42 protein-coding genes and 1 tRNA gene are annotated in these 43,919 nt (G+C 52.2%); 15 read left to right on the top strand and 28 right to left on the bottom strand.

Annotated features, from left to right (window positions below; genetic code table 11):
• The 3 genes from KKF06_08285 to KKF06_08275 all read left to right on the top strand — a co-directional run.
• On the top strand, window positions 1-781 hold a 781-nt coding region (locus KKF06_08285), incomplete at its 5' end, for an aminotransferase class I/II-fold pyridoxal phosphate-dependent enzyme (GenBank protein MBU1617750.1).
• A gap of 2 nt (window positions 782-783) precedes the next feature.
• The gene (locus tag KKF06_08280; protein MBU1617749.1) at window positions 784-1,629 is read left to right on the top strand and encodes a 4-hydroxy-3-methylbut-2-enyl diphosphate reductase; all 846 of its coding nucleotides are present in this window, start codon (window positions 784-786) and stop codon (window positions 1,627-1,629) included.
• Window positions 1,630-1,654: 25 nt separating this feature from the next.
• Window positions 1,655-3,151, top strand: a complete 1,497-nt coding sequence (locus KKF06_08275) for a phosphodiester glycosidase family protein (GenBank protein ID MBU1617748.1) — start codon at window positions 1,655-1,657, stop codon at window positions 3,149-3,151.
• A 43-nt stretch (window positions 3,152-3,194) separates the two neighbouring features.
• On the opposite strand, the gene KKF06_08270 is transcribed toward KKF06_08275, so the two are convergent.
• The 10 genes from KKF06_08270 to gmk all read right to left on the bottom strand — a co-directional run bounded on the left by KKF06_08270 (window position 3,195) and on the right by gmk (window position 13,775).
• Entirely contained in the window at window positions 3,195-3,509 is a 315-nt protein-coding gene (locus KKF06_08270) for a thioredoxin family protein (GenBank protein MBU1617747.1), read from the bottom strand.
• 17 nt (window positions 3,510-3,526) lie between these two features.
• The gene (gene nrdD, locus KKF06_08265) at window positions 3,527-5,620 is read right to left on the bottom strand and encodes an anaerobic ribonucleoside-triphosphate reductase (GenBank protein MBU1617746.1); all 2,094 of its coding nucleotides are present in this window, start codon (window positions 5,618-5,620) and stop codon (window positions 3,527-3,529) included.
• The gene (gene nrdD, locus KKF06_08260; GenBank protein ID MBU1617745.1) at window positions 5,601-7,700 is read right to left on the bottom strand and encodes an anaerobic ribonucleoside-triphosphate reductase; all 2,100 of its coding nucleotides are present in this window, start codon (window positions 7,698-7,700) and stop codon (window positions 5,601-5,603) included. The genes nrdD (KKF06_08265) and nrdD (KKF06_08260) overlap by 20 nt, the downstream gene beginning before the upstream one ends.
• Complete coding sequence (gene nrdR / locus KKF06_08255; GenBank protein ID MBU1617744.1) at window positions 7,690-8,157, bottom strand: transcriptional regulator NrdR; 468 nt, start codon at window positions 8,155-8,157, stop codon at window positions 7,690-7,692. The genes nrdD (KKF06_08260) and nrdR overlap by 11 nt, the downstream gene beginning before the upstream one ends.
• A 63-nt stretch (window positions 8,158-8,220) precedes the next feature.
• Window positions 8,221-9,171, bottom strand: coding sequence for a methionyl-tRNA formyltransferase (fmt, locus tag KKF06_08250; GenBank protein MBU1617743.1), 951 nt, complete (start codon window positions 9,169-9,171; stop codon window positions 8,221-8,223).
• Entirely contained in the window at window positions 9,168-9,650 is a 483-nt protein-coding gene (gene def / locus KKF06_08245; GenBank protein MBU1617742.1) for a peptide deformylase, read from the bottom strand. The genes fmt and def overlap by 4 nt, the downstream gene beginning before the upstream one ends.
• A gap of 40 nt (window positions 9,651-9,690) precedes the next feature.
• Window positions 9,691-11,670 (bottom strand): primosomal protein N', encoded by a 1,980-nt coding sequence (priA, locus tag KKF06_08240; protein MBU1617741.1) that lies wholly within the window; start codon window positions 11,668-11,670, stop codon window positions 9,691-9,693.
• Complete coding sequence (gene coaBC / locus KKF06_08235) at window positions 11,670-12,830, bottom strand: bifunctional phosphopantothenoylcysteine decarboxylase/phosphopantothenate--cysteine ligase CoaBC (protein ID MBU1617740.1); 1,161 nt, start codon at window positions 12,828-12,830, stop codon at window positions 11,670-11,672. The genes priA and coaBC overlap by 1 nt, the downstream gene beginning before the upstream one ends.
• Before the next feature lie 16 nt (window positions 12,831-12,846).
• A complete protein-coding gene (gene rpoZ / locus KKF06_08230; GenBank protein MBU1617739.1) occupies window positions 12,847-13,167 on the bottom strand; it encodes a DNA-directed RNA polymerase subunit omega in 321 nt (106 codons plus the stop codon).
• On the bottom strand, window positions 13,164-13,775 hold the full coding sequence (gene gmk, locus KKF06_08225; protein MBU1617738.1) for a guanylate kinase: 612 nt from the start codon (window positions 13,773-13,775) through the stop codon (window positions 13,164-13,166). Before gmk ends, rpoZ begins: the two co-directional genes overlap by 4 nt.
• 108 nt (window positions 13,776-13,883) lie before the next feature.
• On the opposite strand from gmk, the gene KKF06_08220 reads away from it, so the two are divergent.
• The 7 genes from KKF06_08220 to KKF06_08190 all read left to right on the top strand — a co-directional run bounded on the left by KKF06_08220 (window position 13,884) and on the right by KKF06_08190 (window position 24,797).
• Window positions 13,884-14,981, top strand: coding sequence for a hypothetical protein (locus KKF06_08220; GenBank protein MBU1617737.1), 1,098 nt, complete (start codon window positions 13,884-13,886; stop codon window positions 14,979-14,981).
• Between the two features lie 24 nt (window positions 14,982-15,005).
• A complete protein-coding gene (locus KKF06_08215) occupies window positions 15,006-15,818 on the top strand; it encodes a hypothetical protein (protein MBU1617736.1) in 813 nt (270 codons plus the stop codon).
• A 90-nt stretch (window positions 15,819-15,908) separates the two neighbouring features.
• Window positions 15,909-20,819, top strand: coding sequence for a hypothetical protein (locus tag KKF06_08210; GenBank protein MBU1617735.1), 4,911 nt, complete (start codon window positions 15,909-15,911; stop codon window positions 20,817-20,819).
• Window positions 20,820-20,832: 13 nt separating this feature from the next.
• Complete coding sequence (locus tag KKF06_08205; protein ID MBU1617734.1) at window positions 20,833-22,518, top strand: BamA/TamA family outer membrane protein; 1,686 nt, start codon at window positions 20,833-20,835, stop codon at window positions 22,516-22,518.
• Between the two features lie 13 nt (window positions 22,519-22,531).
• On the top strand, window positions 22,532-23,164 hold the full coding sequence (gene rsmG / locus KKF06_08200) for a 16S rRNA (guanine(527)-N(7))-methyltransferase RsmG (protein ID MBU1617733.1): 633 nt from the start codon (window positions 22,532-22,534) through the stop codon (window positions 23,162-23,164).
• Between the two features lie 12 nt (window positions 23,165-23,176).
• Entirely contained in the window at window positions 23,177-23,944 is a 768-nt protein-coding gene (locus tag KKF06_08195) for an AAA family ATPase (protein ID MBU1617732.1), read from the top strand.
• Window positions 23,928-24,797 carry a ParB/RepB/Spo0J family partition protein gene (locus KKF06_08190; protein ID MBU1617731.1) on the top strand — a complete coding sequence of 290 codons (870 nt, stop codon included), beginning with the start codon at window positions 23,928-23,930 and terminating at the stop codon, window positions 24,795-24,797. The genes KKF06_08195 and KKF06_08190 overlap by 17 nt, the downstream gene beginning before the upstream one ends.
• Here the strand turns inward: KKF06_08190 and KKF06_08185 are convergent.
• Window positions 24,794-25,024 (bottom strand): hypothetical protein, encoded by a 231-nt coding sequence (locus KKF06_08185; GenBank protein ID MBU1617730.1) that lies wholly within the window; start codon window positions 25,022-25,024, stop codon window positions 24,794-24,796. The two genes, KKF06_08190 and KKF06_08185, sit on opposite strands and share 4 nt — an antisense overlap.
• Before the next feature lie 47 nt (window positions 25,025-25,071).
• On the opposite strand from KKF06_08185, the gene KKF06_08180 reads away from it, so the two are divergent.
• From KKF06_08180 to KKF06_08170, 3 genes are read left to right on the top strand one after another with little or no spacing between them, the layout of a single operon-like run.
• A complete protein-coding gene (locus tag KKF06_08180; GenBank protein MBU1617729.1) occupies window positions 25,072-26,421 on the top strand; it encodes a DUF1015 domain-containing protein in 1,350 nt (449 codons plus the stop codon).
• Window positions 26,405-27,124 (top strand): hypothetical protein, encoded by a 720-nt coding sequence (locus KKF06_08175; GenBank protein MBU1617728.1) that lies wholly within the window; start codon window positions 26,405-26,407, stop codon window positions 27,122-27,124. Before KKF06_08180 ends, KKF06_08175 begins: the two co-directional genes overlap by 17 nt.
• A 53-nt stretch (window positions 27,125-27,177) precedes the next feature.
• Window positions 27,178-28,974 (top strand): ATP-binding cassette domain-containing protein, encoded by a 1,797-nt coding sequence (locus tag KKF06_08170; protein MBU1617727.1) that lies wholly within the window; start codon window positions 27,178-27,180, stop codon window positions 28,972-28,974.
• 10 nt (window positions 28,975-28,984) lie between these two features.
• Here KKF06_08170 and KKF06_08165 read toward each other — a convergent pair.
• A tRNA-Gln gene (locus KKF06_08165) sits at window positions 28,985-29,056 on the bottom strand.
• Window positions 29,057-29,122: 66 nt separating this feature from the next.
• Here KKF06_08165 and KKF06_08160 point away from each other — a divergent pair.
• Window positions 29,123-31,537 (top strand): hypothetical protein, encoded by a 2,415-nt coding sequence (locus KKF06_08160; GenBank protein MBU1617726.1) that lies wholly within the window; start codon window positions 29,123-29,125, stop codon window positions 31,535-31,537.
• On the opposite strand, the gene KKF06_08155 is transcribed toward KKF06_08160, so the two are convergent.
• Genes KKF06_08155 through KKF06_08145 form a run of 3 tightly spaced genes read right to left on the bottom strand, consistent with a single transcriptional unit; the run spans window position 31,515 to window position 34,424 of the window.
• Window positions 31,515-32,327 carry a hypothetical protein gene (locus KKF06_08155; GenBank protein MBU1617725.1) on the bottom strand — a complete coding sequence of 271 codons (813 nt, stop codon included), beginning with the start codon at window positions 32,325-32,327 and terminating at the stop codon, window positions 31,515-31,517. The two genes, KKF06_08160 and KKF06_08155, sit on opposite strands and share 23 nt — an antisense overlap.
• Window positions 32,324-33,595 carry an acetate kinase gene (locus tag KKF06_08150; protein MBU1617724.1) on the bottom strand — a complete coding sequence of 424 codons (1,272 nt, stop codon included), beginning with the start codon at window positions 33,593-33,595 and terminating at the stop codon, window positions 32,324-32,326. The genes KKF06_08155 and KKF06_08150 overlap by 4 nt, the downstream gene beginning before the upstream one ends.
• Window positions 33,567-34,424: an FAD:protein FMN transferase gene (locus tag KKF06_08145; GenBank protein ID MBU1617723.1), complete on the bottom strand. Its 858-nt coding sequence runs from the start codon at window positions 34,422-34,424 to the stop codon at window positions 33,567-33,569. The genes KKF06_08150 and KKF06_08145 overlap by 29 nt, the downstream gene beginning before the upstream one ends.
• Before the next feature lie 51 nt (window positions 34,425-34,475).
• Here KKF06_08145 and KKF06_08140 point away from each other — a divergent pair, with 51 nt between their 5' ends.
• On the top strand, window positions 34,476-35,426 hold the full coding sequence (locus KKF06_08140) for an aspartate carbamoyltransferase catalytic subunit (protein MBU1617722.1): 951 nt from the start codon (window positions 34,476-34,478) through the stop codon (window positions 35,424-35,426).
• Here the strand turns inward: KKF06_08140 and KKF06_08135 are convergent.
• The 13 genes from KKF06_08135 to KKF06_08075 form a co-directional block, all read right to left on the bottom strand.
• Window positions 35,413-35,601 carry a 4Fe-4S binding protein gene (locus tag KKF06_08135; protein MBU1617721.1) on the bottom strand — a complete coding sequence of 63 codons (189 nt, stop codon included), beginning with the start codon at window positions 35,599-35,601 and terminating at the stop codon, window positions 35,413-35,415. The two genes, KKF06_08140 and KKF06_08135, sit on opposite strands and share 14 nt — an antisense overlap.
• A 1-nt stretch (window position 35,602) precedes the next feature.
• Entirely contained in the window at window positions 35,603-36,925 is a 1,323-nt protein-coding gene (locus KKF06_08130) for an MFS transporter (GenBank protein ID MBU1617720.1), read from the bottom strand.
• Between the two features lie 3 nt (window positions 36,926-36,928).
• Window positions 36,929-37,102 carry a ferredoxin gene (locus tag KKF06_08125; protein ID MBU1617719.1) on the bottom strand — a complete coding sequence of 58 codons (174 nt, stop codon included), beginning with the start codon at window positions 37,100-37,102 and terminating at the stop codon, window positions 36,929-36,931.
• A gap of 17 nt (window positions 37,103-37,119) precedes the next feature.
• On the bottom strand, window positions 37,120-37,356 hold the full coding sequence (locus KKF06_08120; GenBank protein ID MBU1617718.1) for a glutathione S-transferase N-terminal domain-containing protein: 237 nt from the start codon (window positions 37,354-37,356) through the stop codon (window positions 37,120-37,122).
• 11 nt (window positions 37,357-37,367) lie between these two features.
• On the bottom strand, window positions 37,368-37,562 hold the full coding sequence (locus tag KKF06_08115) for a DUF1858 domain-containing protein (protein ID MBU1617717.1): 195 nt from the start codon (window positions 37,560-37,562) through the stop codon (window positions 37,368-37,370).
• Window positions 37,563-37,580: 18 nt separating this feature from the next.
• Entirely contained in the window at window positions 37,581-38,042 is a 462-nt protein-coding gene (locus tag KKF06_08110) for a hydrogenase 3 maturation endopeptidase HyCI (protein MBU1617716.1), read from the bottom strand.
• On the bottom strand, window positions 38,036-38,635 hold the full coding sequence (locus tag KKF06_08105) for a 4Fe-4S binding protein (protein MBU1617715.1): 600 nt from the start codon (window positions 38,633-38,635) through the stop codon (window positions 38,036-38,038). Before KKF06_08105 ends, KKF06_08110 begins: the two co-directional genes overlap by 7 nt.
• Window positions 38,635-40,110, bottom strand: coding sequence for an NADH/ubiquinone/plastoquinone (complex I) (locus KKF06_08100; protein MBU1617714.1), 1,476 nt, complete (start codon window positions 40,108-40,110; stop codon window positions 38,635-38,637). The genes KKF06_08105 and KKF06_08100 overlap by 1 nt, the downstream gene beginning before the upstream one ends.
• The gene (locus KKF06_08095; GenBank protein ID MBU1617713.1) at window positions 40,107-40,370 is read right to left on the bottom strand and encodes an NADH-quinone oxidoreductase subunit K; all 264 of its coding nucleotides are present in this window, start codon (window positions 40,368-40,370) and stop codon (window positions 40,107-40,109) included. The genes KKF06_08100 and KKF06_08095 overlap by 4 nt, the downstream gene beginning before the upstream one ends.
• Entirely contained in the window at window positions 40,371-40,832 is a 462-nt protein-coding gene (locus KKF06_08090; GenBank protein ID MBU1617712.1) for a hypothetical protein, read from the bottom strand. It abuts the gene before it with no gap.
• Between the two features lie 10 nt (window positions 40,833-40,842).
• Window positions 40,843-42,597: a hypothetical protein gene (locus KKF06_08085; GenBank protein ID MBU1617711.1), complete on the bottom strand. Its 1,755-nt coding sequence runs from the start codon at window positions 42,595-42,597 to the stop codon at window positions 40,843-40,845.
• A gap of 4 nt (window positions 42,598-42,601) precedes the next feature.
• On the bottom strand, window positions 42,602-43,789 hold the full coding sequence (locus KKF06_08080) for a nickel-dependent hydrogenase large subunit (GenBank protein MBU1617710.1): 1,188 nt from the start codon (window positions 43,787-43,789) through the stop codon (window positions 42,602-42,604).
• Window positions 43,782-43,919: NADH-quinone oxidoreductase subunit C (locus tag KKF06_08075; GenBank protein ID MBU1617709.1), on the bottom strand; the 138-nt coding region annotated here is incomplete at its 5' end. The genes KKF06_08075 and KKF06_08080, both read right to left, overlap by 8 nt.

Here is a 43,919-nt window from a genome sequence, read left to right as displayed (position 1 = left end):
TAAAATCACGACCACCCTGGCCGGTGGCGAAACTTATGATCTCCCGCTAACCGCGCAAAACAATTTCTTGCCCGAACTGGACAATGTTCCGGCAACATTCCTGAAAAAAGCCAAAGTTCTATATATCAACTATCCCAATAATCCAACCGGCGCGGTAGCCGACCTGACCTTTTTTGCCAAAGCGGTCACTTTTGCCAAAGCCAACAACCTCCTGCTGGTTTCCGACCTGGCTTATTCGGAAATGGGCTACGGCGGTTATAAACCGCACAGCATCCTGGAAGTCCCGGGGGCCAAAGAGGTCGCCATAGAATTTCACTCTCTCTCCAAAACTTACAACATGACCGGTTGGCGAATCGGCATGGCGGTTGGCAACAGCGTCGCTGTCCAGGCACTAGCCACCATAAAATCAAATATCGACAGCGGCGCTTTTAAGGCGATCCAGTTTGCCGCGATTGAAGCGCTCTCGTCAGAGCAAAGCTGCGTGGCTAATAACAACGCGGTCTTTGAAGAGCGGGCCAACCTCCTGGTCAAAGGATTAAATTCCCTTGGCTGGAAGATGAACAACCTGAAAGCGACTTTTTATGCCTGGGTCCCGGTCCCCAAGGGAGAAACCTCAGCCTCGTTCACCGAAAAACTGCTCGATAAGTGCGCTATCTTGGTCGTGCCGGGGAGCGGCTATGGCCCTTCCGGCGAAGGGTATGTCAGATTGGCCATTACTTTACCCAAAGAGCGGATCAGCGAAGCGATCGACCGCCTGGCCAAAGCCCAGATCCGCTTTTAACTATGGAAGTCCTTGTCGCTAAACACGCCGGTTTCTGCGTCGGGGTGGAAAGAGCCTACAAGATCGCCCTGCAAGACACCGGAGAAAAACCGGTCTATATGCTGGGGAACCTGGTCCACAACAAGCAGGTTGTCGCGCGGCTCCAAAAGCAGGGGATAAAAAGCGTTCGCTCGCTGTCGGAGATCCCGCTAAATTCCGGCGGCACCCTTCTGATCTCCGCTCACGGCGTCCCTCCAGCAATTTACCAAGAAGCCAGGGAGAAAGGCCTGAAGATCGTCGACACCACTTGCCCCTGGGTCAAGAAGGCGCAAAAGATCGCCGCCGAGCTGGCCGACCGTGGTTGCCGGGTGGTAATCGTTGGCGACAAGGGGCACGCGGAAGTAAAAGGATTGCTTGGCTGGAGCGCCGGGCAGGGAACGGTGGTTGAATCCCCGGCTGATCTTGATAGGCTATCAGCCAAAGAAAGCTGCCTTGGAGTGATCGCCCAAACCACCCAGTCGGAAGAACGCTTTTTAAGTATCGCAAAGGCCTTGTCTGATAAATTTGGCAAGACCGAGGTCCACAACACCATCTGCGGAGCCACTTCACAGCGCCAGGGGGCCGCGATCGAGCTGGCCAAACAAGTCGATCTGATGCTGGTCATTGGCGACAAAATGAGCGCCAACACCAATCGGTTGACCGAGCTTTGCGCCAAGACCGGGACAAAAACTTATCAGATCGAAACCGCCGCTGAGCTCGATCCCTCCTGGCTGACCGGCAAAGAAAAGATCGGAGTAACCGCTGGGGCCTCGACCCCCGAATGGGTGACCGGCGAAGTTATTAGTCGGCTCCATAGTATTATGTTATAATACTATCCAGGTAATTTTCCAAGCAATGAAAAGAGTTGTTTCTTTAATAATTGCTTTCACCATTTGCGCCGCTTCCGCGGCGGTCCAAGCGGAGCGTTTGGAAAAAATCCGTCTTGGCTACTATCCCGAACGGATCAGGGCAGTTTTTGACTTCAACTCGATCTTCAGCTACTCGCCGGAAGAAAGCAAAGAAAAGATCACCCTCCACTTTCCCAACGCCGAGGCGAGCCGCGATATTCCCAGCTACGTCGAGGTCAACGACGTCATTGTCCGCTATTTTGAGGTGGAAAAAGAAGGGAGCGGCCTCAAGATCACCATCCCGCTGGGGGAACCGATCCCCTACAACATTTTCGCCCTGACCGAGCCGTATCGACTGGTCGTTGATTTTGACCGTGATTTCACCAATTTAACTTCCGGCGGAACCATCATCGACGGGGTTGAGGCTTTGACCGTTAACAAAGGGACCCAGAACGGCCGGGTCGTCGCCCAGGTTTTAAAGGTCGACCCGACCAAAGCTGACCTCGCTCCGGCCCTGGCCAAGAAACACAAGCCTAACACCCTTGGCTCTTTTGCCAATGTTCTTTCTCCCTGGGCGAATAAGGATGAAGACAAAGGGGATCAGCATTTTTTTCGGGCAACGGTCGGGGGAATTGCCGAAGAGCAGGGAGCGGTCGCGGCGATCAACGGGACCTATTTTGCTTATAACGGCAAGCCGCTCGGCACCCTGCTGATCGATAAAGAACTGGTCTCTACCCCGATCTACGACCGGACCGCCCTGATCCTGTCTGACGACGGCAAGGCGTTTGTCGATAATATCCAGATCGAATGCTACTTCAACTCCCCCGCCAATGAACGCTTCGATATTACCGGTGTCAACCAGGGGATCGGTAATAATTCGATCATCATGTATACCCCGGTCTGGGGAGAAAAGACCGGCACCAGCCGGGGGGGGGTTGAGTTGACCGTGGTCAATTCAAAGGTCGCCGGTATCGGCCTGGCGAATTCCTCGATCCCGCAAAACGGTTATGTTCTGTCGGTCACCGGAACGGTCAGCCAGTTCATTACCGATAAGTTCAAGATCGGCGACCCGGTCGACCTGCATATCAGGGTCATCCCTTACGCCAGCTCCCCTCACAGCATCCTCCACCTTGTTTCCGGGGGGCCACGGCTGGTCAAAGAGGGGCAGGTCTATGTTTCCAAGCACGAAGAAAATTTCCGGCCGGATATAGCCAAAAGCCGGGCGGCCCGCTCCGCGGTCGGCATTACCAAAGACAACAAGATCCTTCTGGTCACGGTTGACGGCCTCCCCCGCCAGAAAAAGAACCGGAACGAAAAGAGCAGTATCGGGATGACCCTTGAAGAGCTAGCGGAATTAATGATCAATCTTGGGGCGGTCGAAGCAATGAACCTGGATGGCGGCGGCTCCACCACCATGTGGATCGACGGTAAAGTTGTCAACCGGCCGGCCAACGGCTACCCATCACTGGTCAGCAATGCCCTGGTGATCCGGCCTAAGTTCTAACCTCGCGATTAACCGCGCAATTAATTGCGCGGTTAAATCGACCCTAGTTAATGTCAGTAGAACTAACCACGGTCTCGGTAATAAAATACTCTTTGAATTCTTCAGACAGCGGAACTTTGCCGTCCCAGCGGCGGACAACATCGGCCTGGCGCTCAATCACGGTCGAAGGGATCTTGGTCACGCTGTAGAACGCCCCTTCGGCCAACCCGTCAACCGTTTCCATGTCATAAAATGATAGTTTAGCGACCGAATCATCGATCTTCCAGCGGCCAAAAAACGTCTCGAACTTTTTCACCGTTGTCTTGCAAAACTCACAGCCCGGCTTGCCAAATACTTTTACTTCCATTTGTTTTTCCATTTCTTTTCTCCTTTATATTATAGATCGGCGGAACGGAACCTGTCCTTTAGCTCTCCCATTTTACCCTTGTTCCACCCGGGAACGCGGGAAAAATAACCGGTGATCCTGGTGATCCCCTCAATATTGGCCGAACTGCAATGGGGGCAGCGTTCAACCAGCCCCCGGGTCACCTTGCCGCAATCGTCGCAGGCGGTAAACTCCGGCGAGAAAGCGATCTGGGCGTTATCGGTGTTCTTAAAGGTCTTGATCACAAAATTTGCGATCGACCTGGCATCGGGGCTCGATTCGCCGAGCCAGATATGGGTCAGGGCGCCGGCATCGATCAACGGGTGGAACAACCCTTCCTGCTTGACCCTGTCGATCGGGCTCATTTTATGCGCCACATTAATATAAGTCGAATTGGTGTAATAGATCTCCGACCCTTCGTAATTCCCCTTGATCACGCTGGTCGCCTGGGTCGGGAACTGCTGAAGGTCGAGCCGGGCAAAGCGGTAGGCGGTCGATTCGGCCGGGGTCTGCTCCAGGACATAATGCAGGTCGTACTTTTCAGAAAGCTGTTCGCACTTTAGCTTCATGAACGAAATGACCTTCAAGCCAAAACGGACCGCTTGCGGATCTTCGTGCAGCTCCTTGCCAAAATGGAACTGGACCAGCTCGTTGAGCCCCAGCACGCCGATCAAATGGGTAACCCGCCGCAAACGGAGATAGGCTTCTCCATCCCGCTTCATGGCCAGCAGAGAGAGAGGACCGTCGGCTCCTTCCTTCAACAAGGCTTCAATGAACCGCCGTTTCTCCCGGTGAGCCTGCGCGGCGATCTCCAGCTTTTTTTCGATCTCTTCGAACAGTTTTTTCTCGTCGCGGGCGGCAAGATAGGCGAGCCTTGGCAGATTGATCGTTACGTTCTGGATCGCCGAATAGCGCATCCGCCACGGCTCCCGAGCATCCTGCAGATCGGAATAATCGAGCTTAAATGAAAGGCGGCAGCATTCGGAGATCTTGGCCGTTTCTCCCCGGTCAAAAACAAAGTAAGTCGTCCCTTTCTCCGCCGCGACCCGGGAGATCAGCTCCAAAAACTCCTCATGCCCGGGTGTGGCAAAGAACTTTTCGGTCATGTGGACCAGCGGCTTGGGAAAAAAGAAAGGACGTCCCACTCCGTCCCCTTCCAGGTAGACCTCGAACATCGCGGTGGCAAAAGCCTGGGCCTCGGCCATGTAGCCGCCGTAGTTCTTGCCGGTATATTCTCCTCCCGGCCCCATCGCCGGGACCGTTTCAAAATGTTTGGGGATCTCCCAATAAATGTTAAGGTCGGAAAACAGCCCCTGGCCGCCGCGGGCGACCGCCGCGGTCGAGAATTCCAGGATCAGCTGACGGGCAAGTTTTTTAACCTGCTCCGGTTTTAACCCGACAATGAACGGGGCCAGAAAAATATTGACCGCGTCCCAACCGATGGCCCCGGCAAAATAGCCATGGAGGGCGATCGAAAACTTCACGACCTGCGAAATAAGCTCCTCCGGTTCGCGCGCCGGCTTTTCCATCCCCCGCGCGTCAGGCAGGTCGAGCCCGAATTTTTTCACGAACTCGATCGACTGGCCGCTGCAATAAGGACGGTCGGCAAAGCCCAGGTCGTGCAGGTGGATGTCCCCTCTCATGTGGGCATCGGCTACCGGCAGGGAAAAAACATTAAGCAGAGCGAATTCTTTTTTTATGTTCTCCGCCAGGGTCAGGTTGGTCGCTTCCGGCGAATGCGGGGTATTGGCATTCTCTTTGTTCTTATGGAAAATTATCCTCTTTACGTCATAGACCGGCACCCCGAGGCGGGTATGCTTGCGCCGCGCTTCTTCCAGCCCGTACTCAAGCAGTTTGACGTCGACCAGCTCGCGGATCAGCGGAGAAGTGATCGTCTTGACCGCCATCGCCTTGATCTGTTTTTCCACTTCGATCGCGATGATCATGGCGATCTCCGGCTTGAGCTCGGTCTCCCTGATCAGGGCGTCAATGATCCGGTCACGGTCCCAGGCAACAATGTCGTCGGTTGACGTTCGGACAAAGACCGACAGGTCGGTCGCTTCTTCTTCCTGCCGGAGAGCAGGTTTAGCTGTTAACGTTTCCATTGCGGTACCTCTCTTTTAATTCGGCCAGCTTCCCCTTGTTCCAGCCGGAGACCCTGGAGAAATAACCGGTGATCCTGGTTATCCCTTCAATATTCTCTGACTGACAATACTGACACTTGTCGCGCAGGCCGCGAGTGATCTTGCCGCATTGGTTGCAGGACGTAAATTCCGGCGAAAACGCGATCTGGGCGTTCTGGGTGTGGCGAAAGGTCTTGGTCACAAAATTCGCGATCGATTCCGGGGAAGGTTTGCTCTCCCCAAGCCAGACATGGGTCAGGGCGCCGGCGTCGATCAGCGGGTGGAATAGCCCTTCCTGCTTGACCCGGTCGATCGAGCTCATGGTATTGGAAACATTAAAATAGGTTGAATTGGTGTAGTAGATCTCGTTGGTCCCCTTCTGCCCCTTGACCACCCGGTTCGCCGCTTCCGGAAAATGCTCCCGGTCAAGCTTGGCAAAGCGGTAGGCGGTCGATTCGGCCGGGGTCTGCTCCAAAACAAAGTGCATGTCAAACTTTTTGGTAAGCTCTTCGCATTTCAGCTTCATATGGGAAATGACCCGCAAGCCAAACTTGAGAGCCTCCGGCGACTCATGCAATTCCTGTCCCTTGTGAGCCTGGACAACTTCATTAAGCCCCAGGATCCCCATCAGGTAACTGACCCGGAACATTCTCAGGTACTGCTGACCGTCCCGGTTCATCGCCAGGAGAGAAAGCGGGCCCCTCTGGCCGGCCGCCAGGATCTCGGAAATAAAGGTTTTCTTCTGGAGGTGGGCCTTGGCCGCCAGTTCCAGGTGCTGATCGATCAATTCAAAAAGCTTGGCATCCGACCCTTCGGCTTTAAAAGCCAGCCGCGGGAGGTTGACCGTGACATTCTGCAGGGCGGAGTAGCGCATCCGCCATGGTTCTTTGGCATCGTCCAGGTCCGACTGTTCCAGTTTGAAAGAGAGGCGGCAGCATTCTGAGATCTTGGCGGTCTCCCCCCGGTCAAACACAAAATAGGTGTTCCCCATTTCGGTCGCGACCTCGGAAATGTGCCGGAGGAACTTTTCGTGCCCTTCGGTCTCAAAGAATTTTTCGGTCATGTGGACCAGCGGCTTCGGGAAGAAGAACGGGCGGCCGGAGCCGTCCCCTTCTTTGTAAACGTCAAACATTGCCCAGACAAAACGCTGGGATTCCTTGATGTAATCACCGTAAGTTTTGCCGGTGTATTCCCCCCCCGGGCCCATCGCCGGCACTTTTTCAAAATGTTTGGGGACCTCCCAGTAAAGGTTGATGTCTGAAAAGATCGCCTGGCCTCCCCGGGCGACCGCCTGCTGGCTGTATTCATAGATCATCATCTGGGCAATCTGCCTGATCTCGGCATCAGACATGCCTACCAGGAACGGGGCAAAGAAAATGTTGACCGCGTCCCAGCCGATAGCGCCGGCAAAAACCCCTTGAAGGGCGGCGGAGAATTTAACCATTTGCGCCAGAAGGACTTCGGCGTGCTTGGCCGGTTTGGCGATCGAAAGGGCATTGGGAAGGTCAAGTCCGAACTTTTTAACGTACTCAACCGACTGGCCGCTGCAGTACGGGCGGTCAATAAAGCCCAGGTCGTGGAGATGCAGGTCTCCCCGCATGTGGGCATCTGCAATGTCGGACGAAAAGACAGAAAGCAGGGCGAATTCTTTTTTAATGTTCTCTGCCAGGGTCAGGTTGGTCGCCTCCGGACCATGGGGAACGTTGGCGTTCTCCTTGTTCGGGTTGAATATTATGTTTTTTACGTCGTAAAGCGGCGACCCCAGGCGGGTGTGTTTGCGCCGGGCGTCTTCCAGGCCGTACTCCAAAAGCTTGACGTCAACCAATTCGCGGATCAGCGGAGAGGTTACGTTCTTCAGGTTCAAGCTCTTTATCTGGACCTCGACCTCTTTACCGATCATTTCGGCGACATTCTGGTCGATCCCGGTCTCGCGGACCAGCGCGGCTACGATCTTTGCCCGGTCCCAGCCGACGATATCTTCTTCCGAGGTCCTGACAAACAACGCCAGGTCGGTCGAATCGTCAAATTTACTCATTTTTTCTGCCATTAAATCAGTGGACATCTATGTACCTCCCGGTTAATTCTTCTACTTCTCTCTGGAACTCAGAGACATGTTCGAACTTCCGATATACCGACGCGAACCTTATGTAAGCGACCTTGTCTATTTGGTGCAGTTTTTCCATAACCAGCTCTCCGACCTTCGAACTTATTACCTCCCTCCCCGCTTCTCGATGCAATGCCTTTTCCACTTCATCAACGATCGCTTCCATGATCTCCAGAGAAACCGGCCTCTTTTCACAGGCCCGCAGTATCCCGGTCAAGACCTTTTGCCGGCTGAATTGTTCCCTCCGGCCATCCCTTTTAATGACCAGTACCGGGCGCTCTTCGATCCTTTCGTAAGAAGTGAACCGTCCCCGGCAGGAAAGGCATTCCCGGCGGCGGCGAATGGTCTCGGCATCGTCCACTTCTCTGGATTCCAGGACCTTGTCTTCTATGCTATCGCAAAATGGGCATTTCATAGATTTAGTGTGCTGGAAAGATTACCACGCTACCTGTGGGGGAGTCAATAGCCTATTTTCCCCTTAATTGGGAAGGGTTTCGCCGATTTTTACGTCGTGTCCAGCCAGGAAACTCTTACAGGATAAGCGTTTTCCGCCTTCCTGCTGCAGCTCAACGATCAACAAATGCCCAAGTCCGGTGGCAACAACCATCCCTTCGTCTTTGATCATAGCGACTATTTCTCCGGGCGCGGTTTGAGCTGTCATTTCAGGCAGTTCTACCGGTTTAACCTTGAAGAGCTTCAGCTGCCTACCCCTATATATAGTGTGGGCAGCCGGCCAGGGAATGGTCCCTCGAACCAGATTTGCTATCTCTGCAGCAGTTTTTCGCCAGTCTATTGCTCCGCTCTCCTTACTAAGTGTGGGGGCAAAGGAGCATTCGGTCTCAATTTGCGGGGTTAAAACAGCTTTGCCGGCCGCGATCTTCGGCAGCAGTTCCAGCAGCAGTCTTTGGCCAACCTCAAAAACCTTCTTTAGCAGGGTTTCGGCATCATCTTCAGGAGCGATCGGGACCGCCCGCTGGGATAAGATCGGCCCCGCGTCCAATTGTTCGGTAAGCCTAAATATGGTCATCCCGCTCTCTTTTTCCCCTTTGATCAAGGCCCATTGGACCGGAGCCGCCCCACGGTATTTTGGCAAGAGAGAAGCATGAAGATTAATAAAACCATTCTTAGGCAGGTCCAGGATCTCCCCGGGAAGGATCTGCCCGTAAGCGACCACCACCCCAAGATCGGGCCGGAGCGACTCCAGGATCGACTTGAAAACTTGATCGTGCCGGATCTTTTCCGGTTGTTCCAGAGGAAGGCCATTTTTCAGGGCCAACTCTTTGACTGGAGAGAAAGAAAGCTGCTGCCCCCTCCCCTTTGGACGGTCAGGTTGGGTCACGACCCCTACAATTTCAATCTCCTTTTGTTTTAATAATAAGGCAAGCACCTCTGCCGCCGGGCCCGGAGTACCAAAAAACACCACTCTCATAAGACTTCTTCCTTCGGCTCTTTCTTGGTGACAAATTTGATCAGGCTCGGGTCTTTCACCCGATCAACCAATACCTTGCCGTTCAAATGATCGACCTCGTGCTGGAAAACGGTCGCCAAAAACCCGTTGGCTTCAATTTCTATTCCCTTTCCGTCCCGAGACAGCCCTTTAATAATTATACGCGAGGCTCGTTCAACTGGCGCTTCGACCCCGGGGAGAGAAAGGCACCCCTCAATATAACATTGGGAGCCGCTCTTTTTGGTGATCCTTGGATTAACCAGCGAGATCGGTCCGGCCCCAATATCAACGACGATTACCTGGAGTGATTGGCCAATTTGCGGCGCCGCCAGGCCAACTCCCGGGGCGGCATGCATGATCTCGATCATTTTATCGATCAAACGGACCACTTCAGCGGTAACTTTTTTAACCGCCCTGCACTTCTTTCTCAAGATCGGATTTGGGAATTTAAGGATCGCCATATTTGAATTATATCCTACATTATATAGTAAGAAAACCCTATTATAATAGGTTAAGCGGATCGACATCGATCGCTATATGGACACCCTCAGGTTTATATTCCTTCAAGATTTTTTTAACAATCGCCCGGCCTTCTTCCATTTCCCCTTTGATCAGCAAGCGATAGCGCCACTCGCCATGGAGCTTGTTGATCACCGCCGGAGCCGGCCCCAAAATTCCATCCGGCTTTTTTGCCATGATCAAACGGCCAACTTCTTCAGCCGCCCGCATAGTTCGTGAAGCCTCTACTCCGGTAAACAGCAGGCTGATCAGCCGGGAAAAAGGGGGATAGCCAAGTTCCCGGCGGTGAACGATCTCCTGCCGGTAAAAAAGCCCATAATCCTGTTTGGCGGCCGCTTGAATGGAATAGTGGTCGGGCATATGGGTCTGGACGATCACTTTACCTGGCAGATTATGGCGCCCGGCCCGCCCCGCGACCTGGGTTAATAGTTGAAAGGTATATTCGGCCGATCTAAAATCCGGCAGATTAAGGGCGGTGTCGGCCGACACGACGCCAACCAGCGTAACTCTGGCGACATCAAGCCCCTTGGCGACCATCTGCGTCCCGATCAGGACATCGGCTTTCCCTTCGGCGAAAACCGCAAAAAAGGATTCGTGCGAACCCCGTTTACTGACCGAGTCCCGGTCGTAGCGGAGGATCCGGGCGGCGGGAAAAACATCAGCGACCTCGTTCTCAATCCGCTGGGTCCCGGTCCCAAAATAGCCGAGCGAATGGCCGTTGCATTGCGGACACCTGGGCGGAGGCGGGGTATTAAACCCGCAGCGGTTGCACAACAGCTTTTTCTCGCTGCTATGGTAGGTCAGCGAGATGGAGCAATGGGGACAGTGAAGGGGAAACCCGCAGTCGCGGCACTGCACATAGGTAAAATAACCGCGCCGGTTGATAAAAAGGATCGCCTGCTCCCCCCGCTCCAGGGTTTGACGGAGTTCGTCGCTAAGTCTTTTGGATAGCAGCCCCCCCTTTTCCCGGCGCATATCAACGATCTCGACCGGAGGCAAGGGACGGGAATCGATCCTTTTGGGCAAGGTTAATTTTACTAAATTGTTTTTTTCTGACTGGTAGTAAGTCTCGACCGAAGGAGTGGCCGAACCAAGGATAATTGTTGCCCCGGTCAATGACGCCAGATAATTGGCGGCTTCCCTGACATGATAGCGGGGAGCATTGTCCTGCTTATAAGAACGCTCGTATTCCTCGTCAACAACGACCAGGCCAAGGTTAACAGCCGGAGCAAAGATCGCGGAACGGGCCCCCAGAATAATTCTCGCTTCTCCGCTGGCGATCCTCTCCCATTCCCGGCGCCGCTTCGCTCCGGTCAGATCGCTGTGGACCAGGGCAATGCCGTCCCCGAACCGGGCTTTAAAGCGCTGGACCAATTGAGGGGTCAGCGCTATTTCCGGGACCATTATGATCGAGCTTTTCCCCTGGGCCAGCGCCTGCTGTACGCTTTTCATGTAAACTTCGGTTTTGCCGGAGCCGGTCACCCCAAAAAGGAGGAAAGTTCCGCCGGCCGACTTTTCGATCGAACCGACGATCCGACCGACCGCCATCTGTTGGTCGGCTGTTAAAGCCGGGCCGAGACTTTCACCTTCTGCCCTGGCTTCTGCCTGCCGCTTCCTTGTTTTCGCCTTCAGGCTCTTGATGTTCTTTTTCCCGGGAGGCATGACCAGCCGCAACGCGGAAAGACGGAAAGCGCAGTAGTATTCGGCCACCCAGTTGGCCAGTTTTACCTGATGTTCATTGAACAGCAGCTGCTCGCTGACTATCTCTTCTATCTCCCTGACCTGTTCGACCTCGGCCCGTTCGACAAAACCGGTGATATAACCGGTCTCGCGGCGCCGGCCAAAAGGGATGGCCACCGCCTGGCCGATCTTTATTTTGGGGAGGAGCCGCTCCGGGATGGCATAGTGATAGATCTTGTCGATCCGTTCCGCCGCTTTTGAGAGGACAACTTCGGCATACATTAAAAAAGCGCGTCAAGTATCCGGGAGGCAATTTCCGCTTTTTCGGCCAGCGGAAGGTCGGTGCTCCGGCCTTGCCGGTCAATTAAAGAGACCCTGGCCTGGTCGCGCCCGAAATTATCCGGTCCGTTAGCGACAATTAAATCAAGGTTCTTTTCTTCCAGTTTCCTTTTGGCGTTCGCTACCTGGTCATCGGTCTCCAGGGCAAAACCGACCAGCTTTTTGCCCCCCTTTTTCAGGCTTTTTAAAATATCGGGAGTTTCTTCGAGCTCCAGGGTCAGCTCGCTGGTTTTTTTGATCTTTGACCGCTGGTTTTTTACTTTAAAATCGGCCACTGCCGCCGCCATGATCACCGCATCGGCGCCTGAATAATGCCCGTTTACCGCGGCCAGCATCTCCTGGGCCGACTCAACTTTGACCAGCCTAACATCGGCCGGGACCGGAAGGTCAACATTGGCCGCGACCAGCGTCACGGCGGCGCCGCGGCGGCGGGCCTCGTTAGCGATCGCGTATCCCATTTTTCCCGATGAACGGTTCGCGATATAGCGGACCGGGTCGATCGCTTCGCGAGTCCCTCCGGCCGTTATTAAAATATTTTTTCCTTTGAGGTCCTGGGGTGGGAGAAGCAGTTCAATTATCCTGGCAACAATAACTTCCGGCTCGCTCATCCGGCCGATATCGCTTTCGCCGCAAGCCAGCTTCCCTTCGACCGGACCAATGGTTTCCCAGCCAAGCTTAACGATCTTTTCCACGTTGGCCGCGACCGCCTGATTGCGCCACATTTCGCAGTTCATTGCCGGCGCGATCAGCTTTTTCGCGGTTGTTGACAGCGCCATGGTGGACAGAGCATCGTCAGCCAAACCATTGGCGACCTTACCGATCATGTTGGCGGTCGCCGGCGCGATCACTATTAAGTCGGCTTTTTGCGAGAGGGAGATATGCGGAACAGGACTGTTTTGAAATTCCTGGGAGTAAAGATCTGTAACAACCGGATTGCCTGATAATGTACGAAAAGTCAACGGGCCTACCAACTGGGCCCCTTCCTTGGTCATCACCACCCAAACATCGGCGCCAAGGTCCTTTAAGCGGGAAACCAGCATCGCGGCTTTGTAAGCGGCAATACAACCGGTAACCCCTAAAATGATTGTCTTGCCTTTTAACATAATTTACCCGAAGCCGTTATTTCTTCTTTTTCGGCTTCTCTTTCGGCTTTTCCTTGGCCCCTTTAGCTAACCGGTCAAGCTGGGATGGGGCGTTCTCGTCATCGTCAGCCAGCAATATTTCCTGCGGTTTTTTACTGTCGGCGCTGGCAACCTTGATCCGGAACTTATCGGCAGCGATCTCCCGGAGAGCGGTGATCACCGGATTGGTCGGATCAAAATTGTCGATATAAGGGAGGGACCCGTCCGAAACCTGTTTGGCGCGGGCAGAGGCGGCATTCACCAATAAAAACTTGTTCTTGGCCTTGGTCAATAAATTATCAACTGATAGTTCTGTCAATTTAGCAACGTCCTTTCTTTTTCAACATTTATTATCGCCCTGATCTTGTCAGCGGCAGATTCGACCTTATCGTTTACTACAATGTAATCGTATTTTTCCATCACCTGGAGCTCCGCAATTGCCGCCCGCAGGCGATAGTTCATGACCTCCTGGTCTTCGGTCTTTCGCTTCTTCAGCCGGAAAGCCAGAATATCGACCGATGGCGGGATCAGGAAAACAAAAACCACTGCCGCTTTTAACGCCGCTTCTTCCACCGATCGTTTGATCGAAGCCGCCCCCTGGACATCAACTTCCAGGACTACCACTCCGCCCCTGGACAATTCCTTTTCAACATAGGAGCGCGGTGTCCCGTAATAACTCCCGTGGACCTTGGCCCATTCCAGAAGTTCGCTGTTTTTAACTAACTGGTCAAACTCTTCCTGCGCAACAAAATAATAATGTTCGCCGCTCGCTTCACCCGGCCGAGGCTGTCTGGTCGTCATTGAAACCGAAAGAGAAAGGTCCGGATTTTTCTTTAAAAGACGGCGAACAACCGTTGATTTCCCGACCCCGGAAGGGCCGGAAATCACTACCAGCAGGCCGCGTTTGTGCCGGGCTTTTTTGGTCATCTATTAAGTAATTTTAGCATATTCAATCCATTAAATCAAGCGGCCGGGGTTGACAAAGAAGCTGGCGGCGTTTAGAATTACCCCACGCTTGAATTAGGAGGTTTGCTAATGAAAAGAGTACTTGTTCTTTTGGCTTTGCTGGGTTCGCTGGTTTCCTCGAGTTTCGCTTTTGAGTCCGGTCTGCTTCCTTATGGTGTTGGGGCCAAATATGCCGGTATGGGGGGGGCCGCCGCCGCTATTGTTGACGATATCACTTCTTCTTACTTTAATCCGGCAGGAATAGTCAAATCAGGCCGGGTCGAACTCAAGCTTGGCGCCGGCGCCGCGACCGAAGGGTTGGCCGATATCATGACCGTTTTCGGCAACGTCTCCGATCCGGCCAAATTCATTTCTGACAATGTTTCAAATACTATTAATGTTAACGGCAACCTAAACGCCATTATTGGCTTAAATATCGCCAAGATCGGTTTGTCGGTCATCCCGGTCAGTTCGCTCAACTTTGTTAAACCGGCCGGCTTCAATGGGAACGCTAACGCGATTATGGCTTATGAAGGGATCTTAACCCTCGGGTACGGCCTATCGACCCCATTCCTGCCGATCGCCACGCTTGACCTTGGGGCAAACATCAAATATGTTGGAGCCGGCGCCGCAACTGTTGCCGCCAGCTTAAATAGCGGCACAAACAGTGTTACTACCTACACCGGAACCGGTTTTGATCTGGGAGCCAAAGCCAAGATCGATACTCTGGCCATTCCATTCTCCGTTGCGGTTGTCATCAAAGATCTGGGCGAATCCTTAAGCGGGACCACCAAGGCCTCGACTTCAACTTATGATCCGATTACCGGAACAACAACGACCTCCCCGGCGACAGAAACCAACGTCAGCCTCACCGCGCCGCAAACAATCGTCATCGGCGCCGCGACCACCGTTCCCGGCATCGGGCTCAAAGTCGCCGCCGACATCGATTCGGTCGGAAGCACTTCATACCAAGGGGCTTATAGCGTCACCCATCTCGGGGTTGAATATCCTTTGGCGATCCTGGCCTTAAGGGCAGGCTTAATTACCGGGGGACCAGGCGGCAGCATTTCCATGACCACCATTGGGGCCGGGCTTAACTTCTTCGGCAACCTGAACATAGCCATGGTTCTGGACGGCAAGAATACCAAGAACAACCAAATGGTATTCGACACCGGATTCGCGTTCTAATTAACATATTAAGGAGGAAGAATTATGAAAAAATTACTTAGTTTGGCTCTGCTTCTGGCCCTTGGCCTCTTTGCGGTTTCCGGCTGCGGCACCACTACGGGGGGAACTGTTTCCACGACCATTCCAACCGCCGCGGCGGCCACCAGCATCGGGGCGCTTGCCTCCACCAGTTTAACGGTCGACAATAATATCCTGGGGGTCACCGCCTATGCGACCTCGGTCAAGTCAAGCCAGGTCAGGGCTTCATCGCCAACCACCCCGGCCTATTCCGGCGGCTGGTGGACCTCTGCTGCCACCTGGGCTGAAACCTTCGAAGGATTTTCCTACACCTACGATTGGCAGTATCAGTTTAAAATTTGGAACACCGCCGGGACTGAGATCACCACCCCTGCCGGGCTGGACCCGGGCGGCGATGGGCTGAGCGCTTCTGATGTCAGCAAGATCTGGGCCTATGTCACTTTTGACTACACCTTAACTACCACCAGCGGAGCCTTTACCACCCATTATCAATTTGGCGAAAGCACCGCCAAGCCCTTTAAAATGGAAGGGTTTGGGACCGCCTCCCGCCTGATGGACGGCTACACCAAGTACACCGGAAGCTATGGCGGGGATTCCTATTCCATTTCCTTTACATACAGCGCTCTTTCGCTCACTTCTACCGGATACCCGTCCGGTTCGGTCAGCTTCTCATTCTCGGTCAGCGCCGGTGAAGCCTATGCCGGAACGATCACCTATGACGGGACCAATACCGCCCTTCTGACCTTTACCAGCGGCGGGACCGGAACCTACGCGATCAACCTGGACACCGGGACAACCACGGTCGCCGCGGCCTACTAACGCTTTTTTAGTCCTATGATCAGCAGGGCGGACTTTTGTCCGCCCTGCTTTTTTATGCTATAGTTAATTCTCACCTGCCGGGTGGGGCTTATGCGAAAGTTATTATCATTAATCATTCTCTCTCTGCTTACCTGCTCAACCCTTCACGCCTTTTCTCTCCAAGACTGGAAAAATTCGATCGACTTATCGATCCGCGACCAGGCGGAGAAAAGTTTTGCCGAACTTTTTAAGACAAAAGTTTCGATCAGGGAAGCGGGAGGGATTGTCGTTGGACAGATCATTCTCAAAGGGGTCTCGATCAAAGATATCGGCGAGATCGAAAAAGTCGTGCTCACCTTTAACCCGATCACCTTCGCGATCAACAAAGGGGACATTCTTCCCTCCCTAACCAAGCTAAGCGTGATTAACGGGAAGATCAGGATCGCGCGCGATCCGTCAGGGAAATGGAACCTTGACCCTCTGCTCCCCAAACCAAACGAGAAAGCCGCGCCTCCTCCCCCCTTCTCCGGACAGATCGTCCTCGACAACTGCGAAATCGTCTATACGGATCAGGTTGGGTTTAAAACCGAACCGGCCGATTTCCAGGTCACCGCCAAAGGGGTTAACGGCAAGGTCGACCTGGGAAAGGTTGAGCGGATCATCTTTTCGGTCTCCGGCAACGTTCCGGAAAAGGTAATCGCGGCCGGCCTGGTCAACTCAAAGACCGGACGTTACGAATTAAGCGTGACCGCCGAAAAACTTTCTTTTAACAAATGGGGAAGTTACACCATCCCGCTTCCCGGCCTTTCGCCCGAACAAGGAACTGTCGACCTCTCCCTGAAAATTGCTCCGCCCAGAAAAAAAGGATGGGCGGTTTCGCTTAGCGGCAAGGCGGTCTTCCATGACGCGGCGGCCAGGTTCAACAATTACCAGCTAACCTCGGTCCAGGGGAGGCTTTTCATGGCGGACGAAAGCCTGGCTTTCCAAGGGATCACCGGCCGGTTAAACAATTTGCCGGCAACCGTCAACGGCCGCCTGACCAATTTCCAGAATCTTGATCTGGCAATTGGGGTCAAAGAAGGAAAGATCAGCGACCTGTTCACCGTTTTGCCAGCCCTAAAAACCGCTCAAGTCAGCGGTTCATTTAACGCCAGCCTCGATCTTGGCGGAACGATCAGCGCGCCCAACCTCACCGGCACCGCCCAGGTCATAAAAGGGGTGCTTTACGATCAGCCTTTTTCCGGCGGCGGCAAGATCTCCTACGCCCGGCAAACGTTTCAAGCCAGCCTTAATAATGTTGTTTTTTATGGTGGGAAAATTTCCGGGCCGATCGCCATCAACCTGAGCGGGCCTCCCCAGCTCGACCTGAAACTTAACATTAACGACCTTGATCTTGCTCTTTTATCGCGAAAAGCTCCGGGAATAGCCGGGCTGGCCGATGGCAAGCTGTCGATCGCCGGCCCCTTTTCCCGTTTAAGCGGGAGCCTGGCCGGCAATCTATCCCGGACCACAGTTTTTGGCCAACCGATGAATTCACTCAAAGCCGACTTCCAGATCAAAGAAGGAGCTTTCTACCTCGACCGGTTTACCGGTGAGTCGGCACAGGCCACCTTCAGCGCCAAAGGACAAATTAGCCGGGACCTGGCCTTTGTCCTGCAAACCGAAGCAAACGGACTGAAACTTTCCGGCCAGGGAATTTTTGGTCCGATGCGCGCCACTCTCAACCGTTTCAAAGGGCGGCTCGCCTGGAAGATCACCCCCGCCTTCCTGGCTTCTCCGCTCCGGAACATGGAAGCGGCCGGGGAAGCCTCTTTAAGCGACGGCAATATCGGCGGTCAGCTTTTCGACCAGGCCGACGGGGTCATCGAGCTCGACCACGGCAGAATAAATATCAAGAACGCCTCGCTGCAAAAAGGGGGATCAAAGCTCATGGTTTCCGGACAGACCGGGATCGGCACAGAGACCAATCTGGCTTTTTGGACCAACGGCTCGCTTTTACAGGACTATCAAATACTGAATTATTTTTTACCGGACGGGTTAAAGTCTCCGTCCGGCCGTTTTACCGCCAGCTTTGAAGCGACCGGTTACCTGCCGGCAGAAACAAAACTGGTATCGATCGATCAACTGCTTGATTTAAACCTTGACGGCCGGCTCGCTTTATCCGACGGCAAGGCTGGAGGGGTTGAGATCAACGAAGCCCTGGCCGGACTCGTCTGGCGGGACAGATCGCTTTTAATTAAAGATGGCCGGTTGTTCGGACCGCTCATTCGCCTGACCGCCAACCTGGCATTCTCCGACCGTTCTTTATCCGGCACTATTAATGGGGCAACCGACCTTCTCTCTCTTCAGGAGTTCACCTACCGCTATGGGCGCTTCTCCGGCGAGCTTGGCGCGACGATCAGCCTAAGCGGGACCCCCAGCGCGCCGGCCGTCGCCGCGACATTCCGGGCTGACAAATTACAGATCAACGACCTTTACCTCGACCAGGTCGCGGGGAGCGTTTATTACGCAAACGGCCGGCTCCAAAGCCTGACCCCGATCCTTTTTCGGGAGGAGCAAACCAGCCTCTATCTCAATGGCCTGGCAACCATTGACCTGCGGGCACCCGAGGATTCAAGTCTCGATCTTGAGATAAAAACCGAAAAAGCCGACCTGGCCGCGATCTATCAGCTGCTCCTGGGGATCCAGGGGGAAACTTATCGCTGGGGAATAACCTCCATTCAAAAGATCGCGCCTCAGAAGATATCTTTGGCCAACCTTTCATATTCGGCTCAACGCGTCAAAGAAGGAAAGACCGTTTGGTATACCGCCGATCCGCAGGCCCCCAATTTTTTGCGCAACTGGGGCAGACTGCGCTCTGAATTTGAAAAAAAAGCGGCGACCGTCCCGAGTGAAAACCTGAAGGGGGAACTTAAGGCCCGGCTCACGGTCCAGGGGAAGGCCAGGGCACCGTCAGCGACTCTCCAGGCCAAGATAATAGACGGGGGGATCGGCAGTTTTCTTTATAATTCGTTACTATTCAACGCTTCGCTAAACAACCAGAAGATCGTTATCGATAAAGCAATTCTCGAAAAAGATCGCGGAGAGATATCCGCGATCGGGGAACTTGACCTTGGCGGCAGCATCGACCTAAAGATCAAAGCCAGAGAAATGTCGCTCGACATTTGCAACATTCTTTTCCCGGGAAAAGAATTTAAAGGGCTGTTTAATTTAGACGCTAAAGTTGCCGGGCCCCTGCGCTCCCCCGAATTTTCACTGATCGCCCGGGGCCGAAACAATCTTGCGGCCGGCGCTAAATTTGATACCTGGTCAACCCGCCTTGACTACCAAAAAGAGAAACTGGCGATCAACCAGCTGTTGATCAGGACCGGCAATGATCTTTCAACCATTGAAGGAACCGTTGTTTTCGCCAACCCTGCCAGGATCGATCTTCAAGCCAGGATCAACAACGGCGGGTTCGGCCTGATAAATTTATTTAACAATGAAGTCTCATGGGTCAAAGGGGAGGCAAATTTAAGCCTGAAAGCCGGCGGCCGTTTAGCTGAGCCGGTCATTGATGGCCTTATAACTTTAAACAATGCTGAAGTCAAACTAAACTCCCTCGCCTCAAGCCTGCAGAATATTAACGGGAGCGGCCAGATCAATGCAAGCCTGCTTAATATGGGGTCCCTAACCGCGATCTGGGCGGGAGAGAGGACCCGCTATTTTCCAAATTCACTCGGCCTGGCCGGCTATATCGACCTGAAAAAAGCTCTCGGCGAAAACCCGGAGATCGACCTCAACCTGGCGGTCAGCCCGACCAGTCTTTATGCGGCTTTCCCCAACTTGTTTGTCGGCTCGCTCAAAGTCGGCCAGCTGGCGATTTACGGGCCGCTTCGTTTTGACTTTAGCGCCGGCCCGACCCTGAAAGGAGCGCTGGAAATCGACAATTCCGTGATCACCCTCTCCAAATCAAGCGGACAACAGGAAAAGATCGTCCCTTTTAACTTTGATCTTCAAGTCGATCTGAACAAGAACGTATATGCCGTAATGGGAGATATTGGCACGATTGATCTAAGCAACATTTTCATGAACCTGGAGATCGAAAGCCAGGGGTTACGGATCTCCGGCGACATGAGAGCCCCCACCCTGCTGGGAAAGATCCAGGTAAAGAGAGGGACCCTTAACCTGCTCAGCCGGGAATTCACCCTCTTAACGGCCGATCAACAACAGCGTTATTTTCCGTACAACTCGGGAGAGCTCACGGATAATGTGGCGATCTTTACCGGCGAGAAAGGGACCGAAGGGTATCTGCCAAACATCAATATCACCTCTTTGGTCAATGTTGAGGACACCGAAAGGGACTCTGACGGGAACCTAAAAAAGAAAAAAGTCATTATTATTTCCAAGCTGGTCGGACTTATCGGCTCAAAAGAGGAGGCCCGCGGCCTCAAGATCCATCTTACCGGTTTTGCCGAAGACAAAAGCAAGTCCCCCCCGGAAATGATCGCGGCAAATTACAGCGAATCGGATCTTAAAGTTTTGCTCCTGCCAGATTTTATTAAAAGCCTTACCGGGATAAAAACCAGCGGCGAACAGGGGTCCGGCGGCTCGCAAGTGGACACCAATGTCGTCGTTGCCGATTTTGTCAGCAGCCGGATCCAGGCGATCCTCTTTCGCGGCCTGGAGCGGGAGGTTGAACAAAAACTTGGACTGGAAAGCCTGACCCTGGAATATAATCTCGGCCCCAAAGTCAGAGAAGCGATGGGGGTTAGGGATATCAACAGTTTACAGGAAGATCGGCCTGCCTGGAGCGTCGGCTTTGTCAAAGGCTTCTTTGACCGGCTTTATCTTGACATCCGCTATGCCCAGTCCGGGGAACAGGCGGTGGCCGACGCGGCGCAAAACTCATTTAATTATCAATTAACCTTCAAAATCGACCGTATTTGGTCTATAATATACTACCGGGAACCGATCAATTTAAACGAACCGGCGACCGGCTATCAAAAAGTCACTTTAAAGGCCGGATTCTATCTTTGGTAGAGAAGGAATTTTCATGAAAAAAATATCTATTGTCCTCTTGTTAGGAATAACGATCTTGTCCGGCGGGCTTTTGGCCGCCCCGAAAAAAGCGGCCGAGGTTGAACTGGTCCCGCTCATTACCGCCATTGAGGTCAGGGGGAACTCGGCAGTGCCGGAAAAAGAGATCGTTGATGTCATTTTTAGCCGGGTCGGCAACACCATTACGGACGACAAGATCAGGGGGGACTTGAAAGCGATCTATACTCTCGGCTATTTTGCCGACGTTTCCTCTTCGTTCGAGGCTTTTGCCGGCGGATCAAAAGTGATCTTCAATGTCGTTGAAAACCCCAAGATCAACACCATTGTCATTGAAGGCAACTCCGTCTATTCGACCGCCGAGCTCCAGGCCAAGATCAAGACCAAGCCGGGAAATCTTTTGAACTTCAAAGGGCTGCAGGATGACATCGCGATGATCAACGAGCTTTACAAAAAAGACGGCTACATGCTCTCCCGGATCGCCGATGTAGATACCGACAAAAAAACCGGGACCCTGACCTTCAAGATCGTTGAGGGGCGCCTGGAGTCTATTGTCCTGGCCGGCAATGACTCGACCAAGGACTATGTTATCCTCCGGGAATTTAAATCCTTGCCGGGAACGGTCCTGAACGAGGTCCAGCTGAAGAAAGACCTGCGCAACGTCTTCAACCTTGGCTTCTTTTCTGAGATCACCCCCAATTTTGAACCGGGAAGCACCAAAGACAACATCGTTCTGGAGTTGAAGATCAAGGAGTCGCGGACCAGCACCATTAACTTTGGCGGCGGCTGGGGGGAGCGCGAAGGGGGCTTTGGTTTTATTGACCTCTCGATCAACAACCTGATGGGGACCGCCCAGGGTCTGTTGATCCGCGGCCAGGTCGGGCAACAGCTCTCGTCATACCAGTTCAAATACACCAATCCCTGGTTCTGGCCGGAAAAGCTTGGCGACAAAACCTCTTTCACCTTTCGCCGCTGGCTGACCGTCGGCCGGGACGTTTTCCAGACCGACCAGCAGGCGCAGTATAACGGCGCCGACGTTTCATTCGGTAAACCTCTCAGCGGCAACTACAGCGTCACCTTCACCCTGGGCCGGGAGAACGTCGATCCATACGGCGGCTCAACTTTTGAGGCTTACATTTCCAACACCCTGGCGGTAACCCTGGCGTTTGACACCCGTGATTTCTGGCTCAACCCTAAGGAGGGGCGCTATTATACCCTCGAACTAAAACAGGGGTTCAAACAGGCAAGCGCCAACTCAACCTTCTCCAAAGCAACCCTAGACCTTAACCATTATTATCCGGTTGCCGACAACCAGGTAGCCGCCTTCCATAGCGGGTTTGGCGCCGGAACAGGGGATGTGCCGATCGGCGAGCTTTACTGGGCCGGCGGAGCCAACACCGTTCGCGGCTACTACCCATCGGAAGCGCACAAAGGGACCCTGAAGATCATCCTTAACGCCGAATACCGTCTTAATTTTTCCGACATGTTCCAGGGAGTATTTTTCTACGACTGGGGGAACGCCTGGAGCGGCGACGCGCCTGACACCGCCAACTTCCTTTCCGGCTGGGGTCCAGGGATGAGGATCAATACCCCGCTCGGCCCGATCAGGCTTGATTACGGGGTCCCGGCCGGCAAGACCTTCAGCGAAGGGATCATGCACTTCTCGATCGGCCAGGCGTTTTAACGCCCAATGACAAATGAATGAAGATAAATTATTTAACATTTATCTCCATGAACTGATCGAGTGGAACAATAAATTCAATTTAACTTCGATCACTGACCCGGAAGAGATCCGCAAGAAGCACTTTGAAGACTCCCTGCTCCTTCTAAGATCATTGGAGCTAAAGCAAGGATCCCTGGTCGACATTGGCGCAGGGGCGGGTTTTCCGGGAATTCCATTAAAGATCATCTGCCCAAACATTCATTTGACCCTGGTTGAAGCAACCAAGAAGAAAACCGAATTTTTGGCCCACCTGGCAGCCAGGCTCGGACTTAAAAACGTTGAGGTTGTCTGGGGACGCGCGGAGGAGGTCCTTTCCACCCGGCGCGAACAGTTTGACCTGGCGGTCGCCCGGGCGGTTGCCGAACTGAACACCCTGGCCGAATACTGCCTCCCTTTCGTTAAAATCGGCGGTCTTTTTGTCGCTTACAAGGAGCTGGCGATCGAACCGGAGATCGAACGGGCTGGCGCCTCCATAAAAAGGCTGGGGGGCCTGGTCAACCGGGTCGACAAGTACGATTCCCGGTCGCTGGTTTTTATCGATAAAATCGCTCCAACTCCGGCTGATTTTCCCCGCCGGAGCGGCATGGCAAAAAAAAGACCCCTATGATATAATCGCGCCATGGCGATAGCATTTGCGGTTGTCAATCAAAAAGGAGGGGTCGGCAAGACCACCACGACGGTAAATCTGGCCGCTTACCTGGCCACTTTCGGTAAAAAGATCCTCCTGGTCGACATTGACGCCCAAAGCAACGCCAGCGCCGGACTTGGCATTGATCGGAGCAATTTAAACCTCTGCCTGTACAACATATTGATCGAAGGGGTCCATGCTCAAGAGGCGGTTTTGAAAAGCAATATCGCCAACCTTGATGTCCTCCCCTCCACTCCCCGCCTGGCAGGGGCTGAAGTGGAGCTGGTTTCAATGTTGCCGCGTGAAACCAGGCTCAAGGATGCCCTAGCCGCGGTCAAAGATCAATATGACTACCTGGTCATCGATTGCCCCCCTTCACTTTCGCTCCTAACGGTCAACGCGCTGACCGCCGCCGACGAAGTGATCGTCCCGATCCAATGCGAGTATTACGCCCTGGAAGGGATCAGCCAGCTGACCCACACGCTGGAGCTGGTTAGGGAGAACTTAAATCCCGGATTAAAGATCAGGGGAATAGTGCTGACCATGTTCGATCCACGGACCCTCCTCTCTTCCCAGGTCGCTGAAGAGACCAGAAAGTATTTTGGCAGCAAAGTGTTTAAAACCGTGATCCCCCGCAATGTCCGCCTGGCAGAGGCCCCCAGTTTCGGCCAACCGATCTTGTTCTACGACCCCGGAAGCAAAGGGGCCGAAGCTTATGAAAATTTATGTCGGGAGGTATTAGATGACAACAGGATCTAACGCGCAAAAAAGAGGTTTAGGCAAAGGGCTTGGGGCGCTTATCCCCCAGGGGTCGGTCTTCATGGGAGGGCGGACAGTCGTTAACGTCGACATTAATTCGGTCATCCCCAATCCGCGACAGCCGCGGACCAACTTTAACAAGGAAATGCTGCAGGATCTGGCCGATTCGATCAAAGCCCAAGGGGTGATCGAACCGATCCTGACCAGGATGCGCAACGGCAAGTATGAGCTGGTGGCCGGAGAAAGGCGTCTTAGGGCTGCCAAACTAGCCGGGATCGCGGCTATCCCTTCTATTGTTAAAGATTTTACCGATGAACAGTCGCTGGAGATCGCCCTGATCGAGAACCTGCAGCGCGAAGACCTTAACCCAATGGATGAGGGTGAAGGCTATGCCCGTCTGGCTTCCGAATTCGGCCTGACCCAGGAAGATATCTCCAAAAAAGTGGGGAAAAGCCGCTCGACGGTCGCGAACATGATCAGGCTCCTCTCCCTTCCCAAGCCGATCAAAGAAAGCCTCCGCCAGAGAGAGCTCTTTATGGGGCACGCCAGGACGCTGCTCAGCCTGGACAGCGAAGCCAAACAGATAGACCTCTGGAAGCAAATGGTCAAGCAAAAAATGAACGTGCGCGACGCGGAAGCGGCCACCCAATCCAACCATCGCAAAAAAACGTCCGCCAAACGAGCCTATTCGCAAAACACCGAATTGAATTCCTTGATCGAGAAGCTGACCAACCGCCTGGCGACCAAAGTAAAGGTCTACGGCACCCCGGAGCGGGGGAGAATTGAGATCGATTATTTCTCGCGCGAAGACCTGGAAAGAGTGATCGATATTATTGAAGGGCGCAAGCGTTAAGCAGGCTTGCCGGCCGCCTGATTGAGGGCGGCGATCGCCCCCTCTACCGTGTTGTTATCTTTGGCCGCGGCGATCAGGGCCTGATATAATTTTTTGGTCTGTTCATCCTCGTTTCGCAGGTTTTTAAACAATATCGCCTCGAAGCTGGCCCTGCTAGCTGGGGGGAGGACCTTATACGTCTCTAAAAAACTTCGGACCTCATGCAGGAGTTTTTCCTCTGGTTTCATTTAGTCATTTTATCATGAATTTGGCATTATAAGATAAATATGTTACAATGACCCCAATTATGGTCAGGATTTTCCCATTCAAAGGGATAATTTACAACAAAAAGAAGCTCGCCAACCTTACCAAAGTCATGGCCCCGCCTTATGATGTTATCAGCCCGGAATTGCAGGAAGAGCTCTACGAAACCAGTGATTTCAACTTTATCAGGTTGATCCTGGGGAAAGAGTTCCTTTCCGACACTATTTATAATAACCGTTATGTACGGGCGGCCGCTTTTTTGCAGGGGTGGCTCCGTCATAAGATCATGCTCAAAGATGACCAGCCCAATATTTATGCCTACGAACAAAAGTTCAAGGCTCAAGGAAAGCCTTATTCCCGTCTCGGCTTTGTCTCTCTCCTCCGGCTGGAAGAACTTGGACGCGGCAAGGTTTTCCCCCATGAGTTCACCTACCCCAAGGCCAAGCTTGATCGGCTCCAGCTAATGCGGGCGTCCAACGCAAACTTTGAGTCGATCTTTTCCCTTTATTCTGATAAAAAAGATAAGATCACAAAAATACTGAAAGCTTTTACCAAGCGCAAGCCGGTGATCGAGGTCAAAGATGCGCTGGGAACGGTCCATCGGCTCTGGCGGGTCGACCGCCTTCCCGGGATCAACAAGATCGTTCAAGAAATGAAAGATAAAGCCGTTTATATCGCCGACGGGCACCACCGCTACGAGGCGGCTCTTCGCTTCCGGGACGAAATGAAACAAAAGAACACCAAATTCTCGGAAGACGAAGCTTATAACCACATCATGATGTACTTTACCCCGCTGGAGGGAGCCGGCCTGGTCGTCCTGCCGATCCACCGGGTCGTTCGTGACCTTCCATTTTTTGATCCAAAACTGTTCGAAGAAAATCTGGCCCAATTCTTTGACGTGTCTGTATTCCAGGCGACCGCAAAAACCACCGAAACCGTCAGAAAGAAGCTAGTCAAAGACCTGGCCAAAGCGGGAGAAAAAGGTCCGGCCTTTGGCCTCTACCTGGGACACAACCGCTTCCTGCTTCTGACCTTGAAAGCCGATCAAAACGTTGACGAGATCGTTGAAGAAGACCGTTCCCCTTCCTGGAAAAGGCTCGACGCCAACATCCTGCATCACGCTGTTTTTGGGAAGATCCTTCACATGGCCCATGAAACCGAAGATAAGATCCTCTATACCCAGAACGACGACGAAGCGGTCGCCATGGTTGACGCCAAAAAAGCGCAACTTGCTTTTCTCCTCAATCCTGTTAAGATCGAGCAGATCATTGAGATCGCCGGCAGTTTCGAGAAGATGCCCCACAAATCGACCTTTTTCTTTCCGAAACTGCTCTCGGGGCTGGTCCTGAATAACTTTGATCATAATGAAAAGATTGTTTAAACAATTTGCGGTTTTTCTGTTTGTGGCTGTGGCCGTCCCAGCCTGGTCAAGCTTTCCGCTCGCTACCGATATCGTCAAAACAACCCCACCCAACCGGACCGGACTGGAAATGGGCTATTCTATATTTCAACCGCAAAGCGGGGAACAAAAACAATTACTTTTTACCATTAAAAGAGGGATCCTGGGAAATCTTGAGTTGGGAGCGGACCTGCCGGTCTCGCTTAGCACCCCGACCGGCCTTCAGGATATTACGCTCAATGCAAAAGTTAAAGTATTACAATTTTCCAAAAGCGAAGGGTTGAGCATTAAACTTTCAACCAAGCTGGCCAATGGATCCCCCTCGTTAGGGACTGGGACAGGTTATCCTGATTATGGAATAAGCGCAATCTTTTCCCAGGGATTTGGCCTGTTGACCGGGCACTTAAACCTTGGCTACACCATGGTCGGGGTCCCGGCCGGAGCGGCCAGCGCCAATTACACCTCATATTCCCTGGAGGTCGAGACCATATATTTTGCTGACCACGGCGAACTGTTTGCCGAGATCGCCGGCAACTCTTCGGTTACTCCCGCCCCCCTGACCTTTCAGCTCGGTTCGCGTTTTTGGCTCGGCGATTACACTCAATTTGTGATCGGCTATGGCAAAGGATTATCGGACAGCGGTTACCAGAGCGCCCTGCAGGTCGGACTGACCACTGAAATATAATTGACCTCGCAATATTAACGGACCACAGCCCATAAATATGCTATATTAATTATATGCTGCAGGTAAACAATTTATCTCTTTCCTTTACCGGACATGATCTTTTTGACAAGATCAGCTTCACCGTTCATAGCGGTGAGCGGATCGGCCTGGTGGGCCGGAATGGCTCGGGCAAAACCACTCTTTTTAAGCTAATTACGGGGGAAATCGCGCCTGAAGAGGGAACGATTTCTCTGCCAAAAAACTATACCGTCGGTTACCTAAAGCAGCATCTTAGCTTTAACGAACCGACCGTTCTCCGGGAGGCCTGCCTCGGCCTTCAGCCAGGAGAAGAAGACCAGATCTGGAAAGCGGAAAAGATCTTGAGCGGGCTGGGTTTTAGCGAGAATGAATTCGACAGATCGCCCGCGGATTTTTCCGGCGGTTTCCAGGTCCGGCTTAATCTGGCCAAAGTCCTCCTCTCCGAGCCGCACCTCCTCCTGCTCGACGAACCAACGAACTATCTGGACATTATCTCGATCCGCTGGCTCAAGAAATTCCTGCAACGCTGGAACAACGAACTGATGATCATTACTCACGACCGTGATTTTATGAACAGCGTGACGACCCATACCCTGGGGATCCACCGGCTAAAGGCCAAGAAGATCGAGGGAGATACCGCCAAACTTTTTGCGCAGATCGCGGTGGAAGAAGAAAGCTACGGCAAAACCCTGCAGAAGGAACAAAAAAAACGCGAAGAGGCGATGGAGTTTATCAACCGTTTCCGCGCCCAGGCGGCCCGCGCCAGCCTGGTCCAATCCCGGATCAAAGCGCTGGAAAAAATGGGGATGAAGGAAGAGCTGGTCAAAGTCTCCGAACTGGGCTTTCGCTTCAATTCTGTCGAGTTTGAAGCCAACTATTTAATGCGGGCAGGAAATATTACTTTCGGATACATCCCCAACCGGCTTTTGATCGAGAATTTATCGATCGATATCGGCAAAAACGACCGGATCTGTGTTATTGGCAAGAACGGCAAGGGAAAGTCGACCCTGCTGCGGCTTTTGGCCGGCGAACTCCAGCCACAAGTAGGAGAGATCAACCGCCACCCGGACTGCAGGATCGGTTACTTCGGCCAAACTAACATTGAACGGCTGAATCTAAAGCTAACCATTGAAGAAGAGTTGCACCAATTGCGGCCGGACATGAAATACAGCGATATCAGGAAGACCTGCGGGGCGATGATGTTCACCGGCGACCTGGCCCTAAAAAAGATCTCTGTCCTCTCCGGCGGCGAAAAAAGCCGGGTCACCCTGGGGAAGATCCTCCTCTCCCCCACCAACCTCCTCCTGCTCGACGAACCGACCAATCATTTGGACGTAGAATCGTGCGATTCCATGATCGCCGCCATGGATGAATTCCCCGGCGCGGTCATTATTGTGACCCACAGCGAAATGTTCCTCCACCATCTGGCCAATCGACTGATCATTTTTAATGAAGACCGGGTCTTTGTTTTTGAGGGGAGCTACCAGGAATTCCTGGACAAGATCGGCTGGGAACCGGATGCACCCAAAAAAGCCAAAAAGTCCGCCAGGCACAAGGAACCCAAACGGACCGACCACAGCAAACAACGCCAGGCGATCATTAGCAAGACGGCCGAAGTTGAGAAAAGGATCGACGAAGAAGAACTGGCGCTGGAAGCGGTCAATCTTGAGATCGCGCAAGCCAGCGGCAAAAAGAGCGGCGCGGAAATTCAACAATTACAGATCAGCGCCCATCAGCACCAGCAAGCGGTCGACAGCGGGTATAAAGAGCTTGAAACCCTGATCGCAGAGCTCGACGCCTTTGACCGGAACAATCTAACGTTTCCGGTTTAACTTGTGGGTTCTGGGGGACAGGGACTTGAACCCCGATTCTCGCCTCCAAAGGGCGGTGTCCTACCAATTAGACGATCCCCCACTGATCCGTCAAAATTATACTATTTCCCTTGAAATTCTGCAATTTTTTAGACGATAAAGACTTGACATGAAGATCCAAAACAAACCTCCGTCGACCAGACCTCGCCTGACGCCTGTTATCAACCGGGCGATCGACAGGGCCGCGGCCCGGCTGTTCCCTGACGCCGGCCAATTCCATCCTAAACGGCCAATTCCGGCCGGCGGACCTTTTGACCGATTGAATATCCCGGTTGTTAAAATGACCGGCGAAGATGAGTGGAGCGGCTCATTCCAACTTGCTGGCTCTCAAACAAAATTCGCGGAAGATCTTTTCACCTTTTTTAGCCAAAACCAGCCGCAGGCTAATTTAGGCCGGCTGAAAAAAGCGCTTGAGTTTTCGGATTTAAACGGCAGCCTGCCCAATAAAGCACTGGGGATAGAGTTGCTGATGAGCTGGGGAGCCTCCCCTGATTCCGTCGCCGCTTTCATTGTACTTGATACTCCCCTGGCATTATTAAAGGAAAACAATTTTGACTCAACCCTATTAAATATTATTGCCAAGGTCGAGTTTCTCTCCCGGTTTACCTTTAACCAGGATCATGGCATAAAACAAGGCGGATTATTTATTAAAATGCTGACCGAACTCGAAGAAGACGTTGATATTATGCTCCTTGTGACCGCCCAAATCTTCTCTGAGCTCGCTTTCCATGCCGGCAAAGGGATCCATCCTTTATCATCATATGCCACTCAGGCTTTTTCTCCCTTCCTCAAGGTTCTGCACTTTTCGGCCCATGCCAAACAACTCGACGACCTTGCATTTTTAAGCTCTGATCCGGATAGATATGAGAAAATCGCCTCCTCAACCTACAGCGGAGCTTATCAAGTGGGCCCGATCCATTTGTCTGATGAATTAAGGACTGTAGCGACTTTATTGGCTGAGGAATTAAATTCCTTTACCTTTTCCTGGAGATTGAAAGGATTGTGGAGCATCGCCAACAAGCCCCGCGCTGTCCATGACCTGCTTGGCATAAGCTGTATCACGGCCTGTCCCGATGAATGCTATACAGCCGTTAACAGTCTTACCGAGATCATGAATAAACTTGGATACAAATGGCAGCCAGAAAAGTATACTGATTACATAAAATTCCCCCGCGGCAAGGACCTCAAGGTTTTTTCCAATGACAACGAACAATACTATCAGGCGCTCCATTGCGCTTTTATGAATGAGGAAGGGACCGAAGTTGAGATCCAGGTCAGATCGGCCGAAATGGAACGCAAAGCCTTGGTTGGCGCCTGTTCTCATATCAGCTACAAACTTGCCCAATTCGGCTTTGAAGGATTCTGCCTTGATGCCCCGACCGCGCGCGCAATATACGAAGCAACCCACTTTGACCTCCAGAGCAAAGGATATGCTTATGTTTATGATGACAACGGAAAGCTATACGATGTTGGGCCCAAAAAAGGGGCCGCCAGGGTTACCGTGCTTGATTTTGCCTTTCGTAAGTCCGCTGTTTTTGGCAGCCGGGTGATCGGTGGAATTATCCGAAGGCCCTTATCGGATGGCTCTATTACGGAAAAAACAGTTGGCCTGGACAGTCCCGTTGAAAGCGGCGATACAATTTCACTGATCTTAAGTAAAGAGGTGCAGCCGATCAACCGCGTCAGGTATGACGCGGCCAGAACACAACTTGCCGCTTCCTCGCTTGAACTGCTCGCTGCCGGAGTAACAGACTTTTCCCTGCTAAGCTTAAATCGTTACTCTACATCAGGCAAAAAAGCCTTTGGAGAATTGGTCAAACAGTGGGAAGCCGAGATCTTTGATATATTTGACCGCGCTTGCCCGGTCAACTGCGAAAATACTCGCAAGATTCATTATTCCCGGGCCAGGTTGACCAATCAAGCCGGCTTCCATGACGAGGAGACCTTCTATGCCGCCCTTGGCCTCAATAAAGGGACAGAAAACCTTATCCTGAAGCGAACGAGCAGAATGCTGCAAGAGGCCTCCGTTGTAACCGGTTGGAAAGGAAAGACTATTTATGTGTTGTTCAACAACAACTATCGCGGCGCGCTCGTCCGGCTATTTACTTTTCTAGCCGCTACCAGCTCCCGGGTTGATTCCTTCAATTTACACACAAGCGAAGGCGCCTACAGCCTGGCGGAATTTTCACTGGGGTCGCTGGATCAACAAATAGCCGACAATTTTACCGGCCGGTTGATCAATCTATATAAACATACCAGCGCGTCAAACCCTTTTCCAACCCGTCGGCAGCAAATAGAGATCAAGCTCCGAATTTCACCAAAAGAGCTGGCAATGGCGGTTGAATCGGTGATCTCTCTTGGGGAAAACATCGCATCCTTCACGACAAAAGAAAAATTCCTCTCCAGCGGACTGGAAATCACCGTTGTTGTTCTTTCCAGCGCCTCGCCCGGGCATATAGAAAGCAGGCTGAAAAAGCAAAGTAACGGACAGATTAAAAGGATCAAACTCCGGACTGTCGTCTAAAGTTCGTGACAAGAAGCTCTGCCAGTTCCGGGGTTAAAACCTGGCCTCTTCTGGCCATGACCAATTTAACTCCGGCCAGGAATTTTTCTAGATCAACCCTTCCCTTTTCTCCCCAGGCAAAGTTCGGCACACACTTCGCGATCATCCCGCCGCCAAAAACATTGGCCCCAAGCCCGATCACCGCACCGGTCGGGATAAGGCTCCCAATCCCCAGCTTGACGTGATCACCGATAAGACAGCCCAGGAACCGCTCTCCGCTGTCTAGCGTCTCGCCGTTTATCGTCATCTTTACCGTCCCGTAAGTGTTTTTAAGGTTGGAGTTGGTCGTTCCCGCCCCCAAATTGACCCACTCCCCAATATATGAGTGGCCGATAAAACCATAATGCGCTTTGTTAGAATAACCGTGAAATATCGAATGGGTCACTTCTCCGCCAATCCGGCACTCCGGCCCGATGTAAAGCGGCCCGCGCAGATAGCTTTGCGGCCGAACGACCGTATTGGCCCCGATATAGATCGGTCCGCTCCGGGCGTCGAGCACCGCCAGCGCTTCAATTTGCGCCCCTTCTTCGATCAAAATATTTTCCGGCGCGTATAGGACCGCTGTAGGATGGGCCAGCCCTTTGATCTTTGTCCCAATAACTTTCAGGTCTTTCTCCAGGGCCCCCTTCAGGCCGGAGATAAGTTCCCAGGGATGGTTGATCTCCGGATGTTCCCGCAGGGTAAGAGCGCCGCAACGCAGCGCTTCAGCTTCGCGCAGATAAGTTAATGGGTAAAAATTCTCTTTGTTCATTCGGCTTTCCTTTTATATTTCGGATCTTCAAAGCTGTAGGTAAAATGGGTGTGCGTTTCGTAGCGCCCTTCCAGGATCGCGATCACGTCTTCAATAAAAACCAATTCTTCGTCGGTCGGGATCACATATACTTTAACCGGAGAATCGTCAGTGGTGATCAATGATTCCTTGTCCCTGGTATTAGCCGCGGCGTTCCGCCTGCTGTCCAGGATGATGCCGATGTTTTCCAGCCCCCCCAAGACCCGCTCGCGAAGACGGAAATTCCGCTCTCCTCCGCCGGCGGTAAAAACGATCGCGTCTACCCGGCCCAGCGCCGCCGAGTAAGCTCCTATATATTTTCGCAGTCGATAGGCTTCGATCTGCTGGGCCAGCTTTGCCCGGTGGTCGCCGTCATCGGCCGCCTTATCAACATCGCGCCTGTCCATGAATTTGCCGGTGATCCCAAGCAGTCCGCTCTTTTTATTCAATATCTTTTCCAGTTCTTCAACGTAAAACCCTTCTTTCTCGATCATGAACAAAATGATCGACGGATCAAGGTCGCCGCAGCGGGTCCCCATCACCGCCCCTTCCAACGGTGTCAATCCCATGCTGGTATCAACCGAGATCCCTCCCTTTATCGCCGTGACACTAACCCCGTTCCCAATGTGCATGGTGATCAGATTGGTCTCAAGCGGGGTTTTCCCCATCAGGGCCGCGGCCCGCCGCGAAACATAAAGGTGGGAGGTTCCATGAAAACCATAGCGCCGTACCCCGTACATTCCGTACCATTCGTAAGGTACCGCATACAGATAGGCTTGCTCCGGCATCGTCTGGTGAAAAGCGGTGTCAAAAACAGCGACGTGGGGGATGTCGGGCAGAACTTCTTTAGCCGCTTCAATTCCCATAATATTTGGCGGATTATGGAGCGGGGCCAGGTCCTGCACTTCCTTGATCGCCGCCAATACCTCGTCGTTGATCATGACCGAACTTTTAAATTTTTCTCCGCCATGGACAACCCGATGGCCAACCGCCACGATCTGGCTTAGATCGCCAAGGATCCCATATTGCTGATCGGTCAAAACTTCAATGATCGATTTCAAAGCGCAGCGATGGTCCTGACATTCAAATTCTTTTTTCACTTCACCCTTGCCGGGAAGGGTAAAAGAGAGAAAAGAGCCGGAAATCCCGATCCTTTCCACCTCACCACTGGTCATGGATTTTCTTTCCCCCGATTTATACAGCTTAAACTTGACCGAAGAGCTACCGCAATTTAAAGCCAAAATTATCATATATCTTTCCCTTTCTATCAATAATTACCGCCCGGGCGGCTAGTTTCTCTGCCAGCGCCATCCCCTTTTCCGGTCCAAGCACAAAGATCGCGGTCGCGAGAGCATCGGCGATCGCCGCGTCCTGCGCGATAACGGTCACCCCTAAACATTTTTCGGCTTTCTGGCCGCTGCGCGGATCGATAATGTGGCCCGGCTGCTCGTATCCGCCGGAAGTCGCCAGTGTTTCTCCGTCATTTAAAATAACCGCGCCGAGGATCCTGTCACGCCCCCCCGCGCCGGTTAACCGCGGGTCAAGAACCCCGATCTTCCAGGAGCGGCCGATAGCGGCAATGGAGGACCGCATGTCGACCAGCGTTTTATTCCCTTTTTTCCCTCCCAAAAGTCGCTTGATCTTTTCGATCGCAAATCCCTTGCCGATCCCGCCAAGGTCTATCTTCATCCCCTTCCGAGCGAGAAAAACCGTTTCCGCCTGGCTGTTCAATTTAATCTCGCGCCAATTCCCATGTTCTCCCAAAGAAATATCAAAGGCGCCACCCGAAAGATCGGCGATCAAAAGCGAGAGGGCTATAACATCAAAGGTCTCACGGGAAACTTTTACCGGATTTAGTCCGGCCGCCAGGTTGATCGCCGCAACTTCACTGCTGGGATCAAACCGGTTAAAAAGATCGTTCAAACGCCGGGCCTCAGCGATCGCCACCTCCCGGCCATCCCCCTTGACCCGCAATGCCGTCCCCATGGTATAAATTGTTTTTTCTCCTGGATACAATAAAAACAGGCTAAGCCCAAGAATGGAAACGATCAATACAATTAGTACCAGGTATTTATTCATGGAATTATTATCACTATAATGATATAATATATATACAGATTAATCAATTGTATGAACAAGGTCAAAGGGCTAAAAAATAAAGATCTCCTCGGCCTCAAAGACCTCTCCCTAGAGGAACTTCAGCTTATTCTAAAGACCGCTATTTCCATGAAAGAGGTCATTAGCCGACCGATCCCCAAGGTCCCCACGCTCCTGGGCAAACACCTGGTCACTCTTTTCTATGAACCTTCAACCCGGACCAGGACCTCATTTAATATGGCAGCCAAGGTTCTCTCCGCCAACATCACCAATGTCGCCTTATCGTCATCGAGCATCTCTAAAGGGGAAAGCCTGATCGACACCGCAAAAAACCTGGAAGTGATGGGGGTTGATGCGATCATTATCCGCCATAATATGGCCGGCGCGGCCCACCTGCTGGCCAGCCAAACCAGCGCCTGCGTGATCAACGCCGGGGACGGCTGCGACGAACATCCAACCCAGGGGCTGCTGGATATCTTTACGATGATCGACAAAAAGAAGAGCGTCAAGGGGAAAAAAGTCCTGATAGTCGGTGACATCGCCCATTCGCGGGTAGCCAAATCAAACATCTGGGGGTTAAACAAACTGGGGGCAGAGGTCGTAGTTGTTGGCCCTCCCACCCTGATGCCGGCCGGGATCGAAGGATTAGGGGTCAGGGTTTCCTATGACCTGGACAAGGAATTAAAAGAGGCCGAGTTTGTTAATATGCTCCGGATCCAGCGGGAGAGGATGGACAAAGGGTTCTTCCCCTCGATCAATGAGTACGCCGAGCTTTACGGGCTCAACGCCGAACGTCTGAAAAAAGCCAGACCCGATCTGGTCATTATGCACCCGGGACCGATCAATCGGGGGGTAGAAATGACGTCAGAGGTGGCCGACGGCCCCAATACGGTCATCCTTGAACAGGTTACCAACGGGGTCGCGGTCAGGACCGCCCTTCTCTTTTTACTGCTTAGCGGGAAAAACCAGTCTACTTCAGCGTGATCGCCTGGACCGGACAAGCATCCGCGCAGGCCCCATTTCCATCGCAAGCTTCAGGCCGGGCTAATTTGGAAACATTATCCGCCAGGTCTAAGGCTTGTTTTGGGCAGACATCAATACAAATGCCGCACCCGGTGCATGTCGTCTCATCAATTACCGCTTTTTGTCCTGCTGCCATGTTATTTTACCCCTTTCATCAAATGGATCTCGTCTAATTTTCGCCGGACTTCTTTTATTTTGTTCCCGGCTAATGGATATAAATTAATTATAGCAAATGCCAGGCCAAAGGCAATCATCGGGATCACGATGACCAGGGCCGATATCCCGGCATAAAAAGCTTTTGGCTGGGTAAAGACATATGGGTTGTAACCGCATAATAAAAAGATCGAGCTGATCGTCAACGACTGGATCACAATGGCAAAGCGGCTCACAAATGAGCGGATGCCAAAGAACATCCCTTCCCGGCGCCGGCCAGTCGCTACCTCGTCCTCATCAATAATATCGGAAAGGACCACGTCAGAAACCATCAGATAGCCGGCCAGCGAAGCGCCAAACAGGGCTGCGGCCAGCATTACAATATTAGAGGCGCGGCTAAAGAGCAAAGGAGAAAGGCTTAGCGCCATTGCGGCAACGGCGGCCATCATCGCGACTTTTGCGCCCTGACGGACAATGATCATCCGCCAGACAAAAAGCATGGGAAAAGCAATAAAAAAGGCCAAAGCGAATAACAGCGTGACTTCCTGAGGGCTTCTCTCCAAAACATATTTTACGTAAAACGGGATCGAAGCCAGCAAGGTAATGAAACCAAAGGAGATCATCAAATCGGCCGCGACATACAGCATAAATGATCGGTCCGCCAAAGTCACCTTCAAAGCCTGGAACAAAGGAAGCGACGGCTCCCGGCTAAACTCCTTCTTTTCCCGGCAGCCAAACAGCGTGATCAGCCAGAGCAAAGTGATCATCAGGCCAAAAAACAACCCCATGTTTTCCCAGCCAAACTTCGTAAAGATCTGCGGGGGGATAGCGATTCCGAATAAAAAACCAAGCAAAGCAAAGCCCTGGCGAAAAATATTGACCAGGGAGCGCTCTTTTAGCCCGCTAAACATCTCGGGAAAAAGCGAGGACCAGTTTAAAACCACGATCGTGTAGAAAGCGTCAAACAAACAGATCAGGGTGACGAAGTAAAGGAACAGGAAATACGGCTCGTCAAGGCCAAAGAAAGGGGCTCGCCATAAAAAATAAAAAGCCAGGCCAAGCGGGATCGCGCCTAACAAGATATAAGGAATCCGGCGGCCGAACCTGGAGTGGGTCGAATCCGACAAAAATCCGGCGAGCGGGTCATTGAGCGCGTTCCAGAGGCCGTAGATGAACATGGCGGACCCGGCCATATAGACCGGGAGCCGCATCACGTCCACATAATAAAAAATAATATAAGCGGCAAAGATCTGATAAGCTAACGAAGTGGCAAAAGCTCCAAGGCTGTAGTTTAACTTTTTGAACATTCGTTAAATATTTATCGCGTCTACCGGACAGGCGCCGGCAACATCTTCCAGACTGCAGTTTTCGCTGTCATTTTTGATCGCCTGGGCTTTTCCTTCTGAAGTCATGGTAAAAACATCCGGGCACATATCAACACAAACACCGCATCCGATACAGAGAGCTTGGTCGACTGAAACCATCGTTATCCCTCCTTGTCTTATTTAAGATTTAAAAGCTGGGAAATCTTCGGTTTATCAAACCCAACCACGATCTGGCCGTCGATCTCCAGGACCGGGACCCCCATCTGCTTGGATTTGGCGATCATCTCCTGCGCCGCGGCCTGGTTGACCGAAACATCAATGTCAGCAAAGACGATCGAATGCTCGGTTAAAAAACTTTTGACCATCTTGCAATATGGGCAGGTTGGGGTCGAATATACTTTGACGGTCGCCATATCTCGCCTCCTTATGCCTGGTTGATCTCGTTGAGCAATTCATTGACATCAAGGCCATGGACTTCGGCCGCCTGGGCAATGGTCTCGCCGGAGGCGATGACGCAGCCGATACAATGCATCCCTTTCCCCATTAAAACCGCCGCGATGTGCGGCTTCTTCTTTAGGGCATCGGCGATCGTCGTTTCGGCGGAGATCGTTTCTTCCATGATATAAATTATATCATATTATTGCAGGGCGATAAACTGGCCGACTATTTGCTCCATCGCCAAGTTAACGGGGGGAGAGAGCCCTTCGCCAAAACCAACCGCTTCGGGCTGAACCCCCAAAACAAGGACCTGCAAAACAGGTATGATCTGAACCAGATGCTCGGCAAAGGTTTTTAAAGAAAGGTCATGGGTGGAGAACCCCTTTAGCAGGATTTCGGCGGAATTAAACAGGGCAATAGTTCCCGGTGCGGCGCCAAAATCAGCCGCGTCAATGATCAACAAAAGGTCCGGCTCAAGCCCGGCAATTTTGCCAATGTAGTTTTCCGGGGTCGTTCCGGCATCGATCAGCGGGTATTTGACAAAACCGCGATCAATTAACTTGCTGATAATAAGCGGGCCGAGCGCGTCATCTTTTTTAAGCAAGCTGCCAACTCCCATGACCACGGTCCTCTCCCCAAGTAAAGTTTTTAAAGCTACCACTGCTCGGTAATGATCATTTCGCGCCGGCAATTTGGGCAAAGAAGCCGGAGGTGCCCGCCCCGGCGGTGGGGAGTCTTTTCCGGCTGCGAAGAATAAAGCTTAAGCTCGGCCCCCCTCGCCATCAGCAGGGTAGGATTGGCATAGAGCAAATGCCCGACTTTTTTAGCGAGGAATCGGAGTTGGTCTTCCGGGGCCAGGACCCCGCCGCAATGTTCGCACAGGACGAGTTTTTTTGCCGAACTGGTCGTTGACTTGCTTCGGTCATAGGTCGATAATTCGTATTCGGCGGTCAACTTTATCCCCTTTTCGGTGATGCAGGCCCGTTCGCACTCCCCGCAGTAGATGCACTGGTCCTGGTGATGAATCAGTGTCCTGGTCTTGTGATCGTCGATCACCTCGATCGCCCTGGCCGGGCAAACCTCGGCGCAGGCACCACAACCGACACACTCCTGTTCATAGAATTGCGGTTTGCCTCTAAAACCGGGCGGGACCGGCGATGGAACAAACGGATAACGCCTGGTATAAGGGCCTAAAATAATGGCCCGAATAGCCTCGACCAGGATGCGGAGCTGGAAAAGACCGGGCAACTTCATTAATTAACCCCCAAGATCAATTTTCCGTAACCAGTCCCATTAAAAACCGAGATCACGGCCGGATTGATCAAGTATTGGCTGACCAAAGGGACAAAAAGTCCGATCCCGAAACAAACAAAGGCCAATACGACCAGTGGCATGATCATGGTCAACGGAGTTCGCTCTTTAACTTCAGAAGCGACCGGGCCAAAAAACACACCTTTTAACAACTTAAGATAAGCCGCCAAAGTCAGGATACTGCCGGCGACGACGACCAAGGCCATAAAAATGTTCCCCGCCTGGGCAAACGCAAAGATAATAAATAGTTTGCTCCAAAACCCATTGAAAGGAGGAAGCCCAGAGATCGCCAGCGCGCCGATCATTGCCGTCGCTGCAATGATCGGGATCCGCGAAAATAATCCGCCAAGCTTTGTTAGGTCCCTTGTCCCGGTCCCCTTTTCAACCGCTCCGGCATTGAAAAAAAGCAACGGCTTGATCAAAGCATGGTTAAAAGCATGGAACATCCCTCCCATCAAGCCAAGAGGGGTCGCCAAGGCAAAAGCCGCAATTATTGTGCCGATATGGGAAATGCTGGAATATGCCATTAAGCGCTTGATGTCCTTCTGGCCGACAGAAAGTATCCCGCCGATCAAGATCGATATGGCGCCAAGGGCCATCAGAGCCAGAGAACCTTGGGGGGTTAGCCCAATGACATTAAAAATAATTCTAACTAAAGCATAAATTCCCAAGGTTTTAATAAAGATACCGGAAAGAAGGGCCGAGATCGAACTTGGCGAAAGAGCATCCGGCAGCCAGCTATGAAAAGGGACCAGCGCCGCTTTAGTCCCAAAGCCGGCAATAAAAAGGGTCAAGACCAGGCTTTTTACCCTCGGATCGACGGCGGCAAAAGATTGTGAGATCACCGCCATATTAAAGCTGTTGGTCAATCCAAATATTATGCCAATGCCGATTAATATCAAAAGAGAGGAGATCTCCCCAAGAATAAAACACTTGAAAGCCGCCTCGATCCCTCTTTTATTGTCCCCGAATATAATTAACGCGTAAGCTGAGAACGAAGCGATCTCCATAAAGACAAACAAAGTAAAAATATTGCCGGTCAAAAGCAGGCCATTTATGCCGGCGATCATAATAAGAAGAAGGGCGAAGTAGCTTTCCCGTTTAGGATAGTTCTGCATGTATTTGATCGAATAGATCATCGCCAGCCAGCCAATAAAGTTCGACATTAAAAGGAAAAGATGGTTCAAGCCGTCCAGGACCAGGCAGCTCCCTCCCAACAAAAGCGATCTTTCAACATTGAACAAAACGATAGAATTATACGGCCTGACAAAATAAAGCCCCAATGAAAAGATGAACAATAAAAAAACAGCCAGGTTCGCCGCGGCAACAACTCCTGGTTTTTTTTGTCGGGACAAGAGAAGAACCAACAACGCGGACGCCAAAGGGATAACGATAAACGCCGGCAATAAAAAGGTCATCCGTTCAGCTCCTTCATTTCATTGACATCCAGACTGCTAAATATTTTTTGCGCCCTGGTCAGGACCGCCAAAGATACCAGGGTTACCGCCAGAATTATCATGGTCGTCCCCCAATGCCTGTAGCCAAGCAGAACCAGGAAAAGATCAACGGCAAACTCCATGATCAACAATCCAACGATAATTTTATAGATATTCCTTTTGACCATCACGCAATACAGGCCGATAAAAAAAACAACTAAACAGCCTCCGTATTCAACCATTTATTCGGGCTCCTTTGTTTTGTTGCTTCGGAGAATCGACATGGCCGCGATCATCGCCACCGCAATGATCACCAGCATTCCTAATACATCATAGAGCCGGACCGTCTTTAAATATTCCGTTGAAAGCCTCAAGGGTGAGGGAAAGGCGCAAAACACCGGCCAGAACAAATAAAAAGCCGCCAAAACAAAGCCGGCTAATCCAAGATAGCCAAAGAGCGAACCTGGCGGCTCTTTTTCCCTAAAGATCCTGTTTATTTCCAAATTGTTTTTTATTAACCAGATGATTCCGCCAATAACCGCCAGATGGAATAGAGCAAATAGATACAAGGAAAACAGAAGAAACACACTGACCAGGCAGATGCCGATCCCAGCCAGGGCAATAGTTGAGCGGCGCAGATCCGTTGTCTCTGCGGCTATTAGCGCGCAAATAATTGCGATCAATATTATTCCGTTCAGGATCATTATTTAACTCCTAAAACATAATTAAACCGACTAAAACAATCCCGGCCAGCAACCAGGCGACATAATTCTGGAGCAAGCCATTATGGCAGGCGCGCGTAATATCGGAAAGCCATTTTACCGCCGCCGCGGTTGAATCATACGGCTTGATCTTTTCACTTAACTGGTATATTTCCTTGAACGGCTCGGTTTCCTTGACCGTATTGTAAAATTCGACCCCGGTCACCCGAGTCTCGGCTTCCGGCAGGATCTCTCCCCCAACATATGGCAGTTTAACAGTTGTCCGGCTTGCTCCACCCAGCCAATATAAGATCAACCCCAGTAAGATTCCCCCGGCTATTAATAGGGTCGCTGCCCCGGAATTCCATAAGCCGGTGATCGAGACGCCCGGGATCGCCGGCAGGATCAGATAATTTAATGGGAAATACATAAAGACCCCGAACAATACACAAATCGCGGCAACAATTCCCATTGGCAAAAGCATGCTCCAATGAACCTCTTTTGCCTGTTTGGCTTCATTGGTCCCGGGAGTTAAAAATACCGCGTGGATGATCTTCACAAAGCTAGCCAGGGTCAAGGCACTGCCAAACATCGCCGCTGCCAGCCAGAGAAAGCTCAGTTTCCCCAGATCAAGCAAGCCAAGATAGATCAGCCATTTGGAAGCAAAGCCATTGAATGGAGGAATTCCCGAGATCGACAGCGCGGCAACCAGGGCAAACCCGAACGTCCAGGGCATAACAGACGCCAGGCCTCCTAATTCCCTTAAATCATCTGTCCCGGCCTGCTGCTCCACCGATCCCGCGACCAGAAAAAGCAAGTATTTATATAAGGCATTGTTGATCAAATGAAAAAGCCCGCCCGCTATCGCGACCGGAATGCCGCTCCCGATCCCCAGGATCATGTAGCCGACCTGGGAAACGGCATGGTAAGAAAGGAGTTTCTTCATTTTGTGCTGGACCAGCGCCGCCATAACGCCGAACATGATAGTGGCGGAGCCGATCAGCATCAAAACAATTGAAATAAAAGAATTTGGCACCATGACATAAACGTCTAAACAGAGCCTGGCCAGCAAATATATCCCCAACAGTTTGTCCAGGGAAGCGGGAAGGAAAGCCAGCCCGGTAGCCGGGGTCGTTTCGGCGGCGGCCGGGACCCAAAAGTGGAGGGGGAGCGCGCCAACTTTTGCCAGAATGCCGACCAATAGAAAAACGAAAGAGAGAATGGCAACCGCGCTGGTCAGCTGGACCTTAACCACGCCGATCATCGGGGTCGCGGTCAGCGCGGAAAGGATCCCAATGCCGCAGAGCATGAGAGCGTCAGACCCGCCGACCAAAAGAAGGGTCTTTTGGGCCGCCTCCCCACCTTTTTCGACGTCAATACCGATCAGAAGATAAAGCAAGACTCCCAACCCGCCCCAAAAAAAGATCAATAAAATAAAGTCGGCGGCAAAGAAATAACCGGCCGACAATCCCAAAGAGAGCATAATGTAGGCATAATATTCCGCGAGCCGGGGTTTACCGCTCATGTAAACGATCGAATATATTATGACCAGCAGGGTCAAGAGTGAGGCCAGGACAAAAAGGGCGCTCCCCAAAAAATTGGTCCTAAGATCGAGGACCGGAACAAAAACAGTCGGATTAAAATAGACCGATACGGCCAGACCAAGCGTTGCCAGCGCGCCGGCAAGGGCAACCCAACCGGCAAAGCGGCGTGCCACAAGGCAAATAATCCCGATAATGATCGGCACTCCTAATACGGCAAGCAGCATTTTGTTAACTCCTGGCTTTTCGCCTGATCTCTTCGGTTCGTCCCTGGCTAAGCCTGACCAACTCTTCGCCGGTCAATAATGTTTTATTGTTTTGCGAGTCGATCGCCGCCATTCTTTCGGTACAACAATAGCAGGGATCGACCGCCGCGGTGATCAAAGCGGCGTCGGAAATCTTCTGGCCAATAACCGTTTTCTTAAATGAAGGAACGTTCATGAACGAAGGGGCCCTGATCTTGTGCCGCTCTGGATTGTTGGAGCCGTTCGAGCGGCTATAGTGGAAAACTTCGCCGCGCGGCGCTTCATGTAAGCCGATCCCTTCGCCAATGCCGATCTCCCTGATCTCGGCCGCGATCGGCCCGGGGGCCAGTTTCTTTAATGATTGGCGGATGATCTTGGCCGACTCAAGGATCTCCAGCAATCTGACGACCGACTTGGCGTAGACATCCCCTTCCTGCAGGACGATCGCTTCGAATTCAACTTCCTGATAATTGGCATAGGGGAGGTCCTTCCGGTTATCGATCGCCAGGCCGGACCCGCGGGCGACCGGACCAACCACCCCCAGATCGATCGCGTCCTGTTTTTTCAAGATCCCGATATTTTTTGTCCTGGCCTGGATGATCGGATCTTCGGAGACCGACTTAGCGAGCATGGCGGTAAATTTTTCCACTTCATCAATCGCCCGGAGCAGGCCCGGAACATCTTCTTCCCTGATATCCCGCCTGACCCCCCCTACCCTGAACATATTGTAATGATTGCGGTTCCCCGAGATAACTTCAAATATGTCCAGGACCGGTTCGCGGTATTTCCAGGCCCACATAAAGACGGTGTTGTAGCCGATAAAATGTCCGGCCAGCCCGACCCACAGCAGGTGGCTGTGGATCCGCTCCAGCTCGCCAATGATCATCCTGATATACTTCGCCCTCTCCGGAACCTGGATTCCGGAAATGTTCTCCACCGCCTGCGTAAAGGCAAAAGGATGAGAGGTGGAACAGATCCCGCAGATCCGCTCGACCAGAAATACCCCCTGGTCATAGGTTTTGTTCTCGAGCAACTTCTCCACTCCCCGGTGGTTATAGCCGACCCGGACATCGGCATCAACCACCGTTTCGCCGTCAACATAGAACTTAAAAAATTCCGGTTCTTCCAGCAGCGGGTGGAACGGCCCGATCGGTATAATATTCTGTTTAGCCATCGGGGCTCCCCGGTAATTCGTTCTCTGATCCAAAGGTTTTTTTGCGGAGCGGATACTCTCCGGCCGGCCAGTCGTCCGGCAAGAGAAGCCTCTCCAGGCGGGGATGTCCGACAAAAAAAAGTCCGAACAT

It is taken from the genome of Candidatus Margulisiibacteriota bacterium (assembly GCA_018822365.1).
In the GTDB taxonomy this organism is placed as follows: domain Bacteria; phylum Margulisbacteria; class WOR-1; order O2-12-FULL-45-9; family XYB2-FULL-48-7; genus XYB2-FULL-45-9.
Note: the sequence above shows the minus strand (reverse complement) of the source record. Positions and strands in the feature narration are given on the sequence as shown.

Coding starts and splice junctions, on each gene's coding strand:
- KKF06_08145 (MBU1617723.1), bottom strand. CDS start 34,424: ATGAATAAATACCTGGTACTAATTGTATTGATCGTTTCCATTCTTGGG.
- KKF06_08275 (MBU1617748.1), top strand. CDS start 1,655: ATGAAAAGAGTTGTTTCTTTAATAATTGCTTTCACCATTTGCGCCGCT.
- KKF06_08130 (MBU1617720.1), bottom strand. CDS start 36,925: ATGTTCAAAAAGTTAAACTACAGCCTTGGAGCTTTTGCCACTTCGTTA.
- KKF06_08140 (MBU1617722.1), top strand. CDS start 34,476: ATGAACAAGGTCAAAGGGCTAAAAAATAAAGATCTCCTCGGCCTCAAA.
- KKF06_08185 (MBU1617730.1), bottom strand. CDS start 25,024: ATGAAACCAGAGGAAAAACTCCTGCATGAGGTCCGAAGTTTTTTAGAG.
- KKF06_08085 (MBU1617711.1), bottom strand. CDS start 42,597: ATGCTGCTTGCCGTATTAGGAGTGCCGATCATTATCGGGATTATTTGC.
- KKF06_08080 (MBU1617710.1), bottom strand. CDS start 43,789: ATGGCTAAACAGAATATTATACCGATCGGGCCGTTCCACCCGCTGCTG.
- nrdD (MBU1617746.1), bottom strand. CDS start 5,620: ATGGAAACGTTAACAGCTAAACCTGCTCTCCGGCAGGAAGAAGAAGCG.
- KKF06_08105 (MBU1617715.1), bottom strand. CDS start 38,635: ATGAAGTTGCCCGGTCTTTTCCAGCTCCGCATCCTGGTCGAGGCTATT.
- KKF06_08180 (MBU1617729.1), top strand. CDS start 25,072: ATGACCCCAATTATGGTCAGGATTTTCCCATTCAAAGGGATAATTTAC.
- KKF06_08220 (MBU1617737.1), top strand. CDS start 13,884: ATGAAAAGAGTACTTGTTCTTTTGGCTTTGCTGGGTTCGCTGGTTTCC.
- KKF06_08215 (MBU1617736.1), top strand. CDS start 15,006: ATGAAAAAATTACTTAGTTTGGCTCTGCTTCTGGCCCTTGGCCTCTTT.
- KKF06_08160 (MBU1617726.1), top strand. CDS start 29,123: ATGAAGATCCAAAACAAACCTCCGTCGACCAGACCTCGCCTGACGCCT.
- KKF06_08115 (MBU1617717.1), bottom strand. CDS start 37,562: ATGGAAGAAACGATCTCCGCCGAAACGACGATCGCCGATGCCCTAAAG.
- rsmG (MBU1617733.1), top strand. CDS start 22,532: ATGAATGAAGATAAATTATTTAACATTTATCTCCATGAACTGATCGAG.
- gmk (MBU1617738.1), bottom strand. CDS start 13,775: ATGACCAAAAAAGCCCGGCACAAACGCGGCCTGCTGGTAGTGATTTCC.
- KKF06_08120 (MBU1617718.1), bottom strand. CDS start 37,356: ATGGCGACCGTCAAAGTATATTCGACCCCAACCTGCCCATATTGCAAG.
- KKF06_08270 (MBU1617747.1), bottom strand. CDS start 3,509: ATGGAAAAACAAATGGAAGTAAAAGTATTTGGCAAGCCGGGCTGTGAG.
- KKF06_08095 (MBU1617713.1), bottom strand. CDS start 40,370: ATGGTTGAATACGGAGGCTGTTTAGTTGTTTTTTTTATCGGCCTGTAT.
- KKF06_08170 (MBU1617727.1), top strand. CDS start 27,178: ATGCTGCAGGTAAACAATTTATCTCTTTCCTTTACCGGACATGATCTT.
- KKF06_08090 (MBU1617712.1), bottom strand. CDS start 40,832: ATGATCCTGAACGGAATAATATTGATCGCAATTATTTGCGCGCTAATA.
- KKF06_08195 (MBU1617732.1), top strand. CDS start 23,177: ATGGCGATAGCATTTGCGGTTGTCAATCAAAAAGGAGGGGTCGGCAAG.
- nrdR (MBU1617744.1), bottom strand. CDS start 8,157: ATGAAATGCCCATTTTGCGATAGCATAGAAGACAAGGTCCTGGAATCC.
- fmt (MBU1617743.1), bottom strand. CDS start 9,171: ATGAGAGTGGTGTTTTTTGGTACTCCGGGCCCGGCGGCAGAGGTGCTT.
- KKF06_08205 (MBU1617734.1), top strand. CDS start 20,833: ATGAAAAAAATATCTATTGTCCTCTTGTTAGGAATAACGATCTTGTCC.
- KKF06_08175 (MBU1617728.1), top strand. CDS start 26,405: ATGAAAAGATTGTTTAAACAATTTGCGGTTTTTCTGTTTGTGGCTGTG.
- KKF06_08150 (MBU1617724.1), bottom strand. CDS start 33,595: ATGATAATTTTGGCTTTAAATTGCGGTAGCTCTTCGGTCAAGTTTAAG.
- KKF06_08280 (MBU1617749.1), top strand. CDS start 784: ATGGAAGTCCTTGTCGCTAAACACGCCGGTTTCTGCGTCGGGGTGGAA.
- KKF06_08135 (MBU1617721.1), bottom strand. CDS start 35,601: ATGGCAGCAGGACAAAAAGCGGTAATTGATGAGACGACATGCACCGGG.
- KKF06_08125 (MBU1617719.1), bottom strand. CDS start 37,102: ATGGTTTCAGTCGACCAAGCTCTCTGTATCGGATGCGGTGTTTGTGTT.
- KKF06_08155 (MBU1617725.1), bottom strand. CDS start 32,327: ATGAACAAAGAGAATTTTTACCCATTAACTTATCTGCGCGAAGCTGAA.
- KKF06_08210 (MBU1617735.1), top strand. CDS start 15,909: ATGCGAAAGTTATTATCATTAATCATTCTCTCTCTGCTTACCTGCTCA.
- KKF06_08190 (MBU1617731.1), top strand. CDS start 23,928: ATGACAACAGGATCTAACGCGCAAAAAAGAGGTTTAGGCAAAGGGCTT.
- def (MBU1617742.1), bottom strand. CDS start 9,650: ATGGCGATCCTTAAATTCCCAAATCCGATCTTGAGAAAGAAGTGCAGG.
- priA (MBU1617741.1), bottom strand. CDS start 11,670: ATGTATGCCGAAGTTGTCCTCTCAAAAGCGGCGGAACGGATCGACAAG.
- nrdD (MBU1617745.1), bottom strand. CDS start 7,700: ATGTCCACTGATTTAATGGCAGAAAAAATGAGTAAATTTGACGATTCG.
- KKF06_08100 (MBU1617714.1), bottom strand. CDS start 40,110: ATGACCTTTTTATTGCCGGCGTTTATCGTTATCCCTTTGGCGTCCGCG.
- coaBC (MBU1617740.1), bottom strand. CDS start 12,830: ATGTTAAAAGGCAAGACAATCATTTTAGGGGTTACCGGTTGTATTGCC.